At 65.6% G+C, this 56,066-nt stretch carries 53 protein-coding genes and 1 tRNA gene (1 of these 54 running past the window's edge); 15 read left to right on the forward strand and 39 right to left on the reverse strand.

Annotation, left to right across the window (positions count from 1 at the left end):
• A protein-coding gene (locus MXB90_RS09050) for an ABC transporter substrate-binding protein (protein ID WP_250043791.1) crosses the window boundary here: on the reverse strand, positions 1-681 show its beginning. 924 nt of this gene lie to the left of the window's left edge; only the first 681 of its 1,605 coding nucleotides appear in the window; its start codon is at positions 679-681; its stop codon lies off the left edge, out of view.
• A gap of 159 nt (positions 682-840) precedes the next feature.
• On the opposite strand from MXB90_RS09050, the gene MXB90_RS09055 reads away from it, so the two are divergent.
• Complete coding sequence (locus MXB90_RS09055) at positions 841-1,875, forward strand: dipeptidase (RefSeq protein WP_250043792.1); 1,035 nt, start codon at positions 841-843, stop codon at positions 1,873-1,875.
• A gap of 63 nt (positions 1,876-1,938) precedes the next feature.
• On the opposite strand, the gene MXB90_RS09060 is transcribed toward MXB90_RS09055, so the two are convergent.
• The 5 genes from MXB90_RS09060 to MXB90_RS09080 form a co-directional block, all read right to left on the reverse strand.
• The gene (locus tag MXB90_RS09060) at positions 1,939-5,505 is read right to left on the reverse strand and encodes a translocation/assembly module TamB domain-containing protein (RefSeq protein ID WP_250043793.1); all 3,567 of its coding nucleotides are present in this window, start codon (positions 5,503-5,505) and stop codon (positions 1,939-1,941) included.
• Positions 5,505-7,310 (reverse strand): autotransporter assembly complex protein TamA, encoded by a 1,806-nt coding sequence (locus tag MXB90_RS09065; RefSeq protein WP_250043794.1) that lies wholly within the window; start codon positions 7,308-7,310, stop codon positions 5,505-5,507. Before MXB90_RS09065 ends, MXB90_RS09060 begins: the two co-directional genes overlap by 1 nt.
• A 135-nt stretch (positions 7,311-7,445) precedes the next feature.
• Positions 7,446-7,976: an isopentenyl-diphosphate Delta-isomerase gene (gene idi / locus MXB90_RS09070; RefSeq protein WP_250043795.1), complete on the reverse strand. Its 531-nt coding sequence runs from the start codon at positions 7,974-7,976 to the stop codon at positions 7,446-7,448.
• Positions 7,977-8,069: 93 nt separating this feature from the next.
• On the reverse strand, positions 8,070-8,585 hold the full coding sequence (gene secB, locus MXB90_RS09075; protein WP_250043796.1) for a protein-export chaperone SecB: 516 nt from the start codon (positions 8,583-8,585) through the stop codon (positions 8,070-8,072).
• Positions 8,586-8,639: 54 nt separating this feature from the next.
• Positions 8,640-9,158, reverse strand: coding sequence for an FxsA family protein (locus MXB90_RS09080; protein ID WP_250043797.1), 519 nt, complete (start codon positions 9,156-9,158; stop codon positions 8,640-8,642).
• 109 nt (positions 9,159-9,267) lie between these two features.
• On the opposite strand from MXB90_RS09080, the gene MXB90_RS09085 reads away from it, so the two are divergent.
• Positions 9,268-9,930: a Tim44/TimA family putative adaptor protein gene (locus tag MXB90_RS09085; RefSeq protein ID WP_250043799.1), complete on the forward strand. Its 663-nt coding sequence runs from the start codon at positions 9,268-9,270 to the stop codon at positions 9,928-9,930.
• Positions 9,931-10,059: 129 nt separating this feature from the next.
• Entirely contained in the window at positions 10,060-10,656 is a 597-nt protein-coding gene (locus tag MXB90_RS09090; RefSeq protein ID WP_250043800.1) for a Smr/MutS family protein, read from the forward strand.
• A 3-nt stretch (positions 10,657-10,659) separates the two neighbouring features.
• On the opposite strand, the gene MXB90_RS09095 is transcribed toward MXB90_RS09090, so the two are convergent.
• The 4 genes from MXB90_RS09095 to hslV all read right to left on the reverse strand — a co-directional run bounded on the left by MXB90_RS09095 (position 10,660) and on the right by hslV (position 14,767).
• Entirely contained in the window at positions 10,660-11,766 is a 1,107-nt protein-coding gene (locus tag MXB90_RS09095) for an alpha/beta hydrolase (protein ID WP_250043802.1), read from the reverse strand.
• An 81-nt stretch (positions 11,767-11,847) separates the two neighbouring features.
• Positions 11,848-13,152: an ATP-dependent protease ATPase subunit HslU gene (gene hslU / locus MXB90_RS09100; RefSeq protein ID WP_250043804.1), complete on the reverse strand. Its 1,305-nt coding sequence runs from the start codon at positions 13,150-13,152 to the stop codon at positions 11,848-11,850.
• Between the two features lie 3 nt (positions 13,153-13,155).
• On the reverse strand, positions 13,156-14,217 hold the full coding sequence (locus MXB90_RS09105; RefSeq protein ID WP_250043806.1) for a hypothetical protein: 1,062 nt from the start codon (positions 14,215-14,217) through the stop codon (positions 13,156-13,158).
• Positions 14,210-14,767, reverse strand: a complete 558-nt coding sequence (hslV, locus tag MXB90_RS09110; RefSeq protein ID WP_250043808.1) for an ATP-dependent protease subunit HslV — start codon at positions 14,765-14,767, stop codon at positions 14,210-14,212. The genes MXB90_RS09105 and hslV overlap by 8 nt, the downstream gene beginning before the upstream one ends.
• A gap of 87 nt (positions 14,768-14,854) precedes the next feature.
• Here hslV and MXB90_RS09115 point away from each other — a divergent pair, with 87 nt between their 5' ends.
• Entirely contained in the window at positions 14,855-15,763 is a 909-nt protein-coding gene (locus MXB90_RS09115) for a hypothetical protein (RefSeq protein ID WP_250043810.1), read from the forward strand.
• 43 nt (positions 15,764-15,806) lie between these two features.
• On the opposite strand, the gene trxA is transcribed toward MXB90_RS09115, so the two are convergent.
• The 8 genes from trxA to regB form a co-directional block, all read right to left on the reverse strand.
• Positions 15,807-16,127, reverse strand: a complete 321-nt coding sequence (trxA, locus tag MXB90_RS09120; protein WP_250043812.1) for a thioredoxin — start codon at positions 16,125-16,127, stop codon at positions 15,807-15,809.
• Positions 16,128-16,182: 55 nt separating this feature from the next.
• Complete coding sequence (gene addA, locus MXB90_RS09125) at positions 16,183-19,578, reverse strand: double-strand break repair helicase AddA (RefSeq protein ID WP_250043814.1); 3,396 nt, start codon at positions 19,576-19,578, stop codon at positions 16,183-16,185.
• A complete protein-coding gene (gene addB / locus MXB90_RS09130; RefSeq protein WP_250043816.1) occupies positions 19,578-22,514 on the reverse strand; it encodes a double-strand break repair protein AddB in 2,937 nt (978 codons plus the stop codon). Before addB ends, addA begins: the two co-directional genes overlap by 1 nt.
• Positions 22,507-23,199, reverse strand: coding sequence for a nucleotidyltransferase family protein (locus MXB90_RS09135; RefSeq protein WP_250043819.1), 693 nt, complete (start codon positions 23,197-23,199; stop codon positions 22,507-22,509). The genes addB and MXB90_RS09135 overlap by 8 nt, the downstream gene beginning before the upstream one ends.
• A complete protein-coding gene (locus MXB90_RS09140; RefSeq protein ID WP_250043821.1) occupies positions 23,175-24,194 on the reverse strand; it encodes an aminoglycoside phosphotransferase family protein in 1,020 nt (339 codons plus the stop codon). Before MXB90_RS09140 ends, MXB90_RS09135 begins: the two co-directional genes overlap by 25 nt.
• On the reverse strand, positions 24,191-24,694 hold the full coding sequence (gene tsaE / locus MXB90_RS09145) for a tRNA (adenosine(37)-N6)-threonylcarbamoyltransferase complex ATPase subunit type 1 TsaE (protein WP_250043831.1): 504 nt from the start codon (positions 24,692-24,694) through the stop codon (positions 24,191-24,193). Before tsaE ends, MXB90_RS09140 begins: the two co-directional genes overlap by 4 nt.
• A gap of 63 nt (positions 24,695-24,757) precedes the next feature.
• Complete coding sequence (locus tag MXB90_RS09150) at positions 24,758-26,341, reverse strand: PAS-domain containing protein (RefSeq protein ID WP_250043834.1); 1,584 nt, start codon at positions 26,339-26,341, stop codon at positions 24,758-24,760.
• A gap of 76 nt (positions 26,342-26,417) precedes the next feature.
• Complete coding sequence (regB, locus tag MXB90_RS09155; protein WP_250043837.1) at positions 26,418-27,806, reverse strand: sensor histidine kinase RegB; 1,389 nt, start codon at positions 27,804-27,806, stop codon at positions 26,418-26,420.
• 95 nt (positions 27,807-27,901) lie between these two features.
• Here regB and MXB90_RS09160 point away from each other — a divergent pair, with 95 nt between their 5' ends.
• The 3 genes from MXB90_RS09160 to MXB90_RS09170 all read left to right on the forward strand — a co-directional run bounded on the left by MXB90_RS09160 (position 27,902) and on the right by MXB90_RS09170 (position 29,572).
• Complete coding sequence (locus MXB90_RS09160) at positions 27,902-28,537, forward strand: SCO family protein (RefSeq protein ID WP_250043839.1); 636 nt, start codon at positions 27,902-27,904, stop codon at positions 28,535-28,537.
• A 77-nt stretch (positions 28,538-28,614) separates the two neighbouring features.
• The gene (locus MXB90_RS09165; RefSeq protein ID WP_250043841.1) at positions 28,615-29,169 is read left to right on the forward strand and encodes an ActR/PrrA/RegA family redox response regulator transcription factor; all 555 of its coding nucleotides are present in this window, start codon (positions 28,615-28,617) and stop codon (positions 29,167-29,169) included.
• A 79-nt stretch (positions 29,170-29,248) separates the two neighbouring features.
• Positions 29,249-29,572, forward strand: coding sequence for an H-NS histone family protein (locus tag MXB90_RS09170; protein ID WP_250043922.1), 324 nt, complete (start codon positions 29,249-29,251; stop codon positions 29,570-29,572).
• 6 nt (positions 29,573-29,578) lie between these two features.
• Here the strand turns inward: MXB90_RS09170 and MXB90_RS09175 are convergent, their stop codons facing one another.
• Positions 29,579-30,469: a LysR family transcriptional regulator gene (locus tag MXB90_RS09175; RefSeq protein ID WP_250043844.1), complete on the reverse strand. Its 891-nt coding sequence runs from the start codon at positions 30,467-30,469 to the stop codon at positions 29,579-29,581.
• A gap of 195 nt (positions 30,470-30,664) precedes the next feature.
• Entirely contained in the window at positions 30,665-31,258 is a 594-nt protein-coding gene (locus MXB90_RS09180; RefSeq protein WP_250043852.1) for an HD domain-containing protein, read from the reverse strand.
• 153 nt (positions 31,259-31,411) lie between these two features.
• On the opposite strand from MXB90_RS09180, the gene MXB90_RS09185 reads away from it, so the two are divergent.
• Positions 31,412-31,897: a hypothetical protein gene (locus MXB90_RS09185; RefSeq protein WP_250043853.1), complete on the forward strand. Its 486-nt coding sequence runs from the start codon at positions 31,412-31,414 to the stop codon at positions 31,895-31,897.
• 51 nt (positions 31,898-31,948) lie between these two features.
• On the opposite strand, the gene MXB90_RS09190 is transcribed toward MXB90_RS09185, so the two are convergent.
• Both MXB90_RS09190 and MXB90_RS09195 read right to left on the reverse strand, forming a co-directional pair.
• Positions 31,949-33,313: an ammonium transporter family protein gene (locus MXB90_RS09190; protein WP_250043855.1), complete on the reverse strand. Its 1,365-nt coding sequence runs from the start codon at positions 33,311-33,313 to the stop codon at positions 31,949-31,951.
• A gap of 25 nt (positions 33,314-33,338) precedes the next feature.
• A complete protein-coding gene (locus tag MXB90_RS09195) occupies positions 33,339-33,677 on the reverse strand; it encodes a P-II family nitrogen regulator (protein WP_250043857.1) in 339 nt (112 codons plus the stop codon).
• Positions 33,678-33,948: 271 nt separating this feature from the next.
• Here MXB90_RS09195 and MXB90_RS09200 point away from each other — a divergent pair, with 271 nt between their 5' ends.
• Entirely contained in the window at positions 33,949-36,168 is a 2,220-nt protein-coding gene (locus MXB90_RS09200; RefSeq protein ID WP_250043860.1) for a transglycosylase domain-containing protein, read from the forward strand.
• A gap of 37 nt (positions 36,169-36,205) precedes the next feature.
• Here the strand turns inward: MXB90_RS09200 and MXB90_RS09205 are convergent, their stop codons facing one another.
• Both MXB90_RS09205 and MXB90_RS09210 read right to left on the reverse strand, forming a co-directional pair.
• Complete coding sequence (locus MXB90_RS09205) at positions 36,206-36,829, reverse strand: MlaC/ttg2D family ABC transporter substrate-binding protein (protein ID WP_250043862.1); 624 nt, start codon at positions 36,827-36,829, stop codon at positions 36,206-36,208.
• Positions 36,798-37,565 carry an MlaA family lipoprotein gene (locus tag MXB90_RS09210; RefSeq protein ID WP_250043865.1) on the reverse strand — a complete coding sequence of 256 codons (768 nt, stop codon included), beginning with the start codon at positions 37,563-37,565 and terminating at the stop codon, positions 36,798-36,800. The genes MXB90_RS09205 and MXB90_RS09210 overlap by 32 nt, the downstream gene beginning before the upstream one ends.
• A gap of 185 nt (positions 37,566-37,750) precedes the next feature.
• Between MXB90_RS09210 and MXB90_RS09215 the strand changes: the two genes are divergently transcribed.
• Together MXB90_RS09215 and MXB90_RS09220 are read left to right on the forward strand one after the other, a co-directional pair.
• Positions 37,751-39,481 carry a type I secretion system permease/ATPase gene (locus tag MXB90_RS09215; protein ID WP_250043866.1) on the forward strand — a complete coding sequence of 577 codons (1,731 nt, stop codon included), beginning with the start codon at positions 37,751-37,753 and terminating at the stop codon, positions 39,479-39,481.
• 4 nt (positions 39,482-39,485) lie between these two features.
• Positions 39,486-40,781, forward strand: a complete 1,296-nt coding sequence (locus MXB90_RS09220) for an HlyD family type I secretion periplasmic adaptor subunit (protein WP_462982261.1) — start codon at positions 39,486-39,488, stop codon at positions 40,779-40,781.
• 46 nt (positions 40,782-40,827) lie between these two features.
• On the opposite strand, the gene MXB90_RS09225 is transcribed toward MXB90_RS09220, so the two are convergent.
• The 6 genes from MXB90_RS09225 to mbfA form a co-directional block, all read right to left on the reverse strand.
• Positions 40,828-41,742, reverse strand: a complete 915-nt coding sequence (locus tag MXB90_RS09225) for an ornithine cyclodeaminase family protein (RefSeq protein WP_250043867.1) — start codon at positions 41,740-41,742, stop codon at positions 40,828-40,830.
• Positions 41,739-42,356, reverse strand: a complete 618-nt coding sequence (locus MXB90_RS09230; RefSeq protein ID WP_250043868.1) for an HAD family hydrolase — start codon at positions 42,354-42,356, stop codon at positions 41,739-41,741. The genes MXB90_RS09225 and MXB90_RS09230 overlap by 4 nt, the downstream gene beginning before the upstream one ends.
• Positions 42,349-42,810 (reverse strand): YaiI/YqxD family protein, encoded by a 462-nt coding sequence (locus MXB90_RS09235; RefSeq protein ID WP_250043869.1) that lies wholly within the window; start codon positions 42,808-42,810, stop codon positions 42,349-42,351. The genes MXB90_RS09230 and MXB90_RS09235 overlap by 8 nt, the downstream gene beginning before the upstream one ends.
• Complete coding sequence (gene fghA / locus MXB90_RS09240) at positions 42,801-43,631, reverse strand: S-formylglutathione hydrolase (RefSeq protein ID WP_250043870.1); 831 nt, start codon at positions 43,629-43,631, stop codon at positions 42,801-42,803. Before fghA ends, MXB90_RS09235 begins: the two co-directional genes overlap by 10 nt.
• A 10-nt stretch (positions 43,632-43,641) precedes the next feature.
• Positions 43,642-44,571, reverse strand: a complete 930-nt coding sequence (locus MXB90_RS09245; protein WP_250043871.1) for an AEC family transporter — start codon at positions 44,569-44,571, stop codon at positions 43,642-43,644.
• 66 nt (positions 44,572-44,637) lie between these two features.
• A complete protein-coding gene (gene mbfA, locus MXB90_RS09250) occupies positions 44,638-45,615 on the reverse strand; it encodes an iron exporter MbfA (protein WP_250043872.1) in 978 nt (325 codons plus the stop codon).
• 126 nt (positions 45,616-45,741) lie between these two features.
• Between mbfA and MXB90_RS09255 the strand changes: the two genes are divergently transcribed.
• Positions 45,742-45,909, forward strand: coding sequence for a hypothetical protein (locus MXB90_RS09255; RefSeq protein WP_250043873.1), 168 nt, complete (start codon positions 45,742-45,744; stop codon positions 45,907-45,909).
• Here MXB90_RS09255 and trhO read toward each other — a convergent pair.
• A complete protein-coding gene (gene trhO, locus MXB90_RS09260) occupies positions 45,882-46,811 on the reverse strand; it encodes an oxygen-dependent tRNA uridine(34) hydroxylase TrhO (RefSeq protein ID WP_250043874.1) in 930 nt (309 codons plus the stop codon). The two genes, MXB90_RS09255 and trhO, sit on opposite strands and share 28 nt — an antisense overlap.
• A 101-nt stretch (positions 46,812-46,912) precedes the next feature.
• Here trhO and pncA point away from each other — a divergent pair, with 101 nt between their 5' ends.
• Together pncA and pncB are read left to right on the forward strand one after the other, a co-directional pair.
• Complete coding sequence (gene pncA / locus MXB90_RS09265; RefSeq protein ID WP_250043875.1) at positions 46,913-47,521, forward strand: bifunctional nicotinamidase/pyrazinamidase; 609 nt, start codon at positions 46,913-46,915, stop codon at positions 47,519-47,521.
• Positions 47,522-48,829, forward strand: coding sequence for a nicotinate phosphoribosyltransferase (pncB, locus tag MXB90_RS09270; RefSeq protein WP_250043876.1), 1,308 nt, complete (start codon positions 47,522-47,524; stop codon positions 48,827-48,829). It abuts the gene before it with no gap.
• A 4-nt stretch (positions 48,830-48,833) separates the two neighbouring features.
• Here the strand turns inward: pncB and MXB90_RS09275 are convergent, their stop codons facing one another.
• From MXB90_RS09275 to dapF, 5 genes are all read right to left on the reverse strand, one after another.
• Entirely contained in the window at positions 48,834-50,306 is a 1,473-nt protein-coding gene (locus MXB90_RS09275; RefSeq protein WP_250043877.1) for an inorganic phosphate transporter, read from the reverse strand.
• A 41-nt stretch (positions 50,307-50,347) separates the two neighbouring features.
• Complete coding sequence (locus MXB90_RS09280; RefSeq protein ID WP_284040781.1) at positions 50,348-50,830, reverse strand: NUDIX hydrolase; 483 nt, start codon at positions 50,828-50,830, stop codon at positions 50,348-50,350.
• Positions 50,831-50,899: 69 nt separating this feature from the next.
• Positions 50,900-51,322 carry an alternative ribosome rescue aminoacyl-tRNA hydrolase ArfB gene (gene arfB, locus MXB90_RS09285; RefSeq protein ID WP_250043879.1) on the reverse strand — a complete coding sequence of 141 codons (423 nt, stop codon included), beginning with the start codon at positions 51,320-51,322 and terminating at the stop codon, positions 50,900-50,902.
• A 96-nt stretch (positions 51,323-51,418) separates the two neighbouring features.
• The gene (gene mtaB / locus MXB90_RS09290) at positions 51,419-52,672 is read right to left on the reverse strand and encodes a tRNA (N(6)-L-threonylcarbamoyladenosine(37)-C(2))-methylthiotransferase MtaB (protein ID WP_250043882.1); all 1,254 of its coding nucleotides are present in this window, start codon (positions 52,670-52,672) and stop codon (positions 51,419-51,421) included.
• Positions 52,669-53,505 carry a diaminopimelate epimerase gene (dapF, locus tag MXB90_RS09295; RefSeq protein WP_250043884.1) on the reverse strand — a complete coding sequence of 279 codons (837 nt, stop codon included), beginning with the start codon at positions 53,503-53,505 and terminating at the stop codon, positions 52,669-52,671. The genes mtaB and dapF overlap by 4 nt, the downstream gene beginning before the upstream one ends.
• A 104-nt stretch (positions 53,506-53,609) precedes the next feature.
• On the opposite strand from dapF, the gene MXB90_RS09300 reads away from it, so the two are divergent.
• Positions 53,610-53,685 (forward strand) — tRNA-Lys (locus tag MXB90_RS09300).
• A gap of 198 nt (positions 53,686-53,883) precedes the next feature.
• Here the strand turns inward: MXB90_RS09300 and rpsT are convergent.
• From rpsT to mutM, 3 genes are all read right to left on the reverse strand, one after another.
• Positions 53,884-54,150, reverse strand: coding sequence for a 30S ribosomal protein S20 (rpsT, locus tag MXB90_RS09305; protein ID WP_250043886.1), 267 nt, complete (start codon positions 54,148-54,150; stop codon positions 53,884-53,886).
• Positions 54,151-54,311: 161 nt separating this feature from the next.
• Positions 54,312-55,088 carry an enoyl-CoA hydratase gene (locus MXB90_RS09310; RefSeq protein ID WP_250043889.1) on the reverse strand — a complete coding sequence of 259 codons (777 nt, stop codon included), beginning with the start codon at positions 55,086-55,088 and terminating at the stop codon, positions 54,312-54,314.
• Between the two features lie 77 nt (positions 55,089-55,165).
• Positions 55,166-56,011, reverse strand: a complete 846-nt coding sequence (gene mutM / locus MXB90_RS09315; protein WP_250043891.1) for a bifunctional DNA-formamidopyrimidine glycosylase/DNA-(apurinic or apyrimidinic site) lyase — start codon at positions 56,009-56,011, stop codon at positions 55,166-55,168.
• Positions 56,012-56,066 lie beyond the last annotated feature (55 nt).

Genomic DNA, 56,066 nt, shown 5'->3' on the forward strand with positions numbered 1-56,066 from the left:
GCGCGCTTCCAGCACATAGCCTTCCTGGGCCTTGTAGGACCGCAGCACATAGGCGCCGGTGCCCGCCGAATTGGCCTTGAGCCATTCGTTGCCCATATCGCCATCGACCTCATTGGCCATGACGGTTTCCTTGTCGAGGATTGATCCGACCACCGCCGTCAGGCAGTTGTAGACCATCGAGGGCGCATAGGGCTTGTCCAGTTCCAGCACGACGGTGTCACCCTCGGCGCGGATCTTCTGATCGACGTTTTCCGGGGTAAAGCCGAACTGCGCCAGGATGAAGGCCGGGGTCTTGTTGATCTTGACCACGCGCTGCAGCGACCAGGCGGCATCCTCGGCGCGGACCGGGTTGCCGGACGAAAAGCTGATCCCCTGCTTCATCTTGAAGGTGAAGGTCAGACCATCTTCCGACACGTCCCAGCTTTCGGCCAGCCCCGGCACCAGTTCACCGGGTTTCGTCGGGTCCAGCTCGACCAGGGTGTCATAGACGTTGTTCAGCATGTCGGTGCCCGAGAATTCGAACGCCTCATGCGGGTCGATCGAGACGATGTCATCGATCGCATCGGCAATCACCAGCGTATCGGCCGGTGTTTCGGCCAGCAACGCCACGGGCGCAGTGCCAAGCATCAGGGCGGAAAGGGCGGCAAGGCCCACCCGGCGAAGGGTCGGTTCGGCAAACATCGTAAGCTCCCTGTTTTATCGTTTGTTTTTTTGGTTCGGCCGCAAACGCGGACGGGTATTTCTTGACCGATTGGGCAGTTTTAGACATGCCTTGTCAAGCGACCATTCCGCAAGGTGCGGGCGGGTAAAGGGCGGCAAAACGCCGAAGGAGCAGGCAATATGACGCCAATGGCGATATTCGACGGGCACAACGATCTGCTGAATGATCTTTGGGCCGCAGGCGACCGGATGGGCGCGGGCTTTTTCGCGGGGCGTGCGGGCGATATCGACCTGGCGAAATGCCGGGCCGGCGGCTTTGCGGGCGGGTTCTTCGCGATCTGGGCGCCGGGCCGCCCCGAGGATGCGCCCGACCCCATGGCGCTGGAGCGGGTCTTTCCGGCCATCGCCCCCGACCGCGCCCGCGCCGCCACGCTGGAAATGGCGGCGATCCTGCTGCGCATGGCGCGCGCGCGCCCCGATGCGATCCGCATCTGCACCACCGCCGACGAGATTGTGACGGCCCGCGCGCAAGGCGCCATCGCCGCAGTGATGCATATCGAGGGCTGCGAGGGGATCGGCCCGGATCTGGAGGAACTGCACCTGTATCACGCGGCGGGTCTACGCAGCCTTGGTCCGGTCTGGTCACGCGACAACATTTTTGGCCACGGCGTGCCGTTCCGCTTTCCGGCAAGCCCCGACACCGGCCCCGGGCTGACCCAAGCGGGGCAGCGTCTGGTGCGCGAATGCGATGCGCTGGGCATTCTGGTGGACCTGAGCCACCTGAACGAGGCGGGGTTCTGGGATGTTGCACGGATCTCGCAAAAACCCTTGGTGGTGACGCATTCCGCCGCCCATGCGCTGACGCCGGCCACCCGCAACCTGACGGATCGGCAACTGGACGCGATCGCCGAACGCGATGGCATCGTGGGGCTGAACTTTGGGGTGCAGTTTCTGCGCGCCGATGGCATCAAGAACCCCGATACCGGGCCCGAGGATCTGATCCGCCATCTGGATTACCTGCTGGCGCGCCTGGGCGAGCGGCGCGTGGCGCTGGGATCGGATTTCGACGGGGCGATGATGCCGGGGTTCATGGGCTCGGCCGCGGGTTTGCCGAAGCTGGTCGAGGCGATGCGCGCAAGGGGATATGGCGAGGATCTGATCCGGCGGATCTGCTGGGACAACTGGATCGACCTGCTGCGTCGCGTGATAGGCTAGGCGGAAGCGGGGGGCTGTCTGCCCCCCGCACCCCCCGAGGATATTTGGCCAAAGCCGAAGGGATCAGTAGTCGCGTTCGAAGAACAGGCCGATCCCGCTATCGCCATCCGAGCCGAGGCTGCCGCGCGCCGTCAGGTTGGGGGTGACATCAAGGTTCAGGTTGATCTGCGACTTGCCCGCGCTGTCGATCACGACATCGCTGTAAAGGTTCTCGGACAGGTATTTCCCGGCGCGCAGCTGGGTTTCCCCTTCCTCGCTGGTGCCGATGTCCAGATCGTCCAGCCCGAATCCCTGGCGCAGGCGGCCCACGATGCCCTCGCCGCCCTTGCCCGCAAGGCTTGCGACGGCCGAGGCAAGCTGGGCCGCCTGCAACGGCGACAGCTGGGTGAGGCCCCGGTTGAACAAGAGCCGCGCCAGCACCTCCTCTTCGGGCAGTTCGGGCGTCGAGGTGAAGCGTAGCGCCGGGCTGCTGGCCTCGCCCTCGATGGTGACGGTTGTGGTAAAGTCGTCCTGTTGGGTGGTGGCGGCAAATCGGATCCAGGGGATCAGCGCGCCCTGAACGGCGACCTGACCTTCGTCCAGGGTGAAGCGTTGGCCAAGGATGTCCAGACGACCGCGGATCAGGCTGAATTCCCCGATCGGGATGATGTCGGCGGTGCTGCCGCCAAGGCGCAACGCGCCGCCCAGTTCGGCATCAAGGCCGCGGCCGCGCACGAAAATCTGCCGGGGTGCCGTGATGGTGACATCCAGCGGGTAGGCGGGGCCCGCGCGGCGACCGCTTTCATCCGGCCGGTCCAGCAGCCCGGCGCGGGCGCGGGTTTCGCGCACGGTCGCGGGTTCGCCGATATGGGTGATGTCGGGGATGGCGGCGACCCCGCCCAGACCGGTCGAGGGGATGCGCAGTTCCGTTTCCGCAATGTCCAGCGCGCCCGCAATCCGGGCGCCACCTGCAAGCGGGCCGGTGACCGACAGGCTGCCAGAGACCCGCGTATCATAAAGGTCAGGGTCGCGCAGGCGCAGCCGGTCCAGCGTGACCGCCAGATCGCCGTTGAACGGGGCCGTCAGGGCAACCGGCCCCCGCAGGCCAAGCGCTCCGCCCGAAGACAGCCGCCCGCCGCCGTCGATCTGGGCCTGCCCCCCCGAAAGCGTCGCCACCAGATCGACATCGTCCAGCGTCAGCCCCAATGTCGGCGCCACCAGACGCGCGCCCGATGCGACGACGCGCCCCGACAGCGCCTGCAGCCCCAGCGCCCCGACAAGGCGCAGGTCAAACCCCAGCGGTCCCTGAACCGAACGTGGGGCGATGAAGGCATTGGCAAGCGCGGTTTCGGCCGCGCCCTCAATCGCAAGATCAAGCTGGCTGAAATCCTGGGCGATGTTGCCCGTGATCGTGGCGCGGCTTGCGCCGGGGCCACTGCCGGCCAGATCCAGCGCATAGGCGGTGGCTTGTTCGGTGACCGTGCCCGACAGGGTCAGAGGGCCGGGAAATCCGGGCGCGATCAGCGCGGTATTGGCAAGGCGGGCATCCAGATTGATCCGCCGCGTCTCTTGGTCGATCACACCATCGGCGGTGGCGCTGAGTTGCGGGTTTTCAAGCTGCAGCCGTTCCAGCCGGATGCGGCCATCGCGGTCCAGCGCCAGCAGCGACAGGCGTGTTTCGCCGGCCAGAACCCGGTCAATCTCGGGCTGGCCGATCCCAAGCCCGCGCCCGGTGCCATCCAGCGTCACGCGGCGGGTGCCCTCGGCCTCGGCAAAGGTGGCCTCGGCGCGCAGGGCCCCGCGCAGGCCGGGCCGCAGGATCGACAGATCGGTCATTTCCGCGCTGGCGGTCAGGTCGCTGGCGCCGGTGCGGATCACCCCCTGGGCGGTGCCGGCAAGCGCGCGGGCGCTCACCTCGGCCCGGCGCAGGGTGATGCCGGTTTCGTCGCGCCGTGCCGACAGCGTCACGGTGGACCGCCCCGCCAGAAGGCGGTCAACTTCGGGCTGGTTCAGGCGCAGATCGGTGCCGGCCACGGCCAGTTCGGCATCGAACGCGCCGTTCAGAACGGTATAGCTGCCTTCAACCCGGCCCTCGATCCGGCCGCCCAGGTCACGCCCTGCCAGACCCGACAGATTGCCAAGCGCGCTGTGGCGCAGATCAACCCCGCCGGAAACCGTGACGCCGGTATCAAGGCCATCCAACCGCAGCGCGCCGTTCATGGCATAGCCACGACCGGTGGCGCGCAGCCGGGGCAGGCGCAGCGGTTCGCCCTGTTGCCAGGAAAACACCGTGCGCCCGGACAGGAAGGGGCCAACCGCCTGATCCAGGGCCGGATCGGTCATGCGAAGCCCGCTTGCCGCGAAATCAACCGTGCCGCCGAACAGGGCCCTTCCCGCGCGCTGGGCAATCCGCCCCGAGCCGGTCAGCCGCAGGCCGCGGATGTCCATCGCCTGCTGGCGCAGCCCGGCGATGCGCCCGTCCAGCGACCAGCCATCGCCCTGCGCCCGGTCATAGCCGATCTGCAGGTTGGCGCCGCGCAGCCAGGTCTGTTCGCCAGCCAAAGGCAGCAGGACATCCTGCCCCGTGCCAAGACCGATCCGCACCCGCAGCGCCGCGCGTTCGGGCATGCCGTCGGGCCGCAGTTCGACCGCCCCTTCCAGATCAAGCGCCTGGCTGTCGATGGACAGCACCGGCAGGCTCAGGCTGCCCGAAGGGCGGCGCGCACCCTCGGCCCGCAAGGTGACCTGATCGCCGAAAAAGCCACGGTATTCGGGTGGCAGCAGCGGGGAGATGTCGCCACCCAGATCGGCGCGGAACCGCCGTTCAGGTGCTGCGCCTGTGGTGGCAAGGGTGCTTAGCGTCACCGCCCCCGTAAGCCGCGGCGCGCCATCCGTCGCAAGCCGGATATCGGCGGTGAAATCGTCGATCGGCGCGGAACCGGCAATGGCCAGGCTGATCGCGGGCGTGCCGGGCAGCCCGATCAGATTGGCGGCGATGCCATCGCGCGCTTCGTCGACCAACAGGTCCAGCGCCAGCTGGCGGGTGGCATTCGCGTAGGACCCGGTCAGCGACAGGCGGCCTTCGCGCCCGTCGATCCGGTTGATCGACAGGTCTGCCGATCCTTCCCCGCCTTCAAGGCGCATCGACCCCGTCAGCGACACCTCGGCGGCGGCGCCGAACAGCGCCTGGCCCAGCACCACGCGCCCGGCCTCGATCTTGCCGATTTTCACCGAAACGGGCAGGTCCGGAAGGGCAAAGGGCTTGACCTCGGGCGACGGGGTGTCGCCCCCGGCAGATTGCGGCGCGCGGGGCAGTTCGATCACCGCGGCGGAAAGCTCATCAATCTCGACCCGCCCTGACAGCAATGCCGAACGGGTCCAGCTGATCGCCCCATCGCGGATGGTCAGCCAGACGCCCTCGTCATCGGCGATGGTCATCTGATCAAAGGTTGCGCGTGACGACAGGGCACCCGCGAACCCGTCGATGCGGATGGTGCGGCCCGCGCCGGACAGGTTGTCCTCTAGCAGGGCGGTCAGATAGCTGCGGTCGCGCGCGGTCTGTTCGGCGGGCACGGGCGCAGGGGCGCTGTCCTGCGCCGCCACCGTCGCGGGCAGCACAAGCAGCAGAAGGGAAAGCACAAAACCGCGCATCAGAAGGCCTGCCCGATCCCGAGGTAGATCTGCACCCCGTCCTCTGTCCCGCCCGAAACCGGCGCCGCCACATCCAGCCGGATCGGCCCGATCCCGGTGTTGTAGCGCAGCCCCAGACCCGCGCCCGCATGCCAGTCGCCCGCGTCATCAAAGAAATCGACCGCGCCGACATAGCCCGCATCATAAAAGGCAACCACGCCAATCTTCCGCGTCACGTCCGCGCGCAATTCGCCCGACAGGGCCAGGAATTTCGTGCCCCCCGTGCGCTGATCGCCACCGCGCAGCACATTCACCCCCAGCGATTCATAGGGTTGGCCGCGCACCGTGCCGCCGCCGCCGGAATAGAACAGATAGTCGCGCGGCGTTTCCAGCAGGGTCGATCCATAGACCGCGCCAATCTGGGCGCGCCCGGCAATCACAAAGCGGTCCTCGACGCCGAACCCGCGATAGCCGCGCAGATCCGCCTTGATCTGGGCGCCGGATCCGGTGGTGCCCAGGCCCAGAAAGGGCGTCAGGTCGGCGGCGGCATAATAGCCGCGCGTGGCATCCAGCGCGTTGTCGCGGTTGTCGAAGGTCAGGTTCAGCGGCAAGGCAAGCTGTTCAAAGGTGCGCCGGCTGCCGTTTTCGCGCACCTTGGCAATGCTGTACCGCAGCCCTGCCGATCCGGTCAGCCGGTCGTTGAACATATGGTCAAAGCCCAGACCAAAGCTGAATTCATCCGACAGGTAATCATCTGTTTCAACCCTGGCCAGTTTCGTCTCGATATAGCCCGATGTGTCGGGCGACAGCGTCGCGGGCCGGTCGATGCGCAGGCCCAGGGTGTAATCCTCGCCGCCGGTGGTGCCGCCGATGCCGGCCACTTCGCCCTCGATCCGGAAGCGTTCCCCACCGCCCAGCAGGTTGCGGTGCAGCCAGTAGCCTGACACCGTCAGACCGTCGAGCGTGGACAATTCGCCACCAAAGCCGATGCGCCGGGGCTTTTGTTCCACCACGGCCAGATCCGCATCCAGCACCGCACCGGGGGAAAGCGTCTCGGCCTCGGTCAGGGTGACCGAGCTGAAGATGCCGGTGCGGCGCAGGCGGGCACGGACCTGATCCAGTTTTGCGGGGTCAAAGACCTCGCCGGTGGGAAAGCCCGCGATCTTGGCCAGACGGCGGGGATCAAGCCGGTCATATCCGCTGGTGCGCAAGGTGCCAAAGCGGACGCGGGGGCCGGGGTCCAGCGCGATCGCGGCATCCAGCGTCCGGGCGCGATGGTCGGCTGTGATGGTCTGGCCCGCGACGCCTGCCTTGGCATGGCCCTGCCTGCGCCAGCCATCAACGCCGGCGGTCGCGGCGGCGACGATCTGGCCGGATCGGGCCGGTTTGCCGGGGCCAAAGCCCTCGGGCAGGTCGGTTCCGGGGGCAACCGGCGCAATCGCGGCACGGGCAAAATCGAAACGCGGGCCGGGGGTGATGATGACATCCACCGCGCGCATGGACGTTGGCGCATCCAGCGGGGGGATCGCCGCGGCCTCGCGCCCGTCGATGCGGATTGAGATCACGCCGGAATAATAGCCCTCGGCATAAAGCGCGCCCAGGATGCGGCCGTAATCGGCGCGGGCGGCCGCGAACAGGCCCTGGGGGTCGGTGACCTCGGCGGTGGCGGCTTCGCGCGTCAGGGATGCGGCCGCCAGGATATCATGCAGCTCCGCATCCGCGCCGGGGGTGTCAAAGGCAAACCGGTCAAGCGCCTGCGCGGGCGCCATGCCCGCCGCAAGCAACGCCAGTGCCGCAAGCAGTGCCCGGCCCCCTGACATATGCATGCTGCCCCCCGCTGCTGAGCTACCCTTTTCCCGACATAACCAAAATTGCAGCAAATGCCCCGGATGGCCAGAGCCGCCTGCGCTTTCGCATGGGTTAGGGCAAATTCCCCGGCATGCCCCGCGCGGCGCAAGGGCCTAGCGCAGCAGGTGGCGGGAAAAGATGCGGTCCATCGGGCCGGACATATAGATCGCCAGCCATTTCGAGAATCGTTCGGGGTGGCGTTGCACCTCTGCGGCCAGATCGTGCAAGTCGATCCAGCGCACCTCGGATACTTCGGCGGGGTCGGGCGTGACGGTCATGCCGGGGCGGGCATAGGCGATGTAGATATCGACGACCTCATGTTCGATCATGCCATTGCCCACATCGGCGCGATATTCCAGCCGGTCGGCATGGGCAGGAAAGAGGCCGGTGATTCCAAGCTCTTCGCGCAGGCGGCGCAGGGCGCAGTGTTCGGGCGGTTCATCCCAATGGGGATGTGTGCAGCAGCTGTTCGCCCAAAGCCCGGCCGAATGATACTTGCCCGCGGCGCGGCGCTGAATCAGCACGCGGTCACCATCCAGCACAAAGACCGAAACGGCCTTGTGCCGCAGCCCCTTGCGGTGAACGTCCAGCTTGTCGGCCGGGGTCAGGGTTTCGCCCACCCAGGCGGGAATCATCTCGGTCATGGTATCGCCAAATTGATGCGCCGCCGGATCATCGGTCCGGCGGCGCGGTGTGTCACGTGGTCAGCTTGCCCCAGAGGCAGCGTGTCGCGCCCCTCAGGACAGCTGGGCGCCGGCGGTGGCTTGCTGCGCCTCGGCCCGGCGGGCCAGTTCGGCGCGATACAGCGCAAGGAAGTCGACCGTATCCAGGTTGAACGGTGGGAAGCCGCCATCCCGCGTCACATCCGACACGATGCGGCGCACGAAGGGGAACAGAAGGCGCGGGCATTCGATCAGCAGGAAGGGGTGCATCTGTTCTTCGGGCACGCCTTCGATGTGGAAGATCCCGCCGTAATCCAGCTCGAGCAGGTAAAGCGGGCTGTTGTTGGCCTTGTTGGTCGAGGTCACCTTGAACTTGGTGATCACCTCATACTGGTGTTCCACCTGGCGCTTGCGCGCATCCAGGCTGACCTGAACCTGCATTTCGGGCTGCACATCGGCCGATTGCAGGCCCTTTTGCGCCACGACATTTTCAAAGGACATGTCGCGCACGAACTGGGCCAGAACGCTCATCTTGACCTGGGGCGCGGTCTGCGGCTGCGCCGGGGCGGCGCCGTTGGTTTCTTCTGACATAAGGTTCTCCACTGTTCCGTTTGGGCAAGGGTGTAGCACCCCGGCCCCGGCGTCTCAATGCCCCGATCCGCCGCGTGTCCAGCCCGAGGGGCCGCGCCCCTGCATGGGGCGTGCGGGCGCGTCGGGATCAAGTTCCTGAAAATCGGCATCGATCACATCGGGGGAATGTGCGGGGCGATGGGGGTCGTGCCGGGCCGTGCCGGCCCCGCCCATCTGAAAGCTGGCCACCGTGACGCGGCTTGCCAGATAGCGCATCACCGCCAGACGCACCCGCGGGATCAGCAGCGCGATGCCCACGGTGTCGGTAAAAAAACCCGGCGTCAGCAACATGGCGCCCGCGAACAGGATCATCGCGCCATGCGCCAGGGGCGCGGTGGGATCGCCCAGTTCCGCCATCGCGCGGCGCAGATCGGCCAGGGCCTGCGCGCCTTGGCTGCGCACCAGCGTTGTGCCGACAATCGCGGTCAGCACCACAAGCCCCAGCGTCGGCCAAAGCCCGATCAGACCCCCGACCTGAATGAACAGCGCGATCTCGATCAGCGGAACTGCGAGAAAGGCCAGAAAAATCCACATCCTGCGCTTCCTTTGACTGTTTGGGGCGCTGGTGGACTTGATCGCGCCCCTGCCCTACATAAGTGTGGATGCGTCAATTACAAACGCCCCGCTTGCCCGAGGACCGCCGATGGAGAATGCCGTGATTCAGCTGATCGTTCTTGCAGGGATCGCGATTTTCCTGATCATTAAGCTGAAAAGCGTGCTGGGCACGCGCGAAGGCTTTGAAAAGCCGCTGCAGCCGGCCGAACGCCCTGAACCCGGCGTCGCCCGCCGCGGCTTTGAGGTGATCGATGGCGGCGTCGATCACGACATTGTCGATCACGTCCCCGATAACAGCGATGCGGCCCGTGCGCTGGCCGCGATGAAACGGGTTGAGCCTGCTTTTGGGGTGGGTGAATTCCTGCAAGGTGCCCGCGGCGCCTATGAGATGATCCTGATGGCTTTTGAAAAAGGCGATCTGGAACGCGTGCGCCCTTTCCTTGCCCCCGAGGTGTTCGATGCCTTTGACGGTGTGGTCAAGGCGCGCGAGGAACGCGGGCTGACGGTGCAGGCGGAATTCCTGGGCCTGCGCGAACTGACCATCGCGGGGGCAGAGTTCGACCCCACCAGCCGCGAGGCGGAGGTGACGGTGCGGTTTGGCGGCGAGCTGATTTCGTCGGCCCGTGACGCGGCAGGCAATATTGTCGAGGGTGACCCCAAGGCGCCGCGCAAGCAGCGCGATGTCTGGACCTTCGCGCGCAAGATGGGCAGCGCCGATCCGAACTGGCAGCTTGTCGCCACGGGCGGCTAATCCGATGCGGGCTTTGCGCAGGGAAAACCTTCCCGGCCTTGGTCCCGGGGATCACGCCGCCAGCGGGGCGGCGTTTTTCGTTTGTCGTCCGGTGCGCCTGGCCGCCCGTTTCCCGCGCAGGCCGGGCCGATGACCCGCCGCCCGCGCAAGCTGACCCCGGAAGAACGCGATCTTTGGTCGCGCGTCGCGGCCACGACCACGGCGTTTCATCCGCCGCGTCCGGCGCATGAACCGCCCGCGCCCGCGACCCCGGCAAAGCCCGCGCCCAAAAAGGTGCATCCCGAGGTCAAGGATTTCCGCATCGGCCAATCCGCGCCGGGCTATGCCTTCCGCCACGATTTGGCCCCCTCGATCGCGGATCAGCTGGCGCGCCAGCCGGTGGTGATGGATCGCAAGACGCATCGCCACATGACGCGCGGCAAGCTGGAACCCGAGGCGAAGATCGATCTGCATGGCATGACACTTGCCCAGGCCCACCCCGAGTTGATCCGCTTCATCCTGAACGCGCAGGACCGTGGCTGTCGGCTGGTGCTGGTGATCACCGGCAAGGGCAAGCGTGGTCTTGATGACGGGCCAATCCCGCAGCGGCAGGGCGTGTTGCGTCACCAAGTGCCGCACTGGCTGCGGCTGCCGCCACTGGGCGGTGCCGTCATGCAGGTGACCGAGGCGCATCTGAAGCACGGTGGATCGGGCGCCTATTACGTCTATCTGCGGCGCGGGCGCTAGCGGTCAGTTCGTCAGGCCCATCGCCAGTTCGTCGACCGGGGTCAGCACGATCCGCGTGGCCTCGCGCACCGTCAGAACCACGCCGGGGATCAGCCCCGTGCGCCCGGTCTGATCGCCTTCCAGCACGGCGGCCACCTCGCCGGTCGATCCCAGAAGCGCGATCAGGGCGGGTGATTTCGCCACGTCGAAATGGCCCTCGCCGGTGGCGAAGGCGCCGACCTCGACCATGGTCACCTTCAGATCGGAAATCGGCGTCACGTCCTGCAGGTTGCCAAGGCGCGCCGATTCCCCCGTCAGGCGCGCGGCAAGCTGCAAGGCCCGGTCGCGGCGCGAGGTGAAGATGATGAACGGATCTGGCAGCCGTCCGATCCGCCGGGCCTGGGCGCGGAACACATCCACATCCAGATCGGGCGAGATCAGGACCATGCCATTCACCCGTGAAAGCGTCTCTGTATCGCCTGAAATCGCCATTTGACGCAGCGTCTCCATGCTGAGCGCGCCGCCCATCGAATGGGCGATCACCACGATCCGGCGCGCCCCTGCAGCGCGGATTTCGCGCAACAGATGTTCAAACCCGTCGCGGGCGAACAGGGCGGAATCGCGATCATAGGCATAGCCCATGACATTGGACCGCGACGGCCAGGAATAATGCACCAGAACGCCGGGAACCTTCAGGTCATGGCCGATCTGGGCAAAGCGATACAGGCCCTCGGCGAAGGTGTTGTTGTATCCATGCACGAACACCACCGCTTCACCGCCGTTCCGGGCCAGCGCGCGGCGCAGATCGGCGCGGAAGGCCGGGGCCTGGGGGTAAAACTCGGCCCCGGTGGTCAGGAAGTCGCGCGCAGGGTCGGGCGCGCGGCGGGGGTCGGGGTAGCTGATGTCACCCGGCCCGCGATCCGGCGGAACCGAAACATCATAACGCGCAAAGCGCAGCGACTCGAGCCGCCCCCGGCCCAGATCCTGCCCGGTTTCCGGGTCTGGCCCGCGGGTTGTGCCCACAAAGATTGACCGTGCGGGCAGGGCCGCGTCCTCAACCAGCAGGATTTCGCCACGCGGGGCGCAGGCGGCAACAAGACACAGACAAAGAACACTGACGATGCGGCGCACCTGATCCCCCTGAACAGATGCGCGCAGGATAACGGCGCAGGTCCGCCGCCGCCAGTGCCCCCGGCCGTCGCTGCGCCCGTGCTACAGCACGTAACGGCTAAGATCGCTGGACCGCGCCAGATCGCCTAGATGGCGTTCCACAAAGGCGGCATCCACGGTGACCTGTTCGCCGCCCCGGTCCGGCGCGGTGAAGGACAGTTCCTCGAACACCCGTTCCATCACCGTATAAAGCCTGCGCGCGCCGATGTTTTCCACACTGCGGTTCACATCCGCCGCGATCCGGGCCAGCGCCGCGATGCCTTCGTGGGTAAAGGTCACGGTGACCTCTTCGGTGGCCATCAGCGCGGTATACTGGCGGGTCAGGGCATTGTCGGTTTCCGAAAGGATGCGGACGAAATCTTCCTCGGTCAGGGGTTTCAGTTCCACCCGGATCGGCAGGCGCCCCTGCAGTTCCGGTAACAGGTCCGAGGGCTTGGCAATGTGGAACGCGCCGCTGGCGATGAACAGGATGTGGTCGGTTTTCACCGGGCCATATTTGGTGGAGACGGTCGTGCCCTCGATCAGCGGTAGCAGGTCGCGCTGCACGCCTTCGCGGCTGACATCGGCGCCACGGGTTTCGGCGCGGGCGGCGACCTTGTCGATTTCGTCAATGAAGACGATGCCGGATTCCTGCACCGCCTCAAGTGCGGCAGCCTTCACCGCCTCATCATCCAGCAGCTTGTCGGCCTCTTCCGAGATCAGCAGGTCATAGCTTTCGGCCACGGTCAACCGCTTGCGGGTGCGTCGGGCGCCGCCGATGGCCTTGAACAGGTCTTGCAGACCCTGGATCTGCATGTCCATCCCCGGGCCGCCCATGCCCATCATCGGCATCGGGCCGGATTGGTCGGCGACCTCCAGCTCGATCATGGTGCTGTCCAGCTCACCCCGTTTCAGCTTGCCGCGGAACATCTCGCGCGTGGCTTCGCGGGCGTCGGTGCCGGCAAGGGCGGTGATCACGCGATCCTCGGCGGCCTTGTGCGCGCGGGCCTTGACCTCTTCGCGCATCCGGTCGCGGGTTTCGATCATCGCGGCATCGGTCAGATCGCGGATGATCTGTTCCACGTCGCGCCCGACATAGCCGACCTCGGTGAATTTCGTCGCCTCGACCTTCAGAAAAGGCGCCTTGGCCAGCTTCGCCAGACGGCGGCTGATTTCCGTCTTGCCGACGCCGGTGGGGCCGATCATCAGGATGTTCTTGGGATAAACCTCTTCGCGCAGGTCATCGGCCAGCTGCTTGCGCCGCCAGCGGTTGCGCAGCGCGACGGCCACGGCGCGCTTGGCGTCCTTTTGCCCGATGATGAAGCGGTCAAGCTCGGACACGATTTCGCGGGGGGTCAGGGTGGTCATGGCTCACTCCGAATAGGGGGGCAGGCGGTGCTTGCCGGGAAAGGGGGGTAGCGCGCGCATCAGGCGGGCGCGCAGGTCGGTCCAGAAGGTGCCAAGGCTGGTCAGCACAAGGCCAAGGATCACCATGATCCAGGCCCAGTCCAGCCCGCCGCCATTGCGCGCGACATAGCCGATCAGGAACGCCAGATAGCCGATGCCTGCGGTCAGAAAGCTGCGCCGGTCGATCACCAGCGCCAGCGCGGTGACAAGCGCCAAGGCCAGCGCCAGCAGGCCATAGCCCGCGCCCGGACCCATGTTGTAAAACGTCAGCGCCACGGTGTTGACCAGCGCGGGCGCCGCCAGAATGTGCAGCCAGAAGCCGCTGGCCGAATGGCGGCCCAGCCGGTGCGGATCGCGCATATCGAACCACAGCCCGGCGGCAAGCGCGCCCAGACCGAAGACCAGCGTGCCCACGGCCAACCCCGACCCGCCGCGCAGGTCGAACAGATCCTGCCAATGGCCCGCAAAGGCCTGCGGGTTGACCGAATGGGTCAGCACCAGCACCGCGCCAAGGCCACACAGCCCCAGCAGGAAAACGGTGAAGGGCAGCCGGAACCGGCGATACCAGGCCACCAGCCCCGCCGCGACGCCGCCCAGCAGCATCAGCGCGCTGCCGGTGAAGGTGCTGTCCAGCGACAGGTTCTTGCCGATGATCCAGCCCATCACCCCGGTCAGCGCCATCGCAAAACCAGTGACCAGCACGATCGAGGGCAGCACCATCCGCCGCCTCAGCGTGAAATAGCCCGCAAAGATCCAACACAGCGCGGCGGAGAAAGCCGCGATCAGCCCCGGATGGCCCAGCAACGCCGACAGCCCGATGATCCCGGTGATCAGGATGATCAGCCCGACCGACAGGAAGATCTCGGCAAAGCCCTTGAACAGCTCAAAGGGTTCATCCTCGGGATCCTGCGCCTGGCGGTGGCCGGCGCGGGCCTGCGCCAGCGTCAAAAGCCGGGCGGCCTGCGCCTCGGTGACAAATCCGGCGGCCACGGCGGCACGCAGATCGTCGCGGGTGATGTCAGCCACCGATCGACTCCACCGTCAGGTTGCCGTTGGTGTAGACGCAGATATCGGCGGCAATCGCCATGGCCTTGCGGGCAACGGCCTCGGCATCCAGATCGGTTTCCATCAGCCCGCGCGCGGCGGCCAACGCGAAATTCCCGCCCGAGCCGATGGCGGCCACGTCATGTTCGGGTTCCAGAACATCACCCGCGCCGGTCAGGACGAACATCGCCTTGCCATCGGTGACGATCAGCATCGCTTCCAGATTGCGCAGATATTTGTCCATGCGCCAGTCCTTGGCCAGTTCCACGCAGGCGCGGGCCAGCTGGCCGGGCGCGGCCTCCAGTTTCTTTTCCAACCGTTCCAGCAGGGTGAAGGCATCTGCGGTCGATCCGGCGAAACCGGCCACCACCTCATGCCCGCCGGGGGACAGGCGCCGGACCTTGCGCGCGGTGCCCTTGATCACGGTCTGGCCCAGGCTGACCTGCCCGTCGCCCGCCACGACCACGCGACCGCCCCTGCGCACCCCGATGATCGTGGTGCCGTGCCAGCCGGGAAACTTGTCTTCCGCCATGATACCCTCCGTTTGACGCAGATATGAGGCCCCGGGCAGATGCATGCAACCCTTGCCCCCCGCAAGCCGGCGCGGCTAGATGCGCCCATGTCGCGTAACGAGATCCTGCGTATCTACCTTGATGCCCCCACCCTGGCGCGTGCCCGCGCCGGCGAGCATAATTTCTTCCACCGCCTGACCGGCGCGGTGCGCAGCCGGGGCTGGCGCGTCGAATTGCGTGAAAGCACGCTGGCCGAACGGCTCGCGGCGCCGGCGCGGGGCGGCTACGCGTTGTTTCACATGGAACAGCCCACACATGCGCGCGCGCTGACCTGTCGGCGCACCTATGTCGGGGCGTTCTGGCACATCGAGGCGCAGGCCGAGCGTTGGGAATGGCCCGTGGCAAAGGCCACCTTTGACCCTGATCAGATCGACCCGGCTGCCGCCGCTGCCTTTGGCGGGCTTTGGAGAAAAAGGCTCTATTCCGGCGGAAATGACGTATCGGATGGCGGCTTTGTTTTCGTGCCGCTGCAGGGGCGGCTGACCAGCCACCGGTCGTTTCAAGCCATGAGCCCGATCGACATGCTGCATCAGGTTCTGGCGCGCACCGATCTGCCGGTTCGCGCCTTCCTGCATCCGCGTGAAACCTATGGTGCAGCGGAACGGTCGGCGCTGGCGGCGTTGACGGCGCGCCATCAGCGGCTGACGGTGGAAACCGGCAATCCCCGCCACGCGCTGCAACATTGCAGCTTCGTGGTGTCGCAAAACAGCGGTCTGGCGCTGGAGGGGTTCGTTTTGCACAAGCCCGCCGTGCTGTTCGGGCGGATCGACTTTCACCATATCGCCGGTTGCGTGCCGCGCGACGGGCTGAACCCCGCCTTCGCGGCGCTGGACCAGCTGCCCGAATTCGACAAATACCTGTATTGGTTCCTGCATCAGCAGGCGATCAACGCGGGCCGGCCCGAATGCGAAGACCAGATCCTGACGGTGTTGCGCGGTCACGGCTGGCCGATATGAAAAGGCGCCCCGTGGGGCGCCTGATCGGATCTGTTCACGCGGCTCAGATAGCCGATTCGATCCAGCTTTGCAGCGCGGCCTTGGGCGCGGCGCCGACCTTGTTGGACACGACCTGACCGTCCTTGAACAGGAACAGCGCAGGAATGCCGCGCACGCCCAGAACGGCGGGGCTGTCGGGGTTTTCGTCGACGTTGACCTTGACGATTTTCACCTTGCCGGCCAGTTCGTTGGACAGTTCTTCCAACGCGGGGCCGATCTGGCGGCAGGGGCCGCACCATTCGGCCCAGAAATCGACGACGACGGGGATGTCGGAATTGCGCACCTCGGCGTCGAAGGTGGCATCGGTGACTGCGACGGTAGCCATGGCTCTCTCCTGCAAGATCGGTTGGACGCGAAGGTAGGCCCCACCCCCCGGCGCGTCAAGATGCGGTGGCTGTGCGCAATGCCGCATCAAGCTGTGCGTCGGACAGCGGCATCAGCGTCGCATCGGCGGTCCAGAGAACCGACACCTCGACCGCGCGCTCGGGGTAGATCTGCATCAGGGCCGCGCGATAGGCCGCCATTTGCCGCAGGATGCCCAACGGCACATCCCGCACATCGGCGGGGACAACGGCGTTGGATTTGTAATCCAGCACCCGGACACGGTCGGGGGTGACCAGAAGCCGGTCGATCACCGCATGCAGCCGACGCCTGCCAAGGGCTTCGGGCGCGGCGGTAATCTCAACCTCGGTCAACGCTTCGGGCACCAGAAACTCGCGCATGAAGGGGGCCTGCAGCACCCGGCGGGCTTCGGCCAGAACAGGCTCTGTTTCACCCGGATTGGCCGCATCCGGGCCAGATTGCAGCAACGCCAAGGCCAGGTCCGGCCAGTCGGCTTGCGGATGCTGTGGCAAGTGTTCCAGCAGCAGGTGCAACTGGCGCCCGCGCCGCTTGGCGGCCTCTTCGTCCAGCAGGGCGCTTTCGCCGGGCAGCGCCTTGGCCCCGCCCAGATCCGAAGGCGAAAGCGCCGTTTCGGGGCGCTGCGCCTCGGGCGGGCGGCGCAGGCACCAATCGGGCAGGGTCGCCGTGGCGTCCGCGGCCGCAGGCCGGGGCGCGGGCTGCGGGTCTGGCCAGCGCCCAAGGCCAAGCCTGCGCACCGGCCCGCCCGCCGCCTGATCGGTGGCCGCGTCAAACCCGGTGACGGCGCCGGCCTTGTCCATGCCTTCGGCAACCAGCGCATACCAGCTGTCTTCGCCGGTCCCTACATCGCCCGCAGCGGTGACGATCAGCCATTTTTCGGCCCGTGTCATGGCGACATACAAAAGGCGCATGCGTTCTTCGCGCAGGCGTTGTTCGGCCTCGGCCCGTTCGGCCATAAGTTCGGGCGGCGCCTCGGCGGCATTGGCGCGCCAGACTGCGGTGTGCCCGTTCAGCCGAAAGATTTCGTCGCGCGGGGTATCGCGGCGCTTGGCGGTATCGGGCAGGATCACGATCGGCGCCTCCAGCCCCTTGGCGCCATGCACGGTCATCACCCGAATCGCCCGGCCCGCGCCTTCCAGCTGACGCTTGATTTCCACCTCGCCCGCCGACAGCCAGACCAGAAAGCCGGTCAGGCTTGGCACCTCGGCGCGTTCGAAGGCCAGCGCTTGGGACAGCAGCTCATCGATGCCATCCTCGGCCTCGGGGCCAAGCCGCGCGATCAGCCGGTCGCGCCCGCCGTGGCGGGTCAGCAGGCGTTCGATCAGGTCGTAGGGCCGAAGGAAATCCGCCCGGTCGCGCAGATCCTGCAGGATGGCGACGGTATCGGCATCGGCGGGGCTGTCGCGCAACGCCTCCCACAGATAGCCTTTGCGCGGCTGGGCCAGCTGGAACAGATCGCGTTCCGTCCAGCCAAACAGCGGGGATCGCAACGCCTCGGCCAAGGCCAGATCGTCTTCGGGCAGCGACAGGAAGGCCAGCACAGACCGGATATCACGCACCGCAAGTTCCCCGCCAAGGCGCAGCCGATCGGCGCCCGCGATGGCCAGACCGGCGGCCTTGCATTCGCGGATGATCTCGGTGAACAGCGCGTTGCGCCGCTGCACCAGGATCAGGAAATCGCCTTCGTGAATGGCGCGCGACGGGCTGGTGCCGTCCCGGCCGGGCAGCTGGGTGCCGGCATCGATCAGGCGCCGGATCTCGGCCGCGATCCGGCGGGCAAGCACCACGGTTTCATGATTTTCGCCGCGTTGATCCAGCGCCTGATCCCAAGGTGTATCTTCGGGTTTTTCCGCCTTTGCCACGGCGGGCCACAGATCCACCCGCCCGGGCATGTCGGCGTTGAAGGCGATGTGGTGCGTGCGCCCGCCGAGACCCTCGGTGCCGGGCCGGTCGAATGTCAGGTCCACCAGTTGCAGGATCGCCCCCGAGGACCGGAAGGAATATTCCATCTCCATTTCCTGCAAGGGGCGCCCGGCGGCGGCGAATTTCGTGCCGAAATGGCCGCGCATCGCCTCAAACCGGCGCAGGTCGGCGCCCTGGAAGGAATAGATCGACTGCTTGCGGTCGCCCACCACAAAGATCGTGCGGGTCACATCGCGCGCACCTTCGCCGGCGGTGAATTCATCGGCCAGCCGTTCGATCACCGCCCATTGGCCGGGGCTGGTATCCTGCGCCTCATCGACAAGGATGTGGTCGATCCCGCCATCCAGCCGGAACAGAACCCATTGCGCGACCGAGCTGTCCGACAAAAGCGCCCCGGCGCGGTCGATCAGATCATCGAAATCCAGCCAGCCCCGTGCCGACTTGCGCGCGATATAACGCGGCAGAAAGGCGGCGGCGAAGGTCTGCAGGGCCAAGCTGCGTTCGGCGGCGGCAAGGGCAATCCGGCGGCCGCGTGCGTCCTGCACCCGTTCCATCAGATCTTCCAGTTCGGGCATGAAGGCGGCGGCCTTGCCTTCGCGCAGGGCTTTCTTCGGGAAATCGCCGATCTTGGCGGTGAACGGTTCGTTGGTTTTCGCGCCGGACCCGTAAAGCAGGACGCCTTCCAGAATGGTCAGCGCGGCCAGGGTGGGCGCCTGCACCGCCGCCAGCTTGTCCGCCGCCTTCGCGTCATTGCCGCCGCTGTCACGCAACAGGCCCAGCAGGTCGCGGATCAGCCGGATGTCATCGGGGCGCAGCGCCTCGGCCAGCAGGTCTTGTGCCGTAAAGCCGGGCGGCAGGCCGAACGCCATCAGGGCCGCATCGCGGTCAGGGCTGGCGGGAAAACCGTCTCTGTTGCGGCTGATTTCGGCCAGAAGACCATCCAGCCCCTCGCCCGCGGCATGGCGCGCCAAGGCGTCCATGGCGGGACGATCCGCCCCTGCGGCCAGCTCCTCCAGGATTTCGGCGCGCAGCAGCGCCCCGGCACGATCATCCATTTCCACAAAGCCGTGTGGCACACCGGCTTCCAGCGGAAAGCGGCGCAACAGGGCCGCGCAAAAGGAATGGATCGTCTGGATCTTCAGCCCGCCGGGCGTCTCGATCGCCTTGGCAAACAGCCGCCGCGCCTGCGCCATCCGGTCCGGCGCGATCGGCCCTTCATCGCCCAACTCGCGCAGTTGATCGCGCAGCCGGTCATCGGGCAGCATCGCCCATTCCCCCAGCCGACGCAGCAGGCGGTTCTGCATTTCGGCGGCGGCGGCCTTGGTATAGGTCAGGCACAGCACCTTCTGCGGCTCTGTCCCGCCCAGAAGCAGGCGCGCCACGCGGTCGGTCAGCACCCGTGTCTTGCCCGATCCGGCATTGGCCGACAGCCAGGTGGAATTGCCCGGATAGGCGGCCTGAACCTGACGTTCGGTGGCGGCATCGCGTTGCATCAGGCCAGATCCTCGGGTTCGGGGTCCTCGGTGATTTCCCATTCGCCATAGCGCGACAGGTGGTCGTAATCACCAGCAATCGCGGTGGTTTCCAGCGCGCGGCGGGCGGTAAAGCCCTTGTCGGGGCGCAGATAGGCCGCGATCAGCCGGGTGAACCCGGCCCAGGTTTCGCGGATATCCTCGGCCGAGACATCGACCTCACGCGTTGCCCCTTCGCCCCCCAGTTGGACATAGCTGAGCCTGGCCACCTCACGCGGGCCGATATCGCCAAAAGCGCCGCGTTCGATCATGCCCGCTTCCAGCAGCAGTTGCTTGTCAAAGGCCTTCACCTGCGCGTCGCTGGGCGGTTTGCCCGACTTGTAATCCAGCACATGCGCCCGCCCGTCCTGCAAAAGGTCGATCCGGTCGGGGGTGGCGGTCAGGGTAAAGACCGGCGCGGCCAGCGTGATCGACCCTTTTTTTTCGATCACCGCGGGCGTGCCCTCGCCTGCGCGGGCCTGTTCATCGACGACAAAGCGGTGTGCGATCCGGGCGATTCGCGCAAGCCAAAGCCTTTGCGCGCTGGGCCAGGGAATTTCCTCGGCCAGGACGGTTTCCGCGATCTGCAACAGCCGCGTCACGGCGGCATCGGCCGGCTCATCCTCGGGGCGTTCGGCCACGAAGGTTTCGACGATCCGGTGCAGCACTTGCCCGCGTAGGCGGGGATCGGGTTCGGGGCGCAGCGGGTCAAGCGGGCGCAGCCGCAGGATGCGTTGGGCATAGATCGCATAGGGGTCGCGGATCAGGGTCTTGATCGCGGTCACTGGCAATTCGCGCGGGCGCGCCTCGGCCGGGGGGCGGGGCGAGGGGCGGCGCGCGGACGGCACCCGTTGCGCGGGCGTGTCGATCTGATCGGCCCGCGTAAGCCAGACCGCGCCGCGTGCCTGCATCGCGGCCAGCGCCTCGGGGCCGCCTGCATCGGGCAGCCCGCGCAGCAGGTTCGTCAGTCGGTTCAGCCAGCGCGACGGGATGGTTTCGGCGTCGCAGTCGCGCCGCGCGCGCGTCATCACCACCTGCGGGGCGCCCATCGCCTGCTGAAAGTCATGCGCCGACAGGCCGATCTGGCGTTCGGGCAGCAAAAGCCCCGCCTCTTGCCGCATCCGGCGGCTGAGCCAGGGGTCAGGCGCAGGCATTTCCGGCCAGACTCCTTCGTTCAGCCCCGCCAGGATCACCATATCCGCGCCCTGGATGCGCGCCTCAAGCGTGCCGAAGATTGAAATGCCGGGGCGGGCGGCCTCGGTCTGCCGGATCAATCCGTTTTGCAGCAGGCTTTGCACCAGATCGGCATAGTCGGCGGGCGTATAGCTGCCACCGTGACCGGCCTCGCGCTGCAATTCGGCAAAGATGCGGGCGGCTTCCTGCCCGGCATCTTTCAGCCATAACTCGCTGGCCTCGACACTGCCGCCGGGGCCAGCCGCCAGCGCGCCGGCAAAGGCAAGATGCGTCTCTATGCAGGCAGAAAGCGGGGCTTCAGCGACCTGATCCAGCCCGGTGATCGCCTGCCCAAGCCAGTTGGCCCAGGCGATCCGATCCGGCTCGGGGCGCTTGTCGGCCCAGGCGCGCAGGGCGTCGGCATCGGGAAAGGCCGGTCCATGGCGGCGCAGGTGCAGTTCCAGTTCCCGGGCGTAGCGCAGGTGCAGGCCGCGGCTGGCCGAGCCCGTCGCCGTCAGCGGATGCTTGAGCAGGATCAGCAGGTTTTCCAGCGACAGCCTGCGCCCCAGCAGCCCTGCGACATGGCGCAGGAAGCGCCCCGGCGGGGTCAGCGGCAGCGGCTGGCCCGCGCTGTCATCGGGCACGATGCCCCAGCGGTCCAGCGCCGCGGCGACGCGCCGGGTCAGCATCCGGTCGGGCGTGATCAGCGCAGCCTGGGTGTCGGTTTCGGCCGCCTCGCGCAGGATCAGGGCGATGGCCAGAGCTTCCTTGCGCGGGTCGCGTGCCTCCAGCAGCGATAGCCCCGCTACCGCGCCGGGCAGGTCGTTCCACTGCGCGCCTTCGTGCATCCATTGGTCGGTGACGGGCGCGGGGCGCAGGGCCAGTGACAAAAGCGCGTTGCGGCGCGGGGCGCTGGGCGCGGTGCCGTGCCAGACCTGCACATCCGCAGGCCGCATCCCAAGCGCATTCAGCAGCGCCGCAAAGCGATATTGCGGATGATCCTCGGCCGGAAGGGCGCCATCGCGCAAGCTGTCCCAGACCTGCGCCGGCATGTCGAAATCGAACCCCGGCAGCACCACATGCCCGCCTGGCAGCCGCGCAACCGCCTGCATCAGCAGCGCCGTGGCCCCCCGCGACCCGGTCGAGCCCGCAATCACGATTGGATCGGCGGGCGGCTGGGTGGCCCAGCGCGCCGCTAGTGCCTCGGCCACCAGCCTTTGGCGGGCCTCGGCGTCGGGTGCGGCGTCAGCCTCAAAGTAGCGGGCGACGATACGGATGAAATCCAGGCTGCGGCGCCAGTGTTCGGCATGGGTTTCGGCGATGTCGAGCTGTTCCAGCATCGCTGGCGTCACCCCCTCGCTTTGCATTTCGGCAAGCAGGGCGGCAAGGCTGTCGGCTAGGCCAAAAAGACCCTGTCCCGGCGCGAAATCGGGCAGGCGGTGGGTCAGCCCGGCGACCAGCTGCGCCAGTTCCAGGCGGCGGCGCAGCGGCGGCACGGCGGGCGGGTGCCCAGCCAGCGGGTCGCGCCCCAGATCCGTGATCAGCCGGATGCGGGGCAGAAAGCCCGCGCCCTGACGGTCGAATTCCTCGCGCACACGGCGCTGCATCCGGCCCGAGTTGAGATAAAGTTGCACCCGCGCCAGGGCTTCGGGCGGGCCACCGCCCAGCCGGGCGATCAGCCCCGCAACCAGCGCGCGGGGGAAATCCACACCGCAGGGCAGGGCAAACAGACGCCGATCAGCCATCGCTGCCGCCCAGCATGGCTTCGGCCAAGGCAATGCTTTCGGGCCGCCCGACATCACACCAGCTGCCCTGATGCACGATGCCAAAGGCGCGACCTTCGGCGATCAGCCGGTCCCAGTGCCGGTTGAGCGAGAATACCGTGTCGGGAATTGTTTCCAGCCCGTCCGGATCGACGATTTGCGCGCCCGAATAGACATATCCCTGGCCGCGGGTGATGCGCCCGTCCGGCCCAAGGCAAAAGTCACCCGCGCCGCGGTGGCCCAGGGCCCGATCCGGCGGCACCAGCGCAAGCAGCGCGCCCATGCGGCCACCGTCCCATGCCGCGCGCAATGCCCGCAGAACATTCGGCCCCGACCAGACGGCATCGGTGTTCAGCGTGAAGACCGGGCCCGGGCCAAGCAGCGGCAACGCCTTGCGCAGGCCGCCGCCGGTTTCCAGGATGCAGGCGCTTTCATCTGAAATCAGCACGTCGGTACCGTCCAGATGGGCCGCGATCTGTACCGAAAGATAATGCGTATTGGCGACGACACGCGCCACGCCCGCCCCGGCAACAAGGTCGCGCGCATGATCGATCAGCGGGCGCCCCGCCACCTTGACCAGCGGTTTGGGGCGCGTCGCGGTCAGCGCGCCCATGCGGGTGCCAAACCCCGCGGCAAACAGCATCAGCGCATCGGGTGTTGGCCGCATTGGTCCTTGATCCTTTGAAGGCGGTCCGGGGTGGGCGGTGGCAGCGCGGCAGCGACCGCGCGCGCCAGATCCAGCAGATCCGGATGGGCCAGGTTGCGTTCGATATAGGCCCAGGTTCGCGGCATCAGGTCCAGATAGTGCGCCTTGCCCATCGCCATGCACAGCCGCGCGAAGACGCCCAGAATACGCAGCGACCGTTGCGCACCCAAAAGCGCGTAGATGGCCGCGAAACGATCCTGTTCCAGCCGGTTTGCTTGGGCATAACGCGCGCGTTCCTGCGCCTCGACTCGGGCCGAGACATCGCGGCGGGCATCTTGCAGCGCCGAGACGAGGTCATAGGCCGGATGGGCCGCGACCGCATCCTGAAAATCCAGCAGCCCAAGGCGGGCGGGGCCGGTGCGGTCGGGAAGCCACAGAAGGTTCTCGGCGTGAAAATCGCGCAGCGCGACAACCGGTGCCTCGCGGTTCAGCCTTGCGTAGGCGGCCTCGATCAGGGGGGCAAGATCGTCGGCGGCCTGCGTGCGTGGCGCATCGATGCCGGGCAGATACCAATCAACCGTCAGCCGGACCAGATCGCCCAGGGCGGGCCCGTCCAGCGGTGCCAGAAAATCGGGCGGGGTGTGGCGGTGCAGCGCGCCAAGCGTTTCGGTGATGGCCGCGTAAAGCGGGCCCTCGCGCAAGGGATCGGCGGCCACCAATCGCGCGACCAGATCGTCGCCCAGATCCTCCAGTAGTAACAGGCCCTGCGCGGGCGCTTCGGCCAGGATGCGCGGGGCGGAAAAGCCGCGATCCAGCAGCCATCGGGCCATGCGCGAAAAGCGCGTGACATCCTCGCCCGATGCCGGGGGGGCATCCATCAAGACCGCGGGCCGGTTGCCCAGGCGCAGGCGTTCGTATCGGCGGGCCGAGGCATCACCTGCCAGCGGCGCGCGCGCGGCATCGGCCCATCCGGCCTGCGCCAGGAAGGCGGTGATGATCCCGTTGCGCGCGGTCACGCGGCGGCCCCATCGGCACGCGCCAGCTCGACCAGGGCATCGTTCCAGCGAGGGTCCGTGGCGGTGGCGCAGACTTCGCGCGCGGCGCCATCGGGCGTGGCCGCAAAGCGAAGCGTCAGCGCGTTGCGCGGTGTCAGATCGCCCAGCCGATCAGGCCATTCGACAAGGCAGATGGCCTGCGCGAATGCCTCATCCAAGCCCAGTTCCAGCACCTCATCGGGGTGACCAAGGCGATAAAGGTCGGCGTGCCAGATTTCGGGCACATCGGGGGAATAGACCTGCACAAGCGTGAAGGTGGGCGAGGGGACATCTTCCTGCCGTCCCGCCATGGCAAGACGGGCCTGAATCACGGCGCGGGCGAAATGGGTCTTGCCGGCGCCAATCGGCCCTTCCAGCAGAACCACGTCGCCGGCGCGCAAAAGCGGTGCCAGACGTGCGCCCAGACGCGTGGTCGCATCCGCGTCGGCAAGGGTCAGGGTCAGGGGCGGCCGGGTCTGCATGGGCGCAGTTTTACCCTGCACCTGCGCCGCCGCAAGTCGAATGCGCGCCACCGCGTCTGTGGGTTACAGCGCCTCGGTCAGCAGGAGGGGCGCATCGGACGGACCAATAGCTGTCGGCAGAATGTGGAACGAGGCCATCAACCCGCCGCCCGTCAGCGGCAGGAACCGGCAAGACAGCTGCCGTCCGTCGCGCAGCGCGATCCCCGCCGAAAGCGGGCGGCGATCGCCCATACGGCTGGCATAGCCCTGCAGCGCGGTCCAGATCGGGTTCGGCAGGCTGAAGGATTGCCACACCCGGATCGTATCGGTCAACGTGACGCAGCCCAGGGTCTCGGCCGGGTCGAATTGCCACAGCCGGGTGAAGGCGGTGTTCGACATCAGCAATTCCCCCGAGGGCTGAAACACGGCGACGGCTTCGTCGAGGGAATCGAAGACCTCATGGCTTAGCTCGGCCGCGGCACGGAACCGGCGGGTCAGCGAGATTTCCGAGGAAATATCTTCAAACAAAAAGGCGACGGCACCATCGGGATGGGGGCGCCCGGTCACCCGATAGGTCTGCCCCGAGGGCAGCGACCAGGTTTCCGAATGAAAGCCCGCGGCGCTGGCCTGTTCCAGCTCGGTCATCTGCAGACGCCAGCTGCGGTAATCCTTGGGTTCGGGCATCATCCGCGCCTCGCGCAGGCGGTCTAGAAAGGCGTAAAGCGTCGGGCGGCCCGACAGGAATTCTGCACCCAGTTGCGTCAGGTCGATCAGCGCGGGGTTGAACAGCTGAAGCTGCCGCTGCCGGTCAAAGATGGCAAGGCCAATGGGCAGATCGGCGAAGGTCTTGGTCAGCGTTTGCACGAAATCGCGCAAGGCCCGTTCGGCACGAACCGTTGCGTCTGCGGGCAGGGCAAAGCAGATCGCCCCATCTTCCAGCGGGTAGGCATGGCAATCGAACCACAGCGCGCGATCATCGGCAGCGGTGATGCGCAGTCGACGCGGCGCCGCGCTGGGTAAGGGCGCGCCAAGATCGAACAACCGCGGCAGGGGCCAGGACAAGACCTCATCGGGATTGTCGAGCGCGTTCGAGCGCAGGATATAGGCCCGGTTGGCCCAGATCACCTCGCCCTGCGCATTTTCACGCCAGCTGAGCACCGGCGAACGGTCGGCGACGGCGCGCAGCAGGTCAACCTCTTCCTCCAGCGCGCGGTAGGACAGTGCGTCCACCAGAACGCCCTGACCTTCGGCGCTGGGGTCGTGCAAGGTGATGCGCGCAAGCCCGCCCGCATCTTCGGCAATCAGCCGCAGCGGTGCGCCCTGTGCCATGCCGGGCGCCGAGGCAAGTTCCAGCCTGCCCCGATCCGCAAGCGTCGCCATCGCCTCGGCAAAACCGGCAAAGCGCGGGGCGGCAAAGGCACACAGGCGCGCCCAGTCGCTGCCGCCCATCGGAACGGCGTCAAGCAGCATGCGCGCCGGTGTCGTCGCATCGACAAGATCCTGATCGTCGAACAGGAAGACCGTTTCTTCGAGGGCAGGCTGCACCGCAGCCGCGCGGGGGCGCACAGCGAACCGCCCAAGGCCAAGCCCGATCAACAACAGCGCGATCAGGGCGGTGCCGATCGAGGTTGTCACGATGGCCAGTGCGAGCATCCACGAAGCGTCCATGCCTGATCCTTTCCGGGTTCTGACGGCACAGCTTTCGCAGGGAATGGTTAAGGCGTCGTTAAGACTAATCCGTCGCTCAGGCCGAAATCGGCACGTTTTCACCCAGCGCCCCGGCGTCGGGGGCGATCAGGCGGTCCGCCGGCCAGCGCACCTCAACGATGGCGCCACAGCGTGCGGGCCGTTCGCTATCGTCCAGAAACGGATCTTTTCCATTGGCAAAGCGCAGCCGCGCGCCGGTGCGTTCCAGCAGCGTCTTGGCGATGAACAGGCCAAGCCCCATGCCTTCATATTCGGGGCGTCGGGCACGGTCAGCCTCGCGGCGCGGGCTAAGAAAGGGATCGCCGATCCGCCCAAGGACCGAAGCCGGATAGCCCGGCCCGTCATCCGACACGCGCAGCGTCACGGTGCCCTCGGTCCATTCCGCGTCGATCCAGACGGTCGAGCGCGCGAAATCCACGGCATTCTGCACAAGGTTGCGGATGGCGTGGATCAGTTCGGGATAGCGGTAGACCGTCGGCTGACGCACGCTGCCGCCGGGGCCCGGTGCAAGATCGAAGTGAATCGTCTTGCCGCGATCCAGGTGTGGCTCGGCCGCTTCGCGCAGCACGGCCAGCAGGGGGGCGGCGCGCAGGTGCAGGTCATCCTTGCCCGCACGTCCCATCGATCGCAGGATGTCGCGGCAACGATCGGCCTGTTCGCGGATCAGGATCGCGTCATCGCGCAGTTCGGGGCGGTCATCCAGTTCATCCGCCAGTTCCGCCGAAACCAGCTTGATCGTGGCCAGCGGCGTGCCCAGTTCATGCGCCGCTGCGGCCACGACGCCGCCCAGATCGGTCAGCTTCTGTTCGCGCGCCAGGGCCATTTGCGTGGCTAGCAACGCATCGCCCATCGAGTGGATTTCTGACGCCACCCGGTGGGTATAGGCCCCCAGAAAGACCACACCGATCACGATGGCGATCCAATAGCCGAATTCCACCACGCCCGGCACCGAAATCACCACACCGGCGCGGGTGACCAGCGGCTGATGCAGAACCGCCGCGGCCGAGATCATCAGGATCGTCGCAAGGCCCAGCAGCAGCGTCGGCCGGGTCTGAAGCGCGGTTGCCGCAATCGTCACCGGCGCCAGGATCAGCAGCGCGAACGGGTTGTTAAGCCCCCCAGTCAGCGACAACAGCAGCGCAAGCTGGGCGGTGTCGAACAAAAGCATGCCCATCGCCTCGGCCTGCGACAGGCGGCGGCTTTCGGGGAACAGGAAGATCGCCACCAGGTTTGCCGCAATCGCCGCGCCGACCGTCAGCAGGCACAGCGGCAAATCCAGCGCGATGTCAAAGCGCCACCAGGCCACGAAGATCGCGGCAAGCTGCCCGGCAATGGCGGTCCAGCGCAGAAAGATCAGCGTGCGCAGCCGGACCCAGTCCCGATGGGTTTCGATCGGGTGTGTCGTTGAACTGGGGCGGTTTGCCATGTTGGGTCCTGTTGTCACATTCTCGCGGGTCAGCATTGATAGTAACTGCGCGATGCGCGATCAATGCGACGATCCGGATCAGTCAGGAAAAGCCAATGTCATTCAAGCCTCGTACCGCCGCCATATCCGCCGCCGCCGTCGTCGCGGCAGGTCTTGCCGCCGCGACCTGGTTCGCGACAACGGGTGGCGAGGCGGACCCTTTCGCCCAATGCCGCAAGGGGGCCGTTGCCGGCGGCGCCGCAGCGATCGGGGGGCCGTTCACGCTTGTTTCCGAAACCGGGGCGATGGTCACCGACAAGGACGTCATCACCAAACCGTCTTTGCTTTATTTCGGTTACAGCTATTGCCCGGATGTCTGCCCGCTGGACAATGCGCGTAATGCCGAAGCCGTGATGATTCTTGAAGAGCGCGGATATGAGGTGACGCCGGTTTTCATTTCCGTCGACCATGAACGCGATACGCCCGAACTGCTGGCGGAATTCACCGATGTCCTGCACCCGCGCATGATCGGGTTGACCGGCTCGCCCGAACAGATCAAGGCCGCAAGCCAGGCCTACCGGACCTATTACAAGGTGCAGACACCCGGCGACCCCTACACCCTGATCGATCACTCCACCCAGACCTATCTGGTTTTTCCCGAAAGCGGGTTCGTCGAATTCTTCAATCGCGACACCACCCCCGAAGACATGGCGCAAAGCGTTGCTTGTTTCATAGATGCCGGTGCGAAATAGGATTGCTGCGAAAGGAAAATTGACCTTGGCCGTTTCCCGGCATAGGTCTGACTAAACCCTGCAGGAGCGGTATGGACATGGCCGGAGAAGAGTTTGCGGAATTGGGCACCGATCGGTCGCTGCTTTTGGTCGATGATGACGTGCCATTCCTGACACGGTTGGCGCGGGCGATGGAAAAGCGTGGCTTCATTCCGGAAACCGCCGAAACCGTGGCCGCCGCGAAGGCCATCGCGATTTCGCGGCCGCCTGCCTATGCCGTTGTCGACCTGCGCCTTGAGGATGGGAACGGTCTTGAAGTGGTCGAGGTGTTGCGCGAACGCCGTCCCGATGCGCGGATCGTGGTTCTGACGGGTTATGGCGCCATTGCGACGGCAGTGGCGGCGGTCAAGATTGGCGCGACCGATTACCTGTCGAAGCCGGCCGATGCCAATGACATCACGAATGCGCTTTTGTCGCGTGCCGACAATCACCCGCCCCCGCCCGAAAACCCCATGAGCGCGGATCGCGTTCGTTGGGAACATATCCAGCGGGTTTATGAATTGTGCGACCGCAATGTCAGCGAGACGGCGCGGCGGCTGAATATGCACCGGCGCACGTTGCAGCGGATTCTTGCAAAGCGCAGTCCGAAATAACCGTATTTCGGTGAGAAACGCTTAGGTTTTCATTGTGATCTTGCGCGAAATGTTTATACGATCGCGCAATTGCACATTCATGCGGAGACTTGCCGTGAATATCGATGCCCTTTCCCTGAACGAACTCAAGACGCTTCGCGCGCAGGTTGACCGCGCGATTGCGTCCTATGAAGACCGCAGAAAGAAAGAAGCCCTTGCTGAACTGGAAGAAGTTGCGCGCAAGATGGGATTTTCGCTGCCTGAATTGATGGCCATTCAGGGTGAGCGCAAGCGTAAACCCGGCACGGCGAAATACGCCAATCCGGCCGATCCCTCGCAAACCTGGACCGGGCGTGGACGCAAGCCCAACTGGGTCACGCAGGCACTGGATGCGGGCAAATCGCTGTCGGATCTGGCAATCTGATCCGGCTCATTTCCGGGCGGCTGTTTCGGATTTCAGCCAGTCTATGAAAATGCGTGCGGCTTCGGGCATTGGTCCGGGAAGCCGCACGACATGATAGCCAAGGCTTGCATCCCGAATCTCGTGGATTTTGACGAGCCCGCCGCTTTGCAAATCATCTTCGATCAAAGCCTCGCTTTCCAGATGCAGGCCCAGTCCTTCGCGCGCTGCGGCCAGGGCAAGTTCCTCATTCGGGAATTCGTTGAACCGAAGCTTTGCCGGATCAAGACCGATCGATTCCAACAATTGCATCTGTTCGGGCCAGTCGCCTTCGCGAACCCAGGGCAATTTCGCCATGTCCTGCAACGAAAGACCTGTTCGCCCGCCCAGAAGGTCCGGCGCGCCGACAACGATCTGCGGCGCCGCTGTCAGGAATTCGGAAACAACGCCCGGCCAGGTGCCGTCGCCAAAACGAATGCCCAGCGTGGCGCCGGCTTCGCGCAGGTCAACGATGCGATGGTCCGGCAACAGCGATAGCGGAATTTCCGGGTGGCGCCGCCAGAACCGCGCCAGCCGCGGCATCAGCCATTCTGATGCAAAGGCGGGCGGCAGCGTCACAGTCAGCGGGCGTTCGGCGGTTGCCTGGCGCAGGCTTTCCGCCGCGGTCTGGATCAGCCCGAACCCGTCGGTCAGCGCCTTGGCCAGCCGTTCGCCATCAGGTGTCAGGCGTAGCTGCTTGCCGTCGCGCCAGACCAGGGGGGTGGCCAGATGGTCCTCCAGCGCGCGGACCTGTTGCGCAATGGCAGCGTGGGTCACGTTCAGCGCGCGCGCAGCGGCGCTGAAACCGCCCTCGCGCGCCGTGGCGGAAAAGGCGCGCAACGCGGTCAGCGGCGGCATGCGGCGCCAGTCGATCTCGGTCATCTGTTAGCTGATCTTTCAGGTCTTTGAAAATTCCTGACTCGCCTTTCGTGTCACGTCAAGCGTAGAACCGGGCCGCAACGATAAAAGGAGGGTCAATCAATGATCCGTATCTTGGCCGAAGTCATGACAATCGCCATTGGCGGCTTTGCGCCGCGCCCGCGTTTCGCGGGCGAACGTGGCAAGCGCTGATCCGCGTCAGGCGGTGCGTTCCGCCATAAGCGCATGGTGGCGCGCGGTATAGGCCGCGCGCGCCTCGGCCGGGGGGCGAAGCTGGATCGTCAGCCCCCGGGTCAGCAGGGGATCGGGCTTGCCGAACAGCCGATCCGCCTCGGTCGTTGAAAACCCCGCGATCTGTTCCGCCTCAAGCCGGGCCGAAACCATGTCGGCGGCCTTGATTGCCTTCTTGATCGGCGCAGGCAGGGCGGCGGGCAGGCCAAAGCGCAGATGCACCGCAGCCGTCAGGCGATCATCCAGTTCCTTGTAGGCGGGCCCGACCGCGGCCTTCACGGGGCTGATCATGTCGCCGATCACATATTCCGGCGCATCATGCAACAGCGCGGCAAGGCGCCATTTCGCCCCGATCCCGGGGTTGGCGCGGGCAAAGATTTCCTCGACCAGAAGCGAATGTTCGGCCACCGAATAGGCCCAATCGCCCCGTGTCTGGCCATTCCAGCGCGCAACGAAGGCAAGGCCATGGGCGATGTCTTCGACCTCGATGTCCAAAGGCGCGGGGTCAAGCAGGTCAAGCCTGCGTCCCGAAAGCATCCGTTGCCAGGCCCGTTTCGCCATGACGCCCCCATACCCATGCCGGGCCACCGCCCGCGCCGGCCGACAGTTACGGCTGCGCAGACGCGCTGTAAAGCCGCCGCGGCCCGGGGAACCGGATCCACGCGCGATGCGTTAGCAGGGGACAGAGGATGACAAGACCGAAAGGCCAGACCGATGCGCGTCTATCTGAAAAGTGTTTTTCCCGCTGCCGCCCTTGCGGCGACCACGGCCGCCGCGTCGCTTTCTGCGGTGATCGGGGTTTCGGCGCAGGAACAGGTGACGCAGGTGGCCCTGACCAGTGGGGTCGATTCCGTCGCGTCGGGTCGGCCGATGGATGATCTGGGCGCGCGCTATGGCGATCTGTCCGTCTTTGATGACATCGACCGGATTGGCGCCGATCAGCCCTATGACATCCCCTATTGCGACCGCCGGCCGCTGCTGCTGCAAACCCTGTCCGAGGATTTCGCCGAGGCGCCAGTCGCCCAGTCGCCGTTGGACGCAGGCCGCCGGGTCGAGCTTTGGGCCTCGGATGTGATGGGCACCTGGACGGCGGTGTATACGCGTGCGGATGGGGTGTCTTGTGTCGTGTCGTCCGGCGTCGATTGGCAGCGGTCGACAGACCCGGTCGCGCTCTTGGAACAAGAGGGTCTGTTGGGATAAGAAAGACCCTGCCGAATGGCTTCGGCAGGGTCCGTGGTATGGATACAGGCGTCAGCTCTTGACGAATTCTGGATAGGCTTCCATCCCAAGTTCGGCCTTGTCCAGGCCAAGGTATTCGGCCTCGGCGCTGGGGCGCAGCCCCATCACTGCCTTCAGCGCCAGCCAGACGATCCCCGAAATCACGAAGCTGAACACACCCACCGTCACGATCCCGATCAGCTGGACCGACAGGGACGCATCGGGGTTGGTGAAGACCACCGCGATGGTTCCATAGATGCCGCAGACCAGGTGGACCGGAATGGCGCCGACCACGTCGTCGATCTTCAGCTTGTCCAGAAGTGGCACGGTCAGAACCACCAGCACACCACCGAAGGCACCGATCAGCGTGGCCGCGCCCAGGCCCGGGGTCAGCGGTTCGGCGGTGATCGCGACCAGACCCGCCAACGCCCCGTTCAGGATCATCGTCAGGTCGGGCTTGCGGTAGATGATCTGCGTCAGCGCCAGCGCCCCAAGTGCCCCGCCCGCGGCTGCGGCATTGGTGTTGGCAAAGATCCGGCTGATATCGGCCATGTCGGAAATGGTGCCCATCGCCAGCTGCGATGCGCCGTTGAACCCGAACCAGCCCAGCCACAGGATGAAGGTGCCCAGCGTCGCCAGCGTCAGGTTGGACCCGGGCATCGCTACGACCTTGCCGTCCTTGTATTTGCCCAGCCGCGGGCCAAGGATCAGCACGCCCGCCAGCGCCGCCCAGCCGCCGACCGAATGCACCACGGTGGAGCCGGCGAAATCCAGAAAGCCCATCGCATCCAGAAAGCCGCCACCCCATTTCCAGCTGGCCTGGATGGGATAGATCAGCGCCGTCAGAACAAGCGTGAAGGCCAGGAACGGCCACAGCTTGATCCGTTCCGCCAGGGTGCCCGACACGATCGAGGCGGCGGTGGCGCAGAACATCACCTGAAAGAAGAAATCCGATCCGGTCGAGGCGTAGGAATAATCATCCACCGCATCCGAACCGACGCCCACCGCTTCCAGCGCGGCAAAGGCGAAGGCGCCCAGATAGCCGCCCGTCTCATCCGAGCCGATGGACCAGTTTCCCAGCGGATACATCAGGTTATAACCGATCAGGTAATAGGCCGTGCAGGCGATCGAGAACAGCGAGACGTTTTTCAACAACTGCATCGTCACGTTGCGCGACCGCACCAGCCCCGCTTCCAGCATCGCAAAGCCCGCCGCCATCCAGAACACCAGCATGCCGCCGATCAGGAACAGAAGCGAATTCAGGATCCAGACCACATCGGTCGGCACCGCGACGGCGGCGGCGGTCGTTGCCTCGGGCGCGGCATCCTGCGCCAGCGCGGGCAGGGCCAGAACCGCGACTGTCGCGGCAAGGCCCACAAGTTTCGGAAGGTTCTTCATGTCTCTTTCCCCTGATCCCAGCATCTCAAAGCGCGTCGTCATTGGCTTCGCCGGTGCGCACCCGCACCGCCTGTGCCACATCCAGAACAAAGATCTTGCCGTCGCCGATCTTGCCGGTGCGGGCGGAACTGCGGATCGTGTCCACCGCAGATTCGGCCATCTGGTCCGGCACGACGATTTCCAGCTTCACCTTGGGCACGAAATTCACGGCATATTCCGCGCCCCGATAGATTTCGGTGTGGCCGGACTGGGCGCCAAAGCCCTTGATCTCGGTCACCATCATGCCGCGCACGCCGATGGCGGTCAGCGCTTCGCGGACCTCCTCAAGCTTGAACGGCTTGATTGCTGCAATGATGAGTTTCACGTCGTCATCCCTTCCTTTGTCAGCAAGCGTTCCGGTGCCATTGGCGGGCACCCCACAATGCCAGCAGGCGCCCTTCGCAGGTGCAGCACAAGAAAACCGCCGAGGATGGCGCCGGCGGTTCGGGAAAAGTTGCACATTTTTTGCACAAATTGCGGCCAGCGCCCAAATTATGGGCGATCGCCAAACCGAATCGTGATCCAAACCCGCTCCACAATCGGGGGCGGGGCGTGTAGGGTGACCGCCAAAACAACAGGCATCGGATCAGGCGAATATGGCGGGATCGGGCGGGCGGCGGACGCCCCTGGTTGCAGACAAGCGCTATCCCTCGGGGGCGGCCCCCAAGGGAAGTTCCCCGCGCGGCGGATCGGGTGGCAAACGCCCCCCCCGGCGCAAGCTGGCGCGCGCGCCGCGCAAACGGGGCCTGATCGGGGGTCTGGTCGTCGGATTGGCAAGCCTGATCTGGCGGGTGATCTGGGGGATCGGCTGGCGCATCGCGATGATCGTGGCGCTGATCCTTGGCGGCGCATCGGCCTATTTCTACGCCAATCTGCCCGAACTGAACGCGCTTCTGGACGGGCGCAGCCGCGGGTCCGTCACATTTCTGGATCGCGAAGGCAAGGTCTATGCCTGGCGCGGCGAAACCTTTGGCGGCCAGATCACCGCCGAAAATGTGTCACCGCATCTGAAGAACGCCGTGATCGCAACCGAGGACCGGCGCTTTTACCGCCATTTCGGCGTCAGTCCGCGCGGCATCGCCAGCGCGATCCGCATCAACATGTCCGAGGGGCGCGGCCCCTTTGAAGGCAATGGCGGGTCGACCATCACCCAGCAGGTGGCCAAGCTTTTGTGCCTGGGCGTGGACTATGACCCCGCGATCTGGAAGACCGAAGCCGCTTATGAGGATGACTGCCGGGGCGGTGGCATCAAGCGCAAGATCAAGGAAATTCCCTTCGCCCTGGCGATGGAACTGAAATACACCAAGGATGAGATCCTGACGATCTACCTGAACCGGGCCTACATGGGCGCGGGCGCGCGCGGGTTTGAGGCCGCCGCGCAGCGGTATTTCGGAACCTCGGCTGCCAATGTGAACCCGCAGCAGGCGGCGATGCTGGCGGGTCTGCTGAAGGCGCCTTCGCGCTATGCCCCCACGACGAACCTGGAACGCAGCCAGGACCGGGCGGGCATGGTGCTGGCGCTGATGCGCGAACAGGGTTACCTGACCGATCCGCAATGGCAGGCCGCGCGCGCCAATCCCGCGATCCTGTCCGAGGCGGCGCAGAAACGCGCAGGCGGCTATTTTGCCGATTGGGTGATGGATACGGCGCCTGATTTCCTGACCACAGAAACGACCGAGGATGTGATCATCCATTCCACCCTGGATCAGCGGCTTCAGGCCGCTGCCGAGGAAGCGCTTGCCGAGGTGTTCAAGACCAAGGTCAAGGAAGGCTCCGAGGCCGAGGCAGCCGTGGTGGTCATGTCTGCCGACGGCGCGGTGCGGGCTATGGTCGGCGGGCGCAAGACCAAGGTGTCGGGGGCCTTCAACCGCGCCACCCAAGCCAAGCGGCAGACGGGGTCCACCTTCAAGCCCTTCGTCTATGCCGCGGCGCTGGACATGGGCTACACCCCCGATTCCATCATCGAGGACGCCCCCCTGACGATCAACGTCAGGGGATCAGGCCCATGGTCGCCCAAGAATTACAGCCGTGAATTCCGCGGACCGATCACCCTGACTGAATCCCTGGCGCATTCGATCAACACCTCGACCGTGCGCCTGTCCGAGGCTGTGGGCCGCGAGGCGGTGCGCAAGGTGGCGGGCGATTTCGGCTTTGCCTCGGACCTTGCCGATGGACCGGCGCTGGCGCTGGGCGTGTCGGAATCGACCCTGGTCGAGATGACCGGCGCTTTCGCGGGTATCCTGAACGGCGGATCGTCGGTGCAGCCCTATGGCCTGACGGAACTGCGTATCAAGGGCGACCCGGAGCCGCTGTTCGGCGCGGGCGGCGGCATTGGCGAGCGTGTGATTTCCGAACAGGCGGCGCGACAGCTGACCTACATGATGCATCAGGTGGTCCAAAACGGCACCGGCGGGCGGGCGCGCCTGCCCGACCGTCAGGTTGCGGGCAAGACCGGCACCACCCAGGCGGCCCGTGATGCCTGGTTCATCGGGTTCACAGCCGATTATGTGACCGGCGTCTGGATGGGCTATGACGACAACCGCCCCCTGACGGGTGTCACCGGCGGCGGCCTTCCCGCCGACATCTGGCGCGAGGTGATGCTGCGCGTCGAAAAGGGCCTTCCGGCAACACCGTTGCCGATGGCCGACCCGTCGGAGTGGCGCCGCAACGCCCCGGTGTACGAGGGCGAGGTCTATTCGAATGGCGGGGCTGCACCGGTCGTGCCGGCACCGTCCCGTCAGGCCGAACCCCGGCGCGAACCTGACATCGCCGAGCGCATCTTGCTGGAAGTTCTGGGCACGATCCTTGGGAATTGAAACGGCGGGCCATTTGGCCCGCCTGTGTCACCCGTAATCAGGCCGTCTTCAGATCCTGGATCAGCAGGTCGATATTGCCGCGCCGCCGATCCAGCATCGCACCGATTTCCGTGCGTTCCGAGGCGAGCATGTTCACCCCCTCGATGATGATGTTGAAGAACAGGTTTTTCCCCGACCTGTCCGAAACATGCCAAAGCACCTCAAAGGGGGCTTCGCCCTTCATAAAGGCGACAGAGCGCACTTCCCAGAAGGTCTTGACCTGACGCGCGCCGGTCACCTCGATCCGGCTGCCTTCGAATTCACGGAAACGGCGGCCATATTTGCGCGAAATATAGCTGCGGAACGCGGTGGTGAAGGCCTGCATCTGCGCGGCGGACGCGCTGCGTGCCGCCACCCCCAGCGCCGAACGTGCGATCGTGGCCACATCGGCATAGCGGGTGAAGATCCGTTCGAAATCAGCATAAAGCGCGGGGCCGGTCTTGCCCGAGGCGATGGCGGCATTCACCTCGCCCAACGCGGTGTCGATCAGGGCGCGGGCCTGCGCATCGCTAAGCGCAAAGGCAGGCCGCGGCATGACAAGCGCCGCCGCCCCGGCCCCGATCACGCCCAAGGCCGCGCGGCGCGACAGGTCATTGCGCGTAAGGGTCTTCGTAAGGGTCATAGGCATCCGCATCTGTCTCCGCTTGCATCCCAAGTTCGTAGCGGCGGTTCTGCAAATACAGCAGCCGCATCTGGGCATAGCTATCAGCACTTTCATGCAGGATCGAATCAACACTGTCGCCAAAGCGCAGCCGATCACTGACTTTTGAGGCGATGTTCAGCCCCGTCGCGACCTTGGCATCATCGCCATCCAGCGACGCGCCGACCGGGTCGATGACCGCATCGACGATGCGACCAACGGTGTCACGCGCGGTTGAGGGGCCCAGCAACGGCAGCTCGACATAAGCACCCTCGCCAAAGCCCCAGACATGCAGCGTCTCGCCGAAATCGGTATCAACCTCGGGCAGGCCAAAATCCGTAGTGGCGGGATCGAACAGCCCCGCCAGCCCGAAGGTCGAGTTGATCAGGAACCGAAAGGCATTCTGCCCGGCATCCTCGATCCGGCCCTGCAGCAGCGAATTCACTACCTTCCCGGGCAGGCCAAGATGCCCGCCTGCGTTCGACGCGCTGCGCAGGATTGGCGCGGGCAGATCGCCGACGCCCCGCAACACGCCCCGGTCCCCCGAGAACAGCGCCCGGTCAACCGAACGGTTGAACGCATGAATCTGGCGGTTCGTGGCCTCATGGGGGTCATCGATGCCTTGGGCGACGGGCGCAGGCGTGCAGGCTGCGGTGACGGTCAGCAGAAACAGAACCGGCAGACTGCGGGCAAAATGCTGGGAAACCCGGTTGTTCATGACAATTTCACCTTCAAGGGTCCATGCGACAGGGCATTTCGGGAACCGGGTGTCCGACAGACGAAAACCGGCCCGGCCTGCAGGCATACCTAGTGGCCACCTTCCGGTGTGGCAAGGCAGGGCGGCTGGAAACCGGAACTTTACGCTTCGGTGCGACACAAGCGGAACAATAGATGGAAAACCCCATGTCGCATCCCAACGGCCCCAACGGCGCATCCGAATTGCGCAGCGCGCTGGCACAGAACCGTTCGCTGTTCTGGGTGGTGCTGGTGTTTTCCGCCTTCGTGAACCTGCTGATGCTGACTGGTCCGTTATTCATGCTGCAGGTCTATGACCGCGTCCTGACCTCCCGCTCGGTTGAGACGCTGGCCGCGCTTTTTGGCCTTGTCCTGTTTCTGTTCGTGGTGATGGGCGTCCTGGATCATGCGCGCGGCCGGATCATGACGCGCATAGCGTTGCGCGTTCATGGGTCATTGGAAACCCGGGTATTTTCGGCCTCGGTCCGGCGCAGCACCACGGCCCCTACCGATGGCGCGGCCGCCGCCGCATTGCGCGATCTGGATGCCATCCAAAGGCTTCTGGCGGCGCCGGCCTTCCTTGCGCTTTTCGATGCGCCCTGGGTTCCGCTGTTCCTTGCTGCAATTTTCATCTTTCACCCGTGGCTTGGCATCCTTGCGACCGCCGGGGCCCTGGGGCTTGGTGTGATGACGCTTCTGAACCAGCGCCTGACCGCCGTTCCCTTGCGCGCCGCACATGGCGCATCTGCCCGGGCAGAGCGTCTGGCGGATCAGCTGCGCGATGAGGCCGAGACCGTTCTGGCGCTGGGCATGCTGGAAAACGGGTTCTGCCGCTGGCACGTGGCCCGGATGGCCGCCTTGCCCGGCATGGTGCGGGCCGCCGATCTTGGCGGGGGTTTTGCGGCATTCACCCGGTTCTTCAGGCTTCTGCTGCAGTCGGCGATGCTGGCGCTTGGCGCCTGGCTTGTCCTGCGTGGCGAATTGACGGCGGGCGCGATGATCGCGGCCTCGATCGTTCTGGGCCGTGCGCTCATGCCGGTCGAACAGGTGATCGCAGGCTGGCCATTGGTCGCGCGCGCCCGCGAAGGCTGGGGGCGGCTGTCGGGGCTTCTGGGCGATGTGGTGCCTGACCCAGGTCGCACCGCCTTGCCCCGCCCCCGCGCCCTGCTGGAGGTGGCCGATCTGACGGTCGTTCCACCCGGGCAGCAGGTGGCGACGCTGCGCATGGTATCTTTCCATCTTGAACCAGGGCAGGCACTTGGCGTGATCGGCCCTTCGGGGGCGGGAAAGTCGACACTTGCCCGGGCCATCTGTGCCGGTTTGCGCCCGGCGGCGGGAACGATTCGCCTGGACGATGCGGCGTTGGACAATTATGGCCCCGACGTCCAGGAAACACTTATTGGCTATCTGCCGCAGCGTGTCGCGTTGTTTGACGGCACGATTGCTGAAAACATCGCGCGGATGTCGCCCGCCCCTGACGCCGGAATGGTCGTGCAGGCCGCGCAGAAGGCCGCCGCGCATCAGATGATCCTGGCGTTGCCCGATGGATACGACACCCGAATCAGCGGAAACGGGTCACGGCTTTCGGGCGGGCAGATCCAGCGCATTGGCCTGGCGCGCGCGCTTTACGGAAACCCGGTCCTGCTGGTGCTGGATGAACCGAACGCCCACCTTGACCATGATGGCAGCCTGGCGCTGAACCTTGCCGTGCGCGCGATGAAGGCGGGCGGGGGGGCGGTGCTGATCATGGCCCATCGTCCCGCTGCAATCACCGAATGTGACAACCTTCTGGTCCTTGAGGGCGGGATGCGCCGCGCCTTCGGCCCCCGGGATGAGGTCTTGCGCGCGATGACCCGGAACGTGACTGATATTGTCCGCAGCGCGGGTCTTGGGGGATGAGGCAATGGTGACCGATGTGTCAACCCGCGGGCCCGTGCTGCTGGGCCTTGTCATGATCGGTGTTCTACTGGGCGGCTTTGGGCTCTGGTCGGGGCTGGCACGCATTTCCGGGGCGGTGGTTGCGGCGGGGCAGGTCGAAGTGGATCAGAAGCGTCAGGTTGTGCAGCACCCGGACGGCGGTGTCGTCGCCGACATATTCGTACGCGATGGCGATCCTGTCCGCGCCGGTCAGCCGCTGATCCGGCTGAACGGCGACATACTACGATCGGAACTTGCGATTGTTGAGGGGCAGTATTTTGAACTGCTGGCCCGCCGCGGCCGCCTTGAGGCGGAACGATCAGGGGCCATGGCCCCGGTCTTTCCCCCTGAATTGCAGCGCGTGGTGGATCAACGGGCCGAAGTGGCCACCCTGATGGACGGTCAGGCGCGGCTGTTCACGGCCCGTGCCGATACGGTTGCGCGATCGCTTGACCAGCTTGGCCGTCGTCTGGACCAGACCCGCAGCCAGATTGGCGGAATCGAGGCCCAGATTGCCGCGTTGGGGACGCAGAGCCAACTGATCGCCCGGGAACTGCAGGACCAGCGCGGGTTGCTTTCCAAGGGGCTTGCCCAGGCCGGTCGTGTTCTGGCGCTGGAGCGCGAAGCCGCTGCGCTGGCCGGGCGCCTGGGTGAACTTTCCGCGCTGCGCGCACAGGCCGAGGGGCGGCTGGCGGAAATCGAACTGGAACGGCTGCGCCTTGCCTCGGCCCGCCGCGAAGAGGCCGAGGCTGCGCTGCGCGAAGACAGCGACCGGCAGCTGGAGCTGGCCGAGCGACGACGCATTTTGCAGGCGCGCATCGCGGCGCTGGACATTCGCGCGCCCGTCGGCGGGGTTGTTCACGCCATGGCGGTTACGACCCCGGGGGCGGTCATTCGCGCGGCTGAACCACTTCTGTTCCTGGTCCCGCAGGACCGGCCCCTGGTCATCGCCGCGCAGATCCCGACAGTGCATATTGATGAGTTGCACATCGGGCAGCAGGCTACGCTGCGCCTGTCTGCCGTCGCCGGGCACAACGCACCGGAACTGTCTGGGCATGTCGCGCGCATTTCCGCCGACGCGCTGATGGATGAGGGCACGCGCATGCCGTTCTACCGGGCCGAAATCATTCCCGCCCCCGATGCGCTGACACGCCTTGGCGATCTTGCCCTGATCCCGGGGATGCCGGTCGATGTGTTCATCCAGACCGGGTCACGCGCGCCGCTGTCTTACCTGCTAAGCCCGTTTACAAATTTCTTCGTCCGCGCATTTCGCGAAAGCTGATCGTCTTCCTGATCACCCGGGCAAGACAGAAGGCCCAGCGCTGGCATCACCGCAGGCGCCAAGCCTGCAGGATGTATTGCGCGGTCATCAGGTCTAGATGCGCGCCGCCACCATTCTTGCACAGGGTGATGTCCTGCGCAGTCTCGCGCCGGAACGCCCCCGCCCCAAGATCGTAGTAATCGCCGACGATGTCGGTCTCGCGGATGATTCCGCGGGCGATCGGGTCGCGGAACTCGCCGATGTGATGGATCGTCGTGGCGCGCGAATCGCAAAACAGCCGGGCCCGTTTCAACGCGGTGTCGTCCACTTCACGCATGTCGGGACGATAGGCGCCGATCAGATCCAGATGTGTGCCCGGCGCCAGCCATGCCCCCCGGATCACGGGCTCGGATGACATCGTGGTCGTAGCGATGATCTCTGCCTGCCGCACCGCGGCCTCCAGATCGGCGGCCACACTGGCGCCGGTGGCCTCGGCCAGCCGCGCGGCCGATCCGGCGGTGCGGTTCCAGATGGTGAAGGCGGCGCCGGGAAAAGCGGCGGAATAGGCTGCGATCATGGATCGCGCAACCGCACCCGCTCCCACGATCAGGATGCGCCGCGCGTCGGGGCGGGCAAGTTTGCGCGCCGCAAGAAGGCTGTCGCCCGCCGTTTTCCATTTCGTCACAAGGTGGAAATCGACGGTCGCTTCCAGCAGGCCGGTGCGGTCGTTCAGCAGGTTCATCGCACCGTTGACCATGCCGCGCCCCTGGTCGGGGTTGCCCGGAAAGATCGTGGCGGCCTTCACCGCAATGCCCAGCCCGTCGATCCAGGCGGACCGGGTCAGCAAGGTATCGGGGCCGCGATACAGGAAGGTATCGGCCACCTCGGCGCGGGGCAGGCGGTGGCCGGCTTCCAGCGCCTCGGTCAGGGTCAGCCAGTCCAGATGGGCCTCGGCCTCGGGGCCGATCAAGTCGATGCTCATTGCGCTTCCTTGGCGGTCAGAAGGCCTGCGGCCACCAGCCGCGAAGCCCAGCCTTCGGGCCCGGTGAACAAATGCGTCTGCCAGCCACGCGCGGCGGCGGCTGCGATGTTGTCTGCCCGGTCGTCGGTGAACAGCAGCGCGCCAGGGGCCAGGCCGCAATCGGATTCGACCCGTTCATAGATCCGCGGGTCGGGTTTGATTACGCCCAGATGACCCGAGACATAGGCCCGGTCGAAGGCACGCAGGAAAGGATAGAAGCCGCTGGCATGCTCGAAGCTGCCGATGCCGAAGTTGGTCAGCGCGAAGACCGGCACCCCCTTGGCCTGCAATGCCTGCATCAGGCGCAGCGACCGCGGGATTACGGGCTGGGCCATCTGGATCCAGTCGTCGTGCCAGCGGCGGATATGGTCGCGCCAGCGCGGGTAGCGGTCTGCCCAGGCGTAGATGGTTTCGCGGAATGGGCCGCCGGCGTCGATCACGTCATTCATGCCGTGCAGGTCGACCTCGGCGAACATCGCCTCACGCTCGGCGCGGGGCATGATCGTGTCATAGAACCGCTCGGGCTGCCATTCGATCAGCACGTTGCCGATGTCGAAAACCACGGCCTCAACCATTCCCGTCCCTCATTGCGGCGCGCGCGGTGCGGTCCAGCGCATCCAGAAACCGCGACCTATCGGCCTTGGTGAACCCCTTGCCGCCACCCTGGCGAAACGGATCGGCGCTGCGCAGGTCGGCCATCAGGTCGCGGGTCGCCAGCACGTTGCCGATATTGGCGGGGGTCAGCGCCTCGCCGTCATGCTTCAGGACACGCGCGCCGGCGGCCACGCATTTCGCCGCCAGTGGGATGTCGCCGGTCACCACAACATCGCCGCGGCCGGCGCGGTCGGCGATCCACTTGTCGGCCTCATCCGGGCCTTCGGGGACATAGACCATCTGAACCAGCGGGTTGGCCGAGGGCCGCAGCCCGCCGTTCGACACGATCAGAAGTTCGATCCCCAGACGCGTCGCCACGCGCTCGGCCTCATCCTTTACGGGGCAGGCATCGGCATCCAGATAGATCACCGCCAAAGCGCCTCGGCATGGAAAGCGATATGGTCGGGGATAAAGCTGGCCACGAAGAAATAGCTGTGGTCATAGCCGCGCTGCACGCGGAAGGCGCCGGGCTGGCGACGGGTGGCCATTGCACCGGCCAGCGCCTCGGGGCGCAGAAGGGTCAGGAACTGATCCTGCGCGCCCTGATCCACCAGCACATCGCCATCAAACCCGTATTCCGTCATCAGATGGGTGGAATCGTGGTTCAGCCAAAGGCTTTCGTCGCTGCCAAGATAGGCCGAAAGCTGTTTGCGACCCCAGTCCGATTGCGTCGGCTGCGCGATCGGCGCGAAGGCGGAAACCGACCGGAACCGCCCCGGCAGGCGCATGGCCAGCGTCAGCGCGCCATGCCCGCCCATCGAATGGCCGGTGATGGACTGGCGCTCCTCATCCAGCGGGAAGGCGGCGGTGACGATGCGGGGCAGTTCCTCGGCCAGGTAATCCCACATACGGAAATGCGGTGCCCAGGGTGCCTGGGTGGCGTTGACGTAGAACCCGGCACCCTGGCCCAGATCATAGGCTTCGTCATTGGCGACGCCTTCGCCGCGCGGCGAGGTGTCGGGGAAGACCAGCGCCAGCCCGTGTTCGGCGGCCCATTTCTGCGCGCCGGCCTTGACCATGGCGTTTTCGTGGGTGCAGGTCAGCCCCGACAGATACCACAGCACCGGCACCGGGCTGCGGTCGGCCTCTTCGGGCAGAAACAGACCAAAGGTCATCTCGGTTCCGGTGGCCTGTGAGGGGTGGGCATAAACGCCCTGAACGCCCCCGAAACAGCGATTTTCCGATATCGTGCGCATCTGTCTTCTCCTAAAGGCTTGTGACCCAGGCGATGACGGCTGGCACCGTAAGGATGCTGACAGCCGTGGAAATCAGGATCGAGGCCGAAACGCGCTGCGGCGCAACCCCGTAGTGACTGGCAAGGATATAGACATTGCCCGCCACGGGAAGGGCCGCAGCCGCGATCATCACACCGGCGGCGTAGATTTCGACCTGGAACACCCAAAGCGCCATCACCGCGACGGCCAGGGGGTGCAACACCAGCTTGGCAAAGGACAGCCAAAGCGCGGGGCGCACACGTTCCGCGGATCGCTCGGCCAGTGATGCGCCGATGGCGAACAGCGCCACCGGCGTTGCCGCGGCCCCCAGCAGGGTCATGAATTCGCCCAGGGGCTGCGGCATCGGCAGCTTCATCGCGGCCCAGGCAAGGCCCGCCGCCATGGACACGATCATCGGGTTCTTCAGCAGGCCCAGCCCCAGCGCCCCGAACAGCGACCATGAAACCCTGCCGTGCCGGGCCTTGGTCACGATCAGGGTGAACAGGCTGGAAAACACGATCAGGTCAATCGCCAGCACCATCAGAACCGGACCCGCCGCAGCCGGCCCCAGCAGCATCACCAGCATCGGCACACCCAGAAAGCCGGTATTGCCGGTCATCGCGGTATGCGCCTCCATCGCCGCCTCGGCGGCGGGAAGGCGCCGGGCCAGGGCCGCGCCCATCCCCAGCGCCCAGACCAGGACCGATCCGCACAGATAGGCCAGCGCGAAGGCCGGGTCGAACAGCTGATCCAGCGACAGCTGCGCGCTGAAATTGAACAGCATCGCCGACAGCGCGAAATAAAAGACGAATTTCGTCAGCGCCGCCGTTGCTTGGGCGGGGAACACGCGGATGCGCCCGGCAAACCAGCCCAGGCCGATCACCGCGAAAAAGGGAAGGGTCTTGATAAAGATCGCCAGCATGGCCAATGGCTAGCATGCGGCCTTTTGCCTTGCCAGCGCCGCTTGGAAAATTCTTTCTCCGGTCTGTCAGCCCCCGCCGATCAGCGCGCCCGCGGCAAAGACCAGCGCGCCCCCCAGCACCACCTGCATCGCCGCCCGCAGGAAGGGCGTTTCCATGAAGCGGTTCTGAATCCAGGCGATTGCCCAAAGCTCGATGAAGACGACGATGATCGCGATGGTGGTGGCGGTCCAGAAATCGGGGATCAGATAGGGCAGGGCGTGGCCCATGCCCCCCAGCGCCGTCATGATGCCCGAGGCAAAGCCGCGTTTCCACGGGCTGCCGCGCCCCGACAATTCGCCATCATCGGATGCGGCTTCGGTAAAGCCCATGGATATGCCCGCCCCGACCGAGGCAGCGGCCCCCACCAGAAATGTGGTCCAGGTGTCCTGTGTGGCAAAGGCGGTGGCAAAGATCGGCGCCAGCGTCGAGACCGAACCATCCATCAGCCCAGCCAGACCGGGCTGCACCCAGGTCAGCACGAACTGGCGGTGGGCGGCGCGGTCCTCTTCGGATTTGGCATCTTCGGTCAGGTGGGTTTCGCCCAGTTCCTGCGCGCGCGTCTGGTGGCCCTGTTCCGCGGCGGCCAGATCGCCCAGAAGCTTTCGCGTTGCCGCGTCTGCGGTGCGTTGCGCGGCGCGGGTGTAGAACTGTCCGGCTTCGCGCTCCATCGCCTCGGCCTCGGCGCGGATGGCGTCAAGCGGCAGGTTCTTGGCCAGCCAGATCGGTTTGCGGGCGTAAAAGCCCGCGACATGTTCGCGCCGGATCAGTGGGATCATCTCGCCAAACCGGTCGCGGTGGCGATCGATCAGGCGGCGCCGGTGTTCATCCTCTTCGGCGGCCATGGCCTCAAAGATCCGCGCGGTGGCCGGATAATCGGCGCGCAGCCGTTCGGCATATTGGCGGTAGATGCGGGCGTCGTCCTCTTCCGAGGAAATGGCAAGCGCCAGCACCTCTTGTTCGCTGAGGTCCGAGAAGCGGCGGCGCTGGGCAAATCCGGGGATCATTGCGGGGCTCCGTTTAGAATTATTCTAATGTATCGTGGTGGCGCATGCATGCAACTGGCAAAATGAACCGAGCATCCAACATTCATCCTGAAAACTGAGCTGACCTGCTCAGTCGGGAATTGGCCGATGATACGCATCATTCTGGGCCTTGTCCTTGCCGTTGCGACCGCCGCCCCGGTGCTTGCCGGGGGCATGGGGTTTGACCTTCCGCGCCTGGGCTTTCCGGCGCAAGGGGAAACGGTGACGCGGGCCCGTTCCGATCTGGTTCAGTCCGCGTCCGGCGCGCCGGACTGACCCCGGCCCAGGTGCCGTTCGCCGCGCTGGACGGCAAGGCGCATCTGGCGTTCGCGTTCGCGGAACCGGGTGCGGTCGGCATCGGAATATTCACCGATGCAATGTGGGCAGGAAACGCCCTGTTCAAAGCTGGGATGGGCCTTGTCCGCAGGTGAAACCGGGCGGCGGCAGGCGTGGCAGCTGTCGTAATCGCCCTGTTTCAACCCGTGGCGCAGGCTGACGCGGCCATCAAACACAAAGCAATCGCCCCGCCACAGGCTTTCCATCTCGGGGACATCTTCCAGATATTTCAGGATGCCGCCCTTCAGGTGAAAGACATCCTCAACCCCCTGGCTCAGCAGGTAATTGGTGGATTTTTCACAACGGATGCCGCCAGTGCAGAACATCGCCACCCGTTTGTTGTGAAAGCGGTGGGCGTTATCCTGCCACCAGCGCGGGAAGTCGCGGAACGACCGTGTGCCCGGATCGACGGCGCCTTCGAAGGTGCCGATGGCGACCTCATAATCGTTGCGGGTGTCGATCACCACCACATCGGGGGCAGAGATGAGGGCATTCCAATCCTGCGGCTGGACATAATGGCCCACCGCGGCGCGGGGGTCGACCGCGGGCTGGCCCATCGTCACGATTTCGCGCTTCAGGCGCACCTTCATCCGGCCAAAGGGCATTTCCGCGGCGGTGCTTTCCTTCCACTCCAGCCCCGCACAGCCGGGCAGGGCGCGGATATGGGCGATCACCGCATCGATACCCGCACGCGGCCCGGCGATGGTGCCGTTGATCCCCTCGGGCGCAAGCAGAAGCGATCCGCGCACGCCTTCGCCTTCGGCCAAGGCCAGCAGCGGCCCGCGCAGCGCGGCGGGGTCGGCAAAGCGGGTGAAATGATAAAGGGCAGCGACGATATACATGCCGGTTCCCTACGCCTTGCCCCCCTGCGCTGCAAGGCTTCACGTTGACGCGGCGCGCCCCAGACCCTACCCATGGGGCTGACCCGCGGCAGGAGGCCCCCATGCGTGATGCAAGCGAAGCCCTGATTGTGATCGACGTTCAGAATGATTTCTGCCCCGGCGGTGCGCTGGCCGTGGCGGGCGGGAATGAGATCATCGGGCCCGTGAATGATCTGATGGGCGACTTTGCCGTGAAGGTGTTGACACAGGATTGGCACCCGGCCGATCACGGGTCGTTCGCGGGCAACCATCCGGGGGCGGCGCCTTTTTCGGTGGTCGACATGCCCTATGGTCCGCAGGTGCTGTGGCCGACGCATTGCGTTCAGGGCACCGCGGGGGCTGCGTTCCACCCCGGCCTGCTGACTGACCCCGCCGATCTGATCCTGCGCAAGGGATTTCGCAGCGGGATCGACAGCTATTCGGCCTTCTTCGAAAACGATCATAGCACCGCGACCGGCCTGGAAGGTTATCTGCGCTCGCGCGGGGTGCGCGATCTGACCTTCGTGGGCCTTGCGCTGGATTTCTGCGTGGCCTGGTCGGCGATTGATGCGGCGCGGCTTGGTTTTCGCGCGCGGGTGATCGAAAGCGCCTGCCGGGCGATCGACCTGAACGGATCGCTGGCCGATGCACGGACGGCGATGGTGGATGCCGGCGTCATCCTGGAGGCATGAATGGTCGATATCGCAACCCGGGTCCATGACCACAAGTGGAAGATCGATCCGATTGTCCGGTCGCTGATCGATACGGATTTCTACAAGCTGCTGATGTGCCAGTCGGTCTTTCGCAACAAGCCCGACACGCAGGTCACCTTCAGCCTGATCAACCGCACCAAATCGATCCGGTTGGCCGAGCTGATCGACGAAGGCGAGCTGCGCGAACAGCTGGACCATGTGCGCGGCCTGCGCCTGACGCGGGGCGAAAGCACCTGGCTGCGCGGCAACACCTTTTACGGCAAACGCCAGATGTTCCGCCCCGACTTCATGGAATGGTTCGAGGCTCTGCGCCTGCCGCCCTATCACCTTGAAAAGAAAGACGGCCAGTATGAGCTGACCTTTGAGGGCAACTGGCCCGAGGTCATGCTGTGGGAAATCCCCGCGCTGGCGATTCTGATGGAATTGCGTGGCCGCGCGGTTCTGAAGGACATGGGCAAATTCGAACTTCAAGTGCTTTATGCCCGCGCGATGACGCGCCTGTGGGAAAAGATCGAGGCGCTGCGTCCGCATGACGGGCTGAAGATCGCCGATTTCGGCACGCGGCGGCGCCATTCCTTCCTGTGGCAGGATTGGTGCGTGCAGGCCATGATCGAGGGCCTTGGCGATGCCGCGCGCGGAGGCGCGTTCATCGGCACCTCGAACTGCCTGATCGCCATGCGCCGTGATATCGAGGCGATCGGCACCAATGCCCATGAATTGCCCATGGTCTATGCCGCCCTGGCCGATACCGAGGATCAGCTGCGCCAGGCCCCCTACAAGGTGCTTGCCGACTGGCACGACGAACACGACGGCAATCTGCGCGTGATCCTGCCCGACACCTATGGCACGGAACAGTTTCTGCAACATGCCCCGGATTGGCTGGCGGGGTGGACCGGCGTGCGCATCGACAGCGGCGATCCGGCGGAGGGGGCGGAAACCGCGATCCGTTGGTGGCAATCGCGCGGCGAGGATCCGACCAAGAAGCTGGTGATCTTTTCCGACGGGCTGGATGTCGACAAGATCATCGAACTTCACCAGCGCTTCGCGGGCCGGGTCAAGGATTCCTACGGTTGGGGCACGCTTCTGACCAATGATTTCCGCGGCCTGGTCAAGGGCGACGGGCTGGCGCCCTTCAGTCTGGTGTGCAAGGCGGTCGCGGCGAATGGCAGGCCGACGGTCAAGCTGTCGGACAATCCCGAAAAGGCGACCGGCCCGGCGGATGAAATTGCGCGCTACAAGCGGGTGTTCGGAATTGGCCCGCAAAAGGCCATCCCGGTTCAGGTCTGATCGATCAGCCCGCGATGCCCACCAGAATGATGTAAACCAGCGCCGAAAGCCCGGCCGACGCAGGCACGGTCACGACCCATGCAGCAGCCACCGTCACGAAATGCGACCGGCGCACCAGCTTGCGGCGGGAACGTTCCTCGGGCGGGATCGGCTTGCCCTTGCTAAGCCCCAGCGCGCGCGCGCGTCGTTCGGCATGCCATTCGCGGAAGAACCCGACCCCAAAGATCGCGCCAACCGCAATATGGGTCGAAGACACCGGCAACCCCAGCCAGGACGCAACAATCACCGTCACCGCCGCCGAAAGCGCCACGCAATAGGCGCGCATCGGGTTCAGCTTGGTGATTTCCGATCCGACCAGCCGGATCAGCTTGGGTCCGAACAGCACAAGCCCGAAGGAAATGCCCAGCGCACCCACGACCATCACCCAAAGCGGGATGCCAACCTGCCCCCCGACGCCGCCATCCTGCACCGCATGCACGATGGCCGCCAGCGGACCCACGGCATTGGCCACGTCATTGGCGCCATGCGCAAAGGACAAGAGCGCCGCCGAAACGACAAGCGGCAGGGAAAACAGCTTCTTCAGCGTCTTCTTGCGGTTTTCCTGGCCCTCGGACTGCCGCCGGATCAGCGGGCGCGATGCAGCCCAAGCGGCCAGGCCCGTGGCCAGGCCGATCAGCACCGCGCCCCCAAGGCTAATGTCCACGATCCGCTTCAAGCCCTTGATCGCCAGATAGGCGGCAAAGGCCCCGGCCATGATACCGATCAGGATCGGAACCCAGTAGCGCGCGGCCGCCAGTTTATCCTCGACATAGATGATGCGGGACTTGATCAGCGCCAGAAAAGCCGCGGCGATGATGCCGCCCAGAACCGGCGAAATCACCCAGCTGGCTGCAATGGTGCCGATGGCGGGCCAGTTCACCGCACCAAAGCCCGCCGCCGCAATGCCCGCGCCGACGACGCCGCCCACGATGGAATGGGTGGTCGAAACCGGCGCGCCCAGCGCTGTCGCCAGGTTCAGCCAAAGCGCCGCCGCCAGCAGGGCCGACATCATTGCCCAGATGAAATGCGCCCCGTCCGAAACCGCGTCGGGCGCAAGAATGCCCGAAGATACCGTCTTGACCACGTCGCCCCCGGCAACCAGCGCACCCGCGGTTTCAAACACCGCCGCGATCAACAGCGCCCCGCCCAGCGTCAGCGCATTGGCCCCCACGGCCGGGCCCATGTTGTTGGCAACGTCATTCGCCCCGATGTTCAGTGCCATATAGGCCCCGATCACCGCCGCGGCGATCACGATCAGATTGCCGGGCTGTGCCCCCATCAGAACCGCAGCCGCGATGCCGGCCAGCACGATGAAGGCCAGTGCAATCCCCGGCGCAACCAACCCGCGGGAAACAAACTGTGTTGCTTCCTCCAGCCGCCCGATCCGGCCCAGATCCTTGTCGAGCGTCTTCCACTGGTTCACGGGTGCCTTGGGCATGTCATGTTTCCGTCATGGGGTTGTCACCTTCCAAAGGCGGGTTAACGGCTTTCCGTTTGTGCGACAACCTCTGAATCAGTGGCTAGATCGCGCAGAATCTTGCGCAAACCCGGTTCAGCAACCTTCTCGGCGGCTTGCGCGGCGGGCATCCACATCCGCTCACGCCGGCCGGCCTCGGGGTAGTGTTCGGCCTGGGTCTCGATCTCGACCGGGAAGGCAAGCACTTCGATGCGCAGGGCAAGGCCGCCCTCTTGCATCTTTTCATAGACGTAGCTGCCGATCGGCGCGGCCCCGACCCGGCCCCGGATGCCCGCCTCTTCCCAGGCTTCCTGCAACGCGGCGCCCGCAAGGCTGCGACCGCGCATCGGCCAGCCCTTGGGAACGATCCAGCGCCCGGTGCCCAGCGAGGAAATCAAAAGAACCTCGCGCCGACCTTTGCGTTTGCGCATGCAGATCGCCGCCACCTGAAGATGCGGGGGGCGACGGCCAAACAAACCTGTCAGAAAACTCCGAAGCCACCCCATCACATGCCTCCGGCGAAGCACAGCCCGCCCGCTGGCGGATCGAAGGGCCGGTTTTCAGATGCCGCAGGATCAATCATCCCCATCCACCTTCCCGCGCAGCGCCTTGACCTCTCCGCGCACCGCCTTGGCCTTCAGCCGCCGCCGCTGGCTTCCCAGCGTGGGTTTGGTCGCCAGCCGCCGTTTCGGCGCCACAAGCGCCGCACGGATCATCTCAACCAACCGTTCGCGCGCAAGTTCCCGGTTGCGGACTTGGCTGCGGGTTTCCTCTGCACGGATCACGATGGCGCCGTCCTGCGTCCAGCGCCTGCCGGCCAGCCGTTTCAGCCGCGCCTTCACCGCCGGGGTCAGATGCGGCGAGCGTTCTGCCTCAAACCGCAGCTCAACCGCTGTTTCAACCTTGTTCACGTTCTGCCCGCCCGGCCCCTGCGACCGGGTAAAGCTTTCACTCAGCTCCCATTCGGCAATCGTGATGACGTCATTGATCCGCAGCATGCCGCCAAGCTAACCGTATGGACGCAAAACGGAACCCCTGCCCTTCGACTTTGCAGAAATATCCCACGGGGGTCCGGGGGTGTGAAACCCCCGGCGTCACGCCAGAAGCCGCGCGCCGTCCTGCCCGGTGATGCGCGCTGTCAGAATCGTGCCTTCGGGCATGTCGCGGTCAAAGGCGACCTCGGTGAAGAACTCGGTCCGGCCCAGACGCGGGCCTTCGGTCAGGATCACGCGGTCCTGCCCGACCTCGGCAGCCAGATGGCGGGCCAGCGCGGCTTCGCCCGTCGCGCGCAGACGCGCCGCACGTTCCTTGACCGCGGCGCCCGACACCTGCGGCATGCGCGCCGCCGGGGTGCCCTTGCGCGGGCTGAAGGGAAAGACATGCAGGAAGGTCAGGCCACAATCCTCGACCAAGCGCAGCGAGTTTTCGAACATCGCCTCGGTTTCGGTCGGGAAGCCCGCGATGATGTCGGCGCCAAAGACGATGCCTGGGCGCAGGCGGCGGGCCTCTTCGCAGAACCGGATCGCGTCGTCGCGCAGGTGGCGGCGCTTCATCCGCTTCAGGATCATGTCGTCGCCGGCCTGCAGGCTCAGGTGCAGATGCGGCATCAGGCGCGGCTCGGTCGCGATCGCCAGCATCAGGTTTTCATCCGCCTCGATCGAATCGATCGACGAGATCCGCAGGCGCGGCAGATCGGGCACCAGCCGCAGGATCCGCATCACCAGATCACCCAGCCGCGGCTGGCCCGGCAGATCGGCCCCCCACGAGGTCAGGTCGACCCCCGTCAGCACCACCTCGTTGAAGCCACGGTCGCGCAGGCGCTTGATCTGGTCCACCACCACCCCGGCGGGGACGGATCGCGAATTGCCACGGCCATAGGGGATGATGCAGAAGGTGCAGCGGTGATCGCATCCGTTCTGCACCTGCACATAGGCGCGGTGGCGGCCAAAGCCGTCGATCAGATGGCCGGCCGTTTCGCGCACCGACATGATGTCATCGACCTGCACCTTTTCGGTCTGGCCGATCAGGTCGGGGGCGGCGATGCCTTGCCAAGTTTCCGCCTGCATCTTTTCGTGGTTGCCGATGACACGGGTGACCTCGGGCATGGCGGCGAAGGTTTCAGGCTCGGTCTGCGCCGCGCAGCCGGTCACGATGATCGCGGCCTGCGGGTTTTCGCGCGACAGGCGGCGGATTTCCTGCTTGGCCTTGCGCACCGCCTCGGCGGTGACGGCGCAGGTGTTCACGACCACGGCGCCTTCCAGGCCCGCGGCGGCGGCAAGCTCCTTCATCGCCTCGGTTTCATAGGCGTTCAGGCGGCAGCCAAGCGTGGCGAAAACCGGGGGCTTCACAGGCTTGCCAGGAACAGGGGGGTCAGCACCCCGTCAAAGACATGCGCGACGGGGCCGGTCATCCAGACACCATCGTCACGCCAGTCGATTTCCAGCGTGCCGCCATCGACGTCGACAATCACCTGCCGCCCGGTCAGGCCACGCAGATGCGCTGCGACAGCGGTGGCACAAGTGCCCGAGCCGCAGGCCAGCGTGATGCCCGTGCCGCGTTCCCACACCCGCATCCGCAGTCGGTCGGGGCCGGTCACGCTTGCGAATTCCACATTCGTGGCCTGCGGGAACAGGGGGTCATGTTCCACCCGCGCGCCCCAGCCCGCGACATCGACGGCCTCGGCGTCGGGGACAAAGAAAACGCAATGCGGGTTACCCATGCCCACCGCGACCGGATCGCCCGGCAGCGGCAGATGGGTCAGGTCCAGATCGCGCGCCAGCGGAACCTGCGCCCAGTCCAGCATCGGCGCGCCCATGTTCACGCTGGTCAGCCCATCGGCCCGCCGCCGCGCGGCAAGTTTCCCACGCCGGGTGACAAGCGTGACCGAATCCTGACCCAGCTGATCCATCATCCAGGCGCTGACACAGCGCGTGGCATTGCCGCAGGCGCCGGCCTCGGTCCCGTCCGCGTTCCAGAAGGTCAGGCGGAAATCGGCATCCTCGGCGGGCAGAATCACGGCCAGCTGGTCAAAGCCGACGCCCCGGTGCCGATCGCCCAGCGCGCGCGCCAGCGCAGGCGTGACCGGATCGGCGCCGCTGCGGGCGTCGATCACCACGAAATCATTGCCAAGCCCATGCATCTTCATGAAGGGCAGGCCCGGGGGCATGCGTTTGTGTTCCATGGCGCGCATATACGTCCGCTGAAGGGATTCTTCCAGTGGTGCGATTTTTCGCAATTTTTGCCCTTGACCCGCCCGGCGCAGGTTTATAGGAAGCGCCATGTGATGGGCCCGTAGCTCAGTTGGTAGAGCAACTGACTTTTAATCAGTGGGTCACAGGTTCGAATCCTGTCGGGCTCACCACTTTTCCAGGTTTTTGGTAACAAAATTCCGCGATGCGCCCTTGGGCGCGCCGCGGATTTTGCATTTGCAGGACGGTCATTGTGTAGTCTGCGCTCAATCGATATCTGCCGGATCGGCCCCGACTTTGCCCCATGTAAGAACGAAAAAGGGGCGCGCCTGGAAGGCACGCCCCTCTGGAATTCGTTCCGTCTGCCGATATCAGGCGTTCAGCGATTTCACGCGTGCCGACAGGCGGGACATTTTGCGCGCAACGGTGTTCTTGTGCAGCACGCCCTTGGTCACGCCACGGGCCATTTCCGGCTGGGCCGCGCGCAGCGCCGCAACGGCGGCTTCGGCGTTGCCCGAAGCGATGGCTTCTTCGACTTTGCGGATAAAGGTGCGGATGCGCGAACGGCGCGCCTTGTTCACGTCATTGCGACGCTCGCTCTGGCGGGCGCGTTTTTTGGATTGGGGCGTATTAGCCATGGTATTTCCCACTTCCCGGGTCTGTTACAATTCGATTGCGCAACAAAGCCCGGTTGTCCCAACGAACCGGATGATTCTAGCCTGAGCGGGCTCCACGCGCATGTAAGCGGCGTCCTTACGGCAAATTCCGCCGGAAGGGAAGCCCCAACCGACGGAACCGCTTACTTGTCGCGGAACTGGGGTTCACGCTTTTCCAGGAAGGCAGACATGCCCTCTTTCTGATCCTCGGTCGAGAACAGGGCATGGAACACGCGGCGTTCGAACAGGATGCCTTCGCTCAGCGTGGTTTCATAGGCGCGGTTCACCGCCTCTTTCACCACCATCGCGGTCAGCGCGGATTTCTCGGCGATCTTGCGGGCTGCGGCCATCGCCTCGGGGATCAGCTTGGCCACGGGCACCACGCGCGACACAAGGCCTGCGCGTTCCGCCTCGGCGGCATCCATGAAACGGCCCGTCAGGTGCATGTCCATCGACTTGGACTTGCCGACAAACCGGGTCAGCCGTTGCGTGCCGCCGATACCGGCCACGACGCCCAGATTGATTTCGGGCTGTCCGAATTTCGCCGTTTCCGAGCAGATGATGAAATCGCACATCATCGCCAGTTCGCAGCCGCCGCCCAGCGCATAGCCCGACACGGCCGCGATGATCGGTTTGCGGGTCTGGGTGATGCGCATCGATTCTGTGCCGAAGAAATCGGTCCAGAACATGTCGACAAAGGTCTTTTCCGACATCTCCTTGATGTCGGCGCCGGCGGCAAAGGCCTTTTCCGAACCGGTAATGACGATGCAGCGCACCTTTTCATTCGCATCCGCGGCCTTCAGCGCATCGCCCAATTCGCTCAGCAGTTGCGAATTCAGTGCATTAAGCGCTTCGGGACGGTTAAGGCGGATCAGCGCGACGTAGTCTTCGATCTCAACGATCAGGGTCTGGTAGGCCATGTGGCGATGCCTTTCCTTCTGTTCGGGGCAAGTCCTATCAGGACCGGCCCGATTATCAAGTCATCTCTGGCTGCCTGTCATTTTTGGCATGTCGGGCAAAAGAAACTGGATCGGCCCGATTGCACGATCCGGCGGATCGGTGTGGCGCAGGTTTGGCAGGGTTCGCCTTCGCGGTCATAGACGCGGAAGGCATGCTGGAAATACCCCAACTCGCCATCCGCCTGACGGTGATCGCGCAACGATGAGCCGCCCGCCTCGATCGCCTCGGCCAGCACCTCGCGGATGATCGGGACCAGCCCGGCCACCCGCTGCGCGGCGATACGACCGGCCTGACGGCGCGGGTCGATCCCGGCACGGTGAAGCACCTCGGAGACGTAGATATTCCCCAGCCCCGCCACGATCCGCTGATCCAGCAGCGCGGCCTTGATCGGTGTGGTGCGACCTTTCAGCCGTTCGACCAGATAGGCCTCATTAAAAGCATTTCCGAAGGGCTCGGGCCCCAGGCCTGAAAGCAGCCAATAGGCATCTTCGCGATCGGTCCGCACCAGATCCATCGCGCCAAAGCGGCGGGCATCATTGAAGGTGACACGCGCCCCGCCTGCCATGTGTAACACCACATGGTCGTGCTTCTGCGGCGCGGGATGGTCCAGGTGAAAACCGCCCAGCATGACGCCGGACACCAGCATCCGCCCCGACATGCCAAGATGGATCAGCAGGCTTTCGCCCGTATCCAGATCGGCGAGGATATATTTCGATCGCCGCCGCAGCCGGTCCACCCGCGCGCCGGTCAGCCGTTCGGCCATGCGTTCGGGCAGGGGCCAGCGCAGATCGGGGCGGTTGACCTCGGCCCGTTCGATCATCGCGCCCTCCATCGCGGGCAAAAGGCCCCGGCGGACGGTTTCAACCTCGGGCAGTTCGGGCATCGTCTCTCCTGTCGCATTGTCTTGGGCGCTGGGGCCCCTATAAGAAGGGGGACAA

This window comes from Phaeovulum molybdatiresistens (assembly GCF_023544865.1).
GTDB lineage: Bacteria > Pseudomonadota > Alphaproteobacteria > Rhodobacterales > Rhodobacteraceae > Pontitalea.

Coding starts and splice junctions, on each gene's coding strand:
- hslU (WP_250043804.1), bottom strand. CDS start 13,152: ATGACCACCCTGACCCCCCGCGAAATCGTGTCCGAGCTTGACCGCTTC.
- MXB90_RS09230 (WP_250043868.1), bottom strand. CDS start 42,356: ATGGTTGAGGCCGTGGTTTTCGACATCGGCAACGTGCTGATCGAATGG.
- mbfA (WP_250043872.1), bottom strand. CDS start 45,615: ATGATCCCCGGATTTGCCCAGCGCCGCCGCTTCTCGGACCTCAGCGAA.
- idi (WP_250043795.1), bottom strand. CDS start 7,976: ATGACCGAGATGATTCCCGCCTGGGTGGGCGAAACCCTGACCCCGGCC.
- secB (WP_250043796.1), bottom strand. CDS start 8,585: ATGTCAGAAGAAACCAACGGCGCCGCCCCGGCGCAGCCGCAGACCGCG.
- MXB90_RS09180 (WP_250043852.1), bottom strand. CDS start 31,258: ATGGCGAAACGGGCCTGGCAACGGATGCTTTCGGGACGCAGGCTTGAC.
- MXB90_RS09090 (WP_250043800.1), top strand. CDS start 10,060: ATGACCCGCCGCCCGCGCAAGCTGACCCCGGAAGAACGCGATCTTTGG.
- MXB90_RS09210 (WP_250043865.1), bottom strand. CDS start 37,565: ATGAACAACCGGGTTTCCCAGCATTTTGCCCGCAGTCTGCCGGTTCTG.
- addA (WP_250043814.1), bottom strand. CDS start 19,578: ATGCAACGCGATGCCGCCACCGAACGTCAGGTTCAGGCCGCCTATCCG.
- pncA (WP_250043875.1), top strand. CDS start 46,913: ATGCGTGATGCAAGCGAAGCCCTGATTGTGATCGACGTTCAGAATGAT.
- MXB90_RS09255 (WP_250043873.1), top strand. CDS start 45,742: ATGATACGCATCATTCTGGGCCTTGTCCTTGCCGTTGCGACCGCCGCC.
- MXB90_RS09085 (WP_250043799.1), top strand. CDS start 9,268: ATGGAGAATGCCGTGATTCAGCTGATCGTTCTTGCAGGGATCGCGATT.
- MXB90_RS09280 (WP_284040781.1), bottom strand. CDS start 50,830: ATGGGGTGGCTTCGGAGTTTTCTGACAGGTTTGTTTGGCCGTCGCCCC.
- MXB90_RS09115 (WP_250043810.1), top strand. CDS start 14,855: ATGTCGCGTAACGAGATCCTGCGTATCTACCTTGATGCCCCCACCCTG.
- MXB90_RS09065 (WP_250043794.1), bottom strand. CDS start 7,310: ATGCATATGTCAGGGGGCCGGGCACTGCTTGCGGCACTGGCGTTGCTT.
- MXB90_RS09215 (WP_250043866.1), top strand. CDS start 37,751: ATGTCGCATCCCAACGGCCCCAACGGCGCATCCGAATTGCGCAGCGCG.
- MXB90_RS09055 (WP_250043792.1), top strand. CDS start 841: ATGACGCCAATGGCGATATTCGACGGGCACAACGATCTGCTGAATGAT.
- addB (WP_250043816.1), bottom strand. CDS start 22,514: ATGGCTGATCGGCGTCTGTTTGCCCTGCCCTGCGGTGTGGATTTCCCC.
- MXB90_RS09175 (WP_250043844.1), bottom strand. CDS start 30,469: ATGACCGAGATCGACTGGCGCCGCATGCCGCCGCTGACCGCGTTGCGC.
- MXB90_RS09220 (WP_462982261.1), top strand. CDS start 39,486: ATGGTGACCGATGTGTCAACCCGCGGGCCCGTGCTGCTGGGCCTTGTC.
- mutM (WP_250043891.1), bottom strand. CDS start 56,011: ATGCCCGAACTGCCCGAGGTTGAAACCGTCCGCCGGGGCCTTTTGCCC.
- MXB90_RS09060 (WP_250043793.1), bottom strand. CDS start 5,505: ATGCGCGGTTTTGTGCTTTCCCTTCTGCTGCTTGTGCTGCCCGCGACG.
- MXB90_RS09245 (WP_250043871.1), bottom strand. CDS start 44,571: ATGCTGGCGATCTTTATCAAGACCCTTCCCTTTTTCGCGGTGATCGGC.
- regB (WP_250043837.1), bottom strand. CDS start 27,806: ATGGCAAACCGCCCCAGTTCAACGACACACCCGATCGAAACCCATCGG.
- trxA (WP_250043812.1), bottom strand. CDS start 16,127: ATGGCTACCGTCGCAGTCACCGATGCCACCTTCGACGCCGAGGTGCGC.
- MXB90_RS09160 (WP_250043839.1), top strand. CDS start 27,902: ATGTCATTCAAGCCTCGTACCGCCGCCATATCCGCCGCCGCCGTCGTC.
- dapF (WP_250043884.1), bottom strand. CDS start 53,505: ATGGAACACAAACGCATGCCCCCGGGCCTGCCCTTCATGAAGATGCAT.
- trhO (WP_250043874.1), bottom strand. CDS start 46,811: ATGTATATCGTCGCTGCCCTTTATCATTTCACCCGCTTTGCCGACCCC.
- tsaE (WP_250043831.1), bottom strand. CDS start 24,694: ATGCAGACCCGGCCGCCCCTGACCCTGACCCTTGCCGACGCGGATGCG.
- MXB90_RS09200 (WP_250043860.1), top strand. CDS start 33,949: ATGGCGGGATCGGGCGGGCGGCGGACGCCCCTGGTTGCAGACAAGCGC.
- MXB90_RS09225 (WP_250043867.1), bottom strand. CDS start 41,742: ATGAGCATCGACTTGATCGGCCCCGAGGCCGAGGCCCATCTGGACTGG.
- fghA (WP_250043870.1), bottom strand. CDS start 43,631: ATGCGCACGATATCGGAAAATCGCTGTTTCGGGGGCGTTCAGGGCGTT.
- hslV (WP_250043808.1), bottom strand. CDS start 14,767: ATGGCGGAAGACAAGTTTCCCGGCTGGCACGGCACCACGATCATCGGG.
- arfB (WP_250043879.1), bottom strand. CDS start 51,322: ATGCTGCGGATCAATGACGTCATCACGATTGCCGAATGGGAGCTGAGT.
- pncB (WP_250043876.1), top strand. CDS start 47,522: ATGGTCGATATCGCAACCCGGGTCCATGACCACAAGTGGAAGATCGAT.
- MXB90_RS09135 (WP_250043819.1), bottom strand. CDS start 23,199: ATGCGGCCAACACCCGATGCGCTGATGCTGTTTGCCGCGGGGTTTGGC.
- MXB90_RS09190 (WP_250043855.1), bottom strand. CDS start 33,313: ATGAAGAACCTTCCGAAACTTGTGGGCCTTGCCGCGACAGTCGCGGTT.
- rpsT (WP_250043886.1), bottom strand. CDS start 54,150: ATGGCTAATACGCCCCAATCCAAAAAACGCGCCCGCCAGAGCGAGCGT.
- MXB90_RS09310 (WP_250043889.1), bottom strand. CDS start 55,088: ATGGCCTACCAGACCCTGATCGTTGAGATCGAAGACTACGTCGCGCTG.
- MXB90_RS09275 (WP_250043877.1), bottom strand. CDS start 50,306: ATGCCCAAGGCACCCGTGAACCAGTGGAAGACGCTCGACAAGGATCTG.
- MXB90_RS09205 (WP_250043862.1), bottom strand. CDS start 36,829: ATGACCCTTACGAAGACCCTTACGCGCAATGACCTGTCGCGCCGCGCG.
- MXB90_RS09080 (WP_250043797.1), bottom strand. CDS start 9,158: ATGTGGATTTTTCTGGCCTTTCTCGCAGTTCCGCTGATCGAGATCGCG.
- MXB90_RS09185 (WP_250043853.1), top strand. CDS start 31,412: ATGCGCGTCTATCTGAAAAGTGTTTTTCCCGCTGCCGCCCTTGCGGCG.
- MXB90_RS09165 (WP_250043841.1), top strand. CDS start 28,615: ATGGCCGGAGAAGAGTTTGCGGAATTGGGCACCGATCGGTCGCTGCTT.
- MXB90_RS09150 (WP_250043834.1), bottom strand. CDS start 26,341: ATGGACGCTTCGTGGATGCTCGCACTGGCCATCGTGACAACCTCGATC.
- MXB90_RS09170 (WP_250043922.1), top strand. CDS start 29,249: ATGCGGAGACTTGCCGTGAATATCGATGCCCTTTCCCTGAACGAACTC.